The following is a 57,671-nucleotide window of genomic DNA, read 5'->3' as shown; positions in this document are numbered from 1 at the left end:
CAAGCCGTACGTCCGGCTCGATCACGTGCGGTACGAAGACACCGAGGAGTACTTCGCGGCGCTCGGAGAGGCATGCCGGAGCGCGTCGGCGGACTTCGTGGACGGAACGGTCTTCGGGCCGGGCGAGCAGTACCTGACGCTGGGCACCTTCACCTCCTCGGCACCGGTGACCAGCGATTACACCTGGCTCGACATCTACTACAAGTCGATCCGCTCCCGCGAGACCGACCATCTGAGCGTCCGGGACTACCTGTGGCGCTGGGACACGGACTGGTTCTGGTGCTCGCGGGCGTTCGGCGTGCAGCACCGGCTCCCCCGGCTGCTGCTGGGCAGGCGGCTGCTGCGGTCGTCGGTCTACTGGAAGGCGGTGGCACTCGACCGCCGGTTCGGGATCGCCGCGAAACTCCTCAAGCTGCGCGGGCTTCCTCCGGAGGAGACCATCGTCCAGGACATCGAGGTGCCGCTGTCGCGCGCCGCGGAGTTCCTGGACTTCTTCCGCCGCGAGATCCCGATCAGCCCGGTGTGGATCTGCCCGCTGGAGCAACGGCCGGGCGGCGTGAACTCGCCGCTGTACGAATTGGACCCCGAAACGCTGTACGTCAACTTCGGGTTCTGGTCCGCGGTGCCACTGGACCCGGGCGAGGCGCCGGATACGCACAATCGGCTGATCGAGGCCGAAGTGACCCGGCTCGGCGGGCGGAAATCGCTGTACTCCGACAGTTTCTATACCGAAGACGAGTTCTGGCAGCTGTACAACGGCGACGCCTACCGGAAACTGAAGTCGGCCTACGACCCCGACGGCCGCCTGCTCGACCTGTACGCGAAATGCGTGCGGCGGCGGTGACCCGGGCCGGAAGAAGAGAGACGACCATGGCTGAGACGACGACCGTCGGCAAGATCTTCGAGCGGTTGCTCGGCCCGAGCACCGAAGTGTCCATCACCGCCTACGACGGCAGCACGACCGGCCCGGCGGACGCGCCGGTGTCGATCCAGGTGCGGTCGCCGCTGGCGCTGACGTACCTGATGTCGTCCCCGGGCGACCTCGGGCTCGCCCGCGCCTACGTCGCCGGCGCGCTCGACGTGGACGGCGATCTCTACTCGGCGTTGCGCGCGCTCGTGGCCCAGGCCGATCAGCTCAGCGCCGCGGACCGGTTGTGGCTGCTGCGCGAACTCGGCCCGAGGCACCTGCGACGCGTCGCCCCACCCGCCGAAGAACTGCCGAGCCGCGCCAAGCGTGTCTTCGACGGGCTACGGCACTCGAAAGCACGCGACAGCAACGCGATCTCGAACCACTACGACGTCTCGAACCGGTTCTACGAACTGGTGCTCGGCCCGTCGATGGCCTACACCTGTGCCGCGTATCCGTCCGAAAGCGCGTCACTGGAAGAGGCGCAGGCGCACAAATTCGACCTGGTGTGCCGGAAACTCGGGCTCCGGCCCGGCATGCGGCTGCTGGACGTCGGCTGCGGCTGGGGCGGGATGGTCGAGCACGCCGTCCAGAACTACGGCGTCGAGGCGCTGGGCGTCACCCTTTCGCGCAAGCAGGCGCAATGGGCGCAGAAGGACATCGTCACCAAGGGGCTCGCGGACCGCGCCGAAGTGCGGCATCTCGACTATCGGGACGTCACCGAAACGGGCTTCGACGCGGTCTCGTCGATCGGGCTCACCGAGCACATCGGCGCGCGCAACCTGCCGTCGTACTTCCGTTTCCTCGCCGGGAAACTGAAGCCGCACGGGCGCCTGCTGAACCACTGCATCACCAACCCGGACACCTCCGTCCCGCACCGGTCACGCGGGTTCATCGACCGGTACGTATTCCCCGACGGCGAACTGGAATCGGTCGGCGAGATCGCCACCGCGATGCACGACAGCGGGCTGGAGGTGCGGCATTCGGAGAACCTCCGCGAGCATTACGCCACCACCCTCGGCGCCTGGTGCGCCAATCTCGACGCGAACTGGGACGAGGCCGTCGCCGAAGCGGGCGCCGGCCGGAGCCGCGTCTGGGCGCTGTACATGGCCGCGTGCCGCCTCGCCTTCGAACGCCGGGAAATCGAACTGCACCAAGTGCTCGGGGTGAAGGTGGGCCCGGACGGCGACGCGGGTATGCCGCTGCGGCCGGACTGGGGCGTTTAGAGGACTCAATGCCGGAAGGCTTCGGCGAGCCACCACGAGCCGCCGTCGTCGGCGATCTTGGCGTCGACGACGAGCGGCGCGTCCCGTGGCCCGTCGAGCCAGTCCTTGACGGCGGCGAGATCCTCGACCGACCGCACGGTGACCCCGGCGCAGCCGAAACCGCGTCCGATCGCCGCGATGTCGGTGTCGGGGAACCGGACCGTCGTCATGTCCGCGGCGCCGAAATGGTGGACCTCGGCGCCGTACGCCGCGTCGTTGTAGACGATGACGACGAGCGGGATCCGTAGCCGTACGGCGGTTTCCAGCTCGGAGAGGGCCATGTGGAACCCGCCGTCGCCGACCCCGAGCACCGGCAGGCGCTCCGGCCGGGCCAGCGCCGCGCCGATCGCCGTCCCGAGGCCCAGCCCGATGCTTTGGAACGCCTGCGTGAAGCAGAAGCCGTTCTCGTCGGGGACGGACAGACACGCGCTCGGGTAGCCCATGAAGTTGCCGGAGTCGATCGAAACCACCCGTTCGGTGGGCAGGATCTCGTCGAGACGGCGGCTGAGCGTGCGCGGATCGATCCTCCCGCCGCCGGATAGGTCGTTATACGGGACGTCGTTCCATCGGGTGGTTTCGGGAGCTTCGCGGCGCCTGTGGTGGCCACGCCTCACGAGTTCGGCGTGCACGTCCGCGGCCGTACTGGCGACGTCGCCGACGACGCCCAGGTCGACCGGCCGGTGCGCGCCGAGAGCCGCCTGGTCGACGTCGACCTGGACCCGCCGGGCGGCCGGGCCGAGCAGCGTGCCGTGCCGGGTGGTCCACATGTTCAGCGCGCATCCCCAGCCGATCACGAGGCCGGCGTCCCTGATGAGATCCGCCGCTCGCGGCGACGAAAAGCCACCCGAGATCCCGATCGAGAAAGGATCGTCGTGGAAGAGGCCGTGCGCCACCGCCGAAGTCGCCAGCAGCGCGCCGGAGACCTCCGCGAGTTCCCTGAGAGGCGTGGCGCTCCCCCGTGCGCCGCGGCCGGCGATGAACACCGGCCGCCGCGCTTCGACGAGAAGATCGGCCAGTTTCGCGATCGCGTCGGCACTCGGACGGATCGACGCCGGACCGGGGATTTCCGGCACCGTCACCGCTTCGGGCGCTTCCTGCGCTTGGACGTCGAGCGGAAGGTTGAGCAGGACGGTCCGTCGCTGCTGCACCGCTGTCCGATAGGCGCGGACGGTGTCGGCGACCGCGGTTCGCGCGCCGTGCACACGTTCGGGCACCGCGCCGACGGCGGCCGCGAGCGCGTCCTGGTCGACCCGGAAGTTCGACAGCACCGCGGACGCCGCGGTGTCCCCCGCCAAGACGATCATCGGGGTCCGGCTCTTGGCCGCCTCGGTGATCCCGGTGAGCGCGTTGGTCAGCCCACAGCCCTGATGGAGACTCAGCACCGAGACCTGGCCACTCATCCGGGCGAACGCGTCGGCCATACTCGCCGCGCCGCCCTCGTGCCGCGCGGCGACGAACCGCACCCCGCCCGCCCGCAACCCGTTGGTCGCCTCGAAATTGCCGCTGCCCACCACCCCGAACGCGGCGCCGACACCGAGTTCCGCGAGCGTGCGGCCGACCAGCTCGGCGACGTTCATACCCGCTCGACCAGCGCGTAGACCCTGGCGGGACTGCCGGAACCGCCGACGATCGGGAGCGGGCTGACGACCAGCAGCGAGCCGGTGGCCGGCAGACTCGCCAGGTTCCGCAACTGGGTCAAGCCGTGTTTTCCGGCGCCCAGAAGGAGTTCGTGGCACGGGAAGGCCGGTTCGAGGGCGAGGGCCTGCCCCGCGTCGGTGCCGACGGTCTCCACCCCGAACCCGGTGATCGGCGCCTCCTCCGCGAGCCAGCGAGCGCACTCCCCCGAAACACCCGGGGTGTGCGGACCGTTCTCGTCGTTGTTGAGAAAGGCTTCCTGATCGTGTGAGCGAGCGTCCCAGCCCGTGCGGTAGAGCAGCCAGCCGCCATCGGGCAGCGGCCCGTTCACGCGCTCCCACTCACGGATGTCTTCTATGGACAGCAGGTAGTCCGGGTCTTCGGCCGCGCGGGCCGACGCGTCGAGTACCACCGCCGGGGCGACCAGCGTGCGCAACGGCACCTCGGAGACGTCGTGGCCGTCCTTTCCCGACACCCAGTGCACGGGGACGTCGAGGTGGGTCCCGGTGTGCTCGCCGGTGTGGATGTTGTTCCAGTACCAGCGCGGGCCGCGTTCGTCGTACCGGCTGATCTCCTCCAGGCCGAACGGGATCGTGTTCGCGAACGGCTCCGGCAGCTGGAGGATCGGGGTGCTCGCGCTCAGCGGGGCGGTGAGGTCGACGACCTCGATCGCGCCCGTGGTGATCGCGGAGTTCAGCTGGGCCAACAACGACATGCGTGCCTCCCGGGAGTGACTGCGGCGTCTCGGCCACCTTAGGCGGATTTCGGGTTTGATGGTTGGCTGGGACGTCGCCGATACGCCGAGGAGGAGATCGATGGTCGAGGTGGCATTGAGGTCGGTCGAGGATCGCGACCTGGACACCTTGTACGAGCTGATGCGTGACCCCGAATCGGTCAGGATGGCCGCGTTCGTCGCGAGGGACCCCGACGATCGCGAAGCGTTCGACCGCCACATGGCGAAGTTGAGGACTTCTCCGGACCTCATCGTGCGTGCGGTGACCGGTGATGGCCGCTTCCTCGGCACCATCGGCAGGTTCTTCGTGGAAGGCGACGCTGAAATCACCTACTGGATCGACCGTGCGGTTTGGGGGCAAGGAATCGCCAGCCGAGCCCTCGCTCTGTTCCTGGAGATGGTCGAGGTCCGGCCTTTGCACGCCCGCGCCGCCAGCGACAATCTCGGGTCGCTTCGGGTGCTGGAGAAGGCGGGCTTCAGTGTCATTGGGACCGAAGTCGCCTACGCGGCCGCTCGGGGCGGGAAGATCGAGGAAACCGTTCTGCGCCTTGACCTTTGACTTGAGTGAGGGCGGAGAGCGTGTTGCGAAAGCCACTTTCGCAACGTTGAAGGTTGCGAAAGTGGCTTTCGCAACATGCCTACACGAACACTACTTGAATCCGATTTCGATAAAAGTTCTCACGTTCGCACACTTGTTCGATGTGCGGTATTCTTGTGGGGTGTCCGGACAACGCATCCTCGAACCGCCCCAGGAGTTGTGGCGTGCCGGTGCGCGGGAGCTCGCGCACGGTGTGGTGGAGCGGTGTGGTGGCACGGCAGGCGTTGGCGGAGGTCGGGCAGTTCCTGGTCGAGATCGAGTCCCGGGGTCCGATGGAGCTGTTCGGGCACGGTTCGACCGCCGGCTGGTTCGCTGAGACCGCCCGGGTCACCCCGAACGAGGCCCGTGACACCGTCACTCGCGCGTTGGCGGTGAACGAGAGCCGGAACCTCGACGGCACTCCCGCTCCGGCGTCCGCGCCGATCGCCGGTGCCGCCGCGGCGGAGGGCGACTTGAGGCATCAGCAGTTGGATCCGATCCTGGCGGTGCTGAAGAAGATCCCGGCCGACGCCTCGGCCGTTGACCGGACCGGCGCCGAGCAGATCCTGGTGACCCTGGCCCGTCACGCCGGGCCGCAGGAGATCGCCAACGTCGGCGCGGAACTCTTGGCACACATGGACCCTGATGGGAACGAGCCCAAGGATGAGGACCTGAAACCCCCGTCGCGCGAGGTGTATTTGCGGAAGCGTGACGATGGCTGGTGGCGGCTCAACGGCTTACTGGACCCCGAGTTCGGTGCCCGCGCGAACGCCCTGTTCGAAACCTGGGGGCAGCGAAGACCCGTCGACGAGGACGGCAACCGTGATCCGCGCACCCCGGGCGAGCGCAACGGGGACGCGTTGTTCGACGCGATCCACTACGCGATGACCAACGACAAAGCCCCCACCCTCTCCGGAGACCGCACCACCGTCGTAGTCACGATCCCGCTGGACACCCTGACCTCGGGGCTGGGGGCGGCCTGCGTGGACGGGGTCGCGCAGATCACCGCCCGGCACGCCCGGATGCTGGCCTGCGACGCCAAAATCATCCCCGCCATCCTCGGCAGCGAAAGCGAACCCCTCGACATCGGACGCGCCGCCCGCAGCGTCACCCCCGCTCAACGCCGGGCTTGAACCTGCGGGACCACGGATGCGCATTTCCCGGCTGCAGGCGAAGACCCAAACACTGCGAAGCCCACCATATTCTGCCGTGGGGGCAGCTCGGCGACACCGATCTGAACAATCTCTGCCTGTTGTGCCGCTATCACCACATGGTCATCCACGGCCAATCCGGCTGGAAAGTCCAGATCACCAACGGAAGACCCGAATTCATTCCGCCGCAGTACTTGGACCCGCTCCAAACACCCCGCCGCAACCACCGCTGACACCGAGGGAGCCCGCCGACCAACTTGGCGACGGGCTCCTCGGCATGCGCTCGTTCAGTTGAACCAGGTTCCGAACATCGAACTCTGCGACCGGCCCTCCAGCCGCTTCCCGAGATCGACGGCCTGCGCCTCGGTGAGCAGACAGATGTAGTCGGTGACAGCCCTGGCACACCGAGCCTCCTTGTTGCCCTTGAAGGTCCCCTTCGCCTCGTCGTCACGCTTGATGTCGCGGTAGATCACACGAAGGTGGATTGGGATCTTCGGACTGTTCGGCGATTTGACCAGACAGGTGAACAATCGATCGAAGAGCGAACCGATTATCCTTTTCTGGCCTTCCTGCTGAATGGCCAACGGAGGCCTGTCGATCACGTAGAACCACGTGAGCTCCTTCAGCGCGGCGACCCGATACTGGCTGTCTTGGTCGACCTCCACAAAGGGTGGTCGGTCGATGAGCCGGACAGCCTTCACGAGACTGGTGAGATGCTTGCTGGTGATCATGTTCATCTGAACCCGGTTCTCACGGGTGTCCCAGCACTGCGACTTGAGGTTTTCGCCGAACTCGCCGACGATCACGTCGATCTGCTCCCGAAAGCGGTATTCGTTGAAGCCGACGTCCTCCTTCAGCCGGCGGCAGCCATGCTTGAGGATGCGCTTCTTGTCGATCGCGAGATTGTGCAAGGGGATCAGCCCTGCCCGGAAGTAGTCCTCGAGGTCATGGGTCGCGTAGCTGATGTCGTCGGCCCAGTCCATGAGGATCGCGTTCGCGGACCTCAACTCACCACGACTGGAATCCCTCACCCACGCGAAGTCTTTCCATTCGGTCTGATACGCGCCCCATTTCTCACCAAAGCCACGATTGGTCCACGAAGTCGTGGGCTTGGCCGAATCGCGTGGTTTGAGACGCGGATACTTGAGGACCGCGTTCAGCGTCGCCCGGGTCAGGTTGAGTCCCATGTGTTCCTCCTTCCGTCGGGCGAGTTTCGTCACCACACGGAAGGACTGGGCGTTACCTTCGAAACCTTCCAGGCCTGCGACCTGCCTGAGGCGCTGATCGAGGACCTCCTCGGCGATGTGCCCGAACGGTGGATGGCCGATGTCGTGCACGAGTCCTGCCGTCTCGACGACATCCTCATTCAGATCCGCCCCCTTCGGAAAACCCACGTCCCGCGATCTATAGCGCAGGTGCTGCACAAGTCTTCGCCCCATCTGGGCGACCTTCAGACTGTGCGTGAGCCGGTTGTGCAGCACCAGCTGCTCGTTGACCGCGGCGACCTGCGCCACTCCGGCCAGCCTCCGGAACGCGGACGAGTACAGCACTCGGTCCCGATCTCGCTGATATGCGTCGCGATATGTCCGCCGCTTTTCCACTGTGTGGCGCCGGGCCTCACCGACTGTCCCCTCCGACATGGTCGCCTCCTCGTCGTAACTCAAAGAGCTTCGAAAAGAAGGCGGCCGACACCACAACACCGTTAACGACTCAAGCGAAAGGCCGGACCATCGGTATTCGTTCGCGACCGAACCGCAACCCCGATCAGTCCACCATCACCAAATCCAGGCCCCGCACCCGTTCCCGGTCCGCGATGACGTCGATCTCGCTGATCTTCCCGTCCACGAAAGCGAACGCGAGCACCACCGAGGGCCGTCCTTCGTCGGCCATCACGAGGCCGATGCCGCCGTTCACCAGCGCGAGCTGGGTGACCGCCGCCCGCACCGAAGCGGCCGCCGCGCCGCGAGCCACCACACTGGCGCCGCGCAGGAAGATCGGCTCGCGCGAGGGGCCTGCAGCCTTGTCCGCGCGGAGGACGACGTCGGGGTGCAGGAGTTCGAGGAGCGCGGCGAAGTCTCCGCCGCGAGCCGCGGTCAGGTAGGCGTCGACGACCTGGCGTCGTCGCGCGAGGTCCGGTTCCGCGGCGATGGGACGCCCCTGCACACGGCGCCGGGCTCGGCTCGCGAGTTGCCTCGCGGCGGCCGGGGTGCGGTCGATCAGCGGGGCGATCTCGTCGAACGGGACCGCGAACATGTCGTGCAGGACGAACGCGAGCCGTTCGGCGGGGGCCAGCGTGTCCAGGACCACCAGCATCGCCAGCCCCACCGAGTCGGCGAGCTCCGCGTCGGCGGCGGGATCGACCGTGGAGTCGGCGGGCTCCGAGAACGCGGCGTCGAGCGATTCCTCCCGCCGGTGGTCGCGCGAGCGCAACACGTTCAGGCACACCCGCGCCACCACCGTGGTCAGCCAGCCGCCGAGGTTCTCGATCTCCGCCGCGTCGACACGGTTCAGCCGCAGCCACGTGTCCTGGACGGCGTCTTCGGCCTCACCGGCCGAGCCCAGCATCCGGTAGGCCACCGCACGCAGCCTGGTCCGGTGTTCCTCGAAGCGTTCCGTCAGCCGATCCACCGTTCACATCTAACAGCCACCGAGATCGTCGGTGAACCGCACACCCGAAGACCGGTACGACGCGGCCCGGTCGGCGGCGGCCTGCGGCGTCAGCACCTCGTTCTTCGCGTAGTAGACCCAGTCCACCTGTTCGAGGTAGGTGCTCGTCCCGCCGCTGTGCTGCGTGAGATCGATGAACCACTGGTTCACGTTGAGCGACATGTTCTGCCGCGGGTACACGTCGAACGGCCCGCTGCGGTCGTGGTCGGCCACCAGGGCACCGTCGATGTAGTACCGCACATGGCCGTCGGACACCGTCGCGACGACAGAGTGCCATCCGTCGATGCTGCGGCGCTGGCTGTCGCTCTTGTTCTCGGCGTACCAAGGGTCCGGCGTGTAGGTATGCCAGCTGGTCTGGAAGTTCACCGGCCCCGCCTCGCCCCATCCGCCGTTGGGCAGGTACTCCGAGAAGTCCAGCTCGCTGTAGATCGGGTCGTTGTCGTAGCGGAGCGGGCTGATCGTGAAGAACGTCTGGTTGATCCGGTCGCCGTCGGGGCCGGACGCCGGCGCGTCGGAGAAGCGGATCCGCGCCGCGTAGGTCCCTTCGAAGAAGCGGCGATCGGGCTGCATGATCTCGGTCTGCGTCGTCCCCGCGGGCGTGCCGTCGGTGGTGGAGGCGAGTTGCAGCACCTTGTCCCCGTCCGACGTCGGGAACGTGATGCCCTCGGGCGCCCAGCGCGCGCCGCCGACACCAGGGCCGCCCGCACCGGAACGCACCTGCCAGCCGTGCTCGGCAAGGAGACCGTCGGTATGCGAGCCGTAGTGGAAGTCGTCGAACAGCGCGCCGCAACCGGCCGCTCCCGAAGCGGCGCCCGGCGCCAGACCCAGTGCGGCGACCGACAACGCCGCGACGGTGGCGGCGCGGAACTTCCCTGAAGTCGACATCTCGTCTCCTTTACCACTGGTCAGTTTCTTTCCACCGTCGCCCGGTGAAGTGGTAAAGTCAATAGGTCTAGACAACTTGTCCACCAGCCAATTCTCGGTGACCACTGGGTAGGCTGTGGTCATGCGGCGAACAGAGGTCAAGGATCGGCTACGCCAGCTCATCGAGCGGCGGCAGCCGGGCGAGGTCCTGCCTTCGGAACGCGCACTGAGCACCGAGATCGGCGTCTCGCGCCCCACCCTGCGGGCCGCGATCGACGAACTGGAACGCGACGGTCTCGTGGTCCGCGAGCACGGCCGCGGCACGTTCACCGCGCCGCGCAAGATCTCCCAGGACCTCATGCCCGCCACCGGCGGCGAGCAGTTCGCCCCGCCCGCCGAGGGCCACTGGACGAGCCGCGTGATCGACTTCGCCACCACACCCGCCGGCGCCCGCCTCGGCAAACGGCTCGAGGTCTCCCCCGGCCACACACTGGTGGCCGTGACCCGCGTCCGTGTCGTCGAAGAAGCACCGATGGCGATCGAGCGGATCCTGGTCCCGCGTGATCTCGTACCCGACATCACGGCCGCGGGTTTCGAGTCCGGCTCGTTCTACGAACTGCTCCGCACGCGGTACGAGGTCGTGCCCGCGACTGCCGTGCAGATCATCGAGCCGACCGTCACCGACCCCGACGAGTCCGGCCTGCTCGGCGTCCCGCAGCACTCCCCCGCGCTGCTGTTCGAACGCACCACCCGCGACGACGGCGGCCGCGTGATCGAGTACACCCGCTCGATCTACCGGGGCGACCGCTACCGGATCACCTCACACCTGACGTTCGACCACACCTCGGGCTGACTCCGGCGTGCCGGGGCGGTCGCGGCCGGAGTCCATGTAAGACTCCCGGGCGATGTACACCCCGTCCGATCTCGCCGACCTGCTCGAATGCGAGCACCGCAGCCTGCTCAACCAGGCGCTGGCCGCCGGCCTGCCGGGCGCGCCGCGGCCGGGTTCCGGGCCGGATCAGCTCGCGGTCACGCACGGGCGCGCGCACGAGGCCGCGACGCTGGACAAGCTGCGCGGTGAGCGGAGCGCCGTCGTCGAGATCGACGAACGAGACCCGGTCGTCGCCGCGAAGGCCACCGAGGAAGCGCTTCGGGCCGGTGCTCCGGTGATCTACCAGGCGGTCTTCCACGACGGCGAGTTCTCCGGCCGGGCCGACTTCCTGATGCGAGACGACGAGGGCCGCTACGAGGTCTACGACACGAAGCTGGCCAGGCACGCGAAGCCCGCCGCCGTCGTCCAGCTGACCGCGTACGCCGACGCCCTGCGCCGGGCGGGCTGGCCCGCCGGTCCGCGAATGCACCTGCTGCTCGGCGATCACAGCACGCGTTCGTTCCGGGTCGACGACTTCCTTCCGCTGGTGGACCGGCTCCGCGCCCGGCTGCGAAACCGGCAGCCGACCCTGCCCGTCCAGCTCTGGGCCGACGAGCGGCCCGCGTGCGGCGGCTGCTCCTACGCCGCGCACTGCGCGAGCGCCCGCGAGGCCGACCGTGACCTTTCGCTGGTCGCGGGGATGCGCGGCGACCAGCGGCGCAAACTCGTCGCCGCCGGACTCGGCACCATCGACGCGCTCGCGGCCGCCGCGCCGGAAGACCGGCCGCGCGACATCTCGACGACGTCGTTCACCACGCTGCGCGCCCAGGCCGCGATCCAGGTCCGGCAGGACGAAACCGGGCAGATCGCCTACGAGGTCATCGATCCGGACGCGCTGGCCGAACTGCCACCGCCCGCGCCCGGTGACGTCTTCTTCGACATGGAAGGCGACCCGTACGCGCTGGCGGGCGAAGGGCTCGAATACCTCTTCGGCGCCGTGACCGAAGACGACGGCACGAAGTTCACCCCGTTCTGGGCGCACAACCGGTCGCAGGAGAAGCGGGCTTTCGAAGAGTTCATCGACTTCGCCACCGCGCGGCTCGCCGAGCATCCCGGCTCGCACGTCTACCACTACGCGCCGTACGAGGTCACCGCGATCAAACGGCTCGCCGCCGTGCACGGAACCCGTGAGGACGCCGTCGACCACCTGCTGCGCAGCGGCGGCCTGGTGGATCTGTATTCCGTGGTGCGCAAGGCACTCCGGGTCTCGCAGCGGTCGTACTCGATCAAGTATCTCGAACCGCTCTACATGCCCGAAGCCCGCGACGGCGACGTCAAGACGGCGGTGTCGAGCATCGAGGCCTACGAGGAGTACCTGACGCTCACCGCCTCCGGCGAGACCGAGCACGCGGCCGAGGTGCTGCGCGGGATCAGCGACTACAACGAATACGACTGCGTCTCCACGCTGCGGTTGTTCGAGTTCCTCCACAAGATCCGCGTGGACGAAGGGATCGCGCTCGCCGAGCCGCCCGAAGAGTCCGATGTGGACGCTCTGCTCCGCCAGACCGAGGAGGACGTCGCCACCCAGAAGCGCGCCGAACGCGCGGCGCAGCTGGCCGCGCTGGTCGATCCGCTGCTGGACGGGCTGCCCGACGATCCGGCCGAGTTCACCGGCGAGGATCGCGCCCGCGCGCTGCTGGCCGCGTCGGTCGGCTATCACCGCCGCGAGACGAATCCGGCGTGGTGGGAGTACTTCCGCCAGCTGGCCGCCCCGCTCGGCGATCTGGAGACCGACAACGCCTGCACCGTCCCGATCTCGTTGGAGGCCGGGGAATGGGTGCCACCGTCGGGCCGGGTCCGCAAGGCGAAGCGTTCGCTCGTGCTCCGCTGCGACCCGGACCGCCCGCATCCCTTCGCCCCCGGCGACGACGTCCGCCTGCGGTACGGCGCGGCCGCGCGCGACGCCAAGGTCGTCTCGGCCACCGCCGTCGAACTGACCCTCGAAGAAGGTTGCCCGCCGGACGAGACCACCGCCGACCGGCCGGTCGCGGTGCTGCCCGGGAGCCCGGTCCGCCCTTCCCCCAAGGACGACGCCGTCGCGGACCTCGCCCGCCTCGTCGTCGACCGGCTGCCGACACTGCCCGCGCATCCCGGCGTCGATCTGCTCCGGCGCACGACACCCCGGCTTCGCGACGACAAGGCCCTGCCCGAACCCGGGACCGACCTGGTGAACACGGTGATCGAGGCCGTCGAGGCGCTCGATGGCTCGACACTCGCCGTCCAAGGCCCGCCGGGCGCGGGGAAGACCTATCTGGCCGGCAGGCTGATCGCGAAACTCGTGCGGGCGGGCAAGACGATCGCCGTCACCTCGACCAGTCACAAGGCCGTGGAGAACGTGCTGTCCGCCGCGCTGAAGAACGCGCCGGACCTGCCGTCCGCCAAACGCGCCAAGCGCACCCCGGATCCTGCCGCGCCGTGGGAGCAGCCGAAGACCAATCCCGCGCTGGTGAAATGGCGCGAGGAGCACGACACCGGCCATCTGGTCGGCGGCACCGCCTGGACGTTCGCGAACGCCGCGATCCGGGAAGAGCCCTTCGACCTGCTGATCATCGACGAGGCTGGCCAGTTCGCCCTCGCCGACGCGCTCGCGGTGTCGATGTGCGCCAAGAATCTCCTGCTGCTGGGCGATCCGCAGCAACTGCCGCAGGTCGTGCAGGGCACGCATCCAGCGGGCGCCGAGGCGTCCGCGCTCGGGCATCTGATCGGCGAGGCGGACATCATCCCGGCCGAACTCGGGTATTTCCTCGACGAGACCCGGCGCATGCATCCGGCCGTCTGCGCGCCGGTGTCACGGCTGTCCTACGCGGGCCGCCTGCACTCGCATCCTTCGGCCGCCGAGCGCGCGATCGACGGCGTCGAAGCGGGCCTGTACCTCGCCGAGGTCGACCACCACGGCAACACGACGCGGTCGGTCGAGGAGGCCGAGGCGGTCACCGCCCTCGTCACCGAACTCCACGGCCGCGCCTGGACCGATCACGGCGAACCCCGGCCGCTCGGCGACGAGGACATCCTGGTCGTGGCGCCGTACAACCTGCAGGCCAGGGTCGTCGCCCGCGCGCTGGACGAGGCCGGGCATCCCGGTGTGCGGGTGGGCACGGTGGACCGGTTCCAAGGCCAGGAGGCGCCGGTGGTGATCACCACGATGACCTCGTCCTCGGCGGTCGATCTGCCGCGTGGCCTGGACTTCCTGCTCTCCCGGAACCGGCTCAACGTGGCGCTCTCGCGGGCGCAGGCGCTCGCGATCGTGGTCTGCTCGCCGCGGCTGGTCGAGGCCGACATCCGCACGGTCGACCAGATGCGGCTGGTTTCGGGCATGCTCGGGTTGATGACCGAAGCCGTGCCGTGGCGCGCAGGACGGAGTGGACGATGACCGAGAAGGACCCGGACAAGGAAATCCTCGACGCCGAGATCGTCGAAGAGTCCCCGACAGCCCCTGTCGAGGCCCCGGAGCCGGATTACAGCGAGGGCGGCGTGCCCTCGTTCGATCACGTGCGGGACCGGATCGAGCAGCGGTACACGACCTCGCTGGGCTCGACCGAGCTCGCCGGCCTCGGCGGCAAGGAAGACGTCGCTTCGCTGGACAAGAAGATCGCCGACCGCGACAAGGCCGCGAAGGACAAGCTGGCCGAGATCCGCCGCGCGATGCGGGAGCAATGAGCTAACCCCAGTGCGGTGAACCGGCTTTCACCGCGATGGCCCGCGCCTTCCGGTAGTGCCCGGCCGCTTCCGGCAGACCGAGTGCCGTCGCCAGGTCTCCGAGGTAGTGGGCTACCGGGCGGAGGGTGAGCATCCCGCTCCCGGCACCGGCGATCTCGCCCTCGGCGGGCAGAAGCTCGGCGTACAGGCGTTCCATCACCGCCCGGTCGCCGAGTTCGATCGCGACCACGGCGTGGAGACAAGTGCGGGCCTCGAACAGCAGGTCCCGGGGAGAGTCCGGGATCGGGAGTGCCGGGCGGCACCAGTTTTCGTAGGCGCCGTAGCTCTCTTCCAGCGCTTGCGGTGGCAAGCCGCGCTGGAGCCGGTCGCAGAACAGGGCGAGCGCGAGGATTCCGTTGTCCACTCCGGACATGGCCGTTCCGGCGAGCCCCGCCGCCGCGGCACGATAGGCGGCCGCCCCGCCCGGGCCGGTCATAGCGGTCCGCATCGCGCGGTACCACCGGGTGAACACGCCCACGAGCGGCAGGCCGTACTTCTCGCCGAGTTCGTCGGCCGACACGGCGTGCCGGTCCGCGGCGGCGAAATCCGCGAGCGCGCTCCTCGCCTGCAGGAGCACGAGATGTCCGAGCACCTCGAACGTCACCAGCCCGTGCCGCGAGGCGAGGTCGACCAGTTCGGCGCCGATCGCCGCCCGCTCGGGAGCGAGCCCCGCGCGGTCGAAGGATTGCAGGAACCGGGCGTTGAGCGCGAACGCGAGCAGAGCCGGGTCTTCGAGCTCTCGGGCGAGCGCCTCGGCTTCCCTGGCCGCCTCGCGAGCCCGCCGTCCGCCCGCGTTGCGCAGTTCGACGGCGAGCGTGGCCAGCAGGCGGCACCGCCCGGCCCGCCGTTCCTCCGGTAGCGCGGCGAGAGTCCGCTCGACGGCGCCCGCGATCCGGGACGCGAGCTCCCTGTCGTCGCTTTCGGTCCAGATGGCGGGAACGTCGAAGGCGCCGATCACCCGCGCGGTCAGCAGCGGATCGTCCAGCTTTTCCGCCAGTTCCAGCGCTTCGGCCCGATGCCGCCGCGACCGGCCGAGGCCGCCGGCGACGGCCGACGCACGGGCCATGCCCATGATCAGCTCCAGCCGCTTCTCCGGGTCGGAGCCGCCGGATCGGTCGTACGCGGTGAGCGCTGCTTCCCAGAGTCGAGCCGCTTCCGTTGGCGCGAAACGACTTTCGGCTCGTTCCGCGGCTGCCCGCGCGTAGCGTGCGGCCCGGTCGCCGTGCTCCTCCGACAGCAGGAAATGGTGCGCCAGCGCGTCGACGTCGTCCGGGCGAAGTCGTTCCAGCGCCTCGGCGATCCCACCGTGCTCGCGGGCCCGTCGCGAACGCGAGAGGTCGTGATAGAGCGTGTCCCGCACGAGCGCGTGCGCGAACCGGAACCGGTTCGGCGCCCGCTCCGTCAGGATTCCTTGCCTGGCCGCGACTTCCACCGCGTCGAGCGCGGATTCCCCCACCAGGGCCTCGAGTACGTCCAGATCGACGTCCGTACCGAGCACCGCCGCGCGCCACACCACACCGCGGACCTCGTCCGGCAACGCGTCCACCCGGTGCCGGACGACGTCGCGGACTCCGGGCGGAACCGCGGCCAAGGCCGCAGGCCCTTCGGCGGCCAGCAGGCGGGCGAGTTCGCGGACGAAGAACACGTTCCCGCCACTGCGCCGATGGATCACCTCGGCGGTCTCCGGCTCGATCTCCTCCCCGGTCGTGGCTCTGACCAGCGCGGGGATCTCGGCCTCGGGCAGCCCTCCGAGATAGACCCTCGCAGGCTCGTGGCGTGCGGCCCGGCCGAGGAAGTCCGTCAACCGCGCGGGCGGGTCGGTGCCGCGATAGGTCGCGACGATCAGTACCGGCTCGCTCAGCACCGAGACCAGCAGCGCCAACGTCTCCTCGCCCGCCCAGTGCAGGTCGTCGAGGACGAGCAGCAACGGTGTCGCGCCGGACAGGTAGGAGGCGACCGCCCGGTGCCATCGCCAGCGTGCGGCCAGGGGATCCTCGGTCACCGGGGTTGCGGCCGGTGGCGCGCCGTATCCGGCGGCGGCGAGGGTCGCGAGGATCCGGCTCCAGGCGTAGGCGGGCGGCGCGCCCTCGTCGTCGGGGTTGCTTCCCCAGGCCGTGGTCCAGCCGCGCGCGGCGAGACGGGCGGCGAACGCCTCGGCGAGCGCGGTCTTCCCTACCCCCGCCTCACCCGACACGAGCACCAGCCGCGACCCCGCCGATGCTTCTTCGAGCCTCGCCAATTCCGCGTCCCGCCCGATCAGGGGCCGCTCGGGGATCTCGGGCACGGACTGCTCCAGCCGGGGCGCTTGCGCGAGGATGTCGGCTTCCAAGTCCCGCAGGCCGGCGCCCGGATCGATGCCGAGTTCGTCGGCGAGCCGTTCTCGCGTCGCGCGCAACACCGCCAGAGCGTCGCCTTGCCGTCCGGAGCGGTAGAGCGCCAGTGCCAGCAACCGGGAACCGTTCTCCCGCAAGGGATACTCGCGTACCCAGGGTTCCAGCTCGGGGACCACCTCGGCGGCCCGGCCGAGCGCGAGCAAGGCTTCGGCACGGAGTTCGCCCGCCAGCAACCGGAGTTCGGTCAGCCGGGAGACCTCGCCGAGCGCCCAGCCTTCCTCGGCGAACTCGGCGTACGCGGGGCCGCGCCACAGCGCGAGCGCGATGTCCACTTGAGACAGTGCCGCGTCCGCCCGTCGGGCGTCAAGAAGCTCACGGGCCGTGGCGACGGCGGCCTCGAAGTCCCACGCGTCGACGGAATCGGCGCGCAAGGCGTAGCCGCGGGCGACCGTGACGAGCAGCCGCGCGGGCTCACGAGGCGCGCGATCCGGTTCCAGCGCGCGGCGCAGGGCACCGACGAAGGTCTGCACCGCGCCGACCGCGCCCTCGGGCGGTCGTTCCCACAGGTCGTCGACCAGTCTTTCCACCGGCACGACCCGGCCGCGGGCGATCAGCAGCCTGGCCAGCACCGCGCGGTGTCGCGGCCCCTTGAGCCCGACCTCGCCGCGCGCGTCCTCGGCCACGAGCGGGCCGAGCACCCCGAACCGCATCGTCACCTCCTTCACCGACGGTGATCATCGTGCCCCGGCCGCTCGGTCGTCGCTGACCGGGTGCTGATTCGGGCCGGGAACGCTGGCGGTCGTCACGGAACGACCAGGAAGGTACCCATGCGCATCACCGGATTCGACTACCAGCGTGTGCCCGTCGCGGACGGCGTGGCACTCGACGTCGCCGTCGCCGGGACGGGCAGCCCGATCGTGCTGCTGCACGGCTTCCCCCAGACCCACCTCATGTGGCGGCACGTCGCGGCGGATCTGGCGGCCGACCACACCGTCCTCTGCCCTGACCTGCGAGGATACGGCGAAAGCGACAAGCCCGCCGACACCGGCGAGACCTACTCGAAGCGGTCGATGGCGGCCGACGTCGTCGCCGTCGCGAAGGCCTTCGGCCACGATCGGTTCGCCCTCGCCGGGCACGACCGGGGCGCGCTGGTTGCCCTGCGGGCCGGGCTCGACCACGCGGACAAGGTGAGCCACCTCGCCATCCTCGACGTGCTGCCGACGCTGGACATGTGGGACGTGCTGCACGGCGCCGGCGCCGCGGTCGGCTTCCACCTCTACCTGATGGCTCAGCCGCCCGGACTGCCGGAACAGCTGATCGCGGGCGCGCCGGACGCGTTCTTCGGTCACTTCCTCGACGCGTGGACGCGGAACGGCGACGCGATCCCGGCCGATGTCCGTGCCGCGTACCTGGAGGCGTCACGGAACGCGGTGCCCTCCATCGTCGCCGACTATCGCGCGTCGGCGGGCATCGACATCGCGCACGACGAGGCGGACCGCGCGGCCGGCAACCGCCTCACGATGCCGCTCACCGTGCTTCAGCAGGACTGGGGCGCCGTGCTCGGCTACGACGCCGTCGCGCTTTGGCAGGCGTGGGCGACGGACCTGGACCACCGGACGGTCACGTCGGGTCACTTCATGGCCGAGGAGTCGCCCCCGGAGGTGGCGAAGGCGCTTCGAGACCTGCTCACGCGTTAGAAGGCGCTGGTCAAGTGGGCGGCGGAGGGGTCGTGAGTGTTTTGGGTTGTTCTAACGACCCAAAACACTCACGAGGCGGCATCTGCGACCGAACCACCGCTCCCTGTAGCCGGCCGGGGGCGAAGGCTCCTTTCGTCGCGTCAGACTCGGTGAAGGGAGCCTTCAGCCCACACCACTCCGCTAGTTCCTACTGACGCAGGTTGGATCAGCCGCAGCCGCGCTCCGCGTAGGTACTTAAGACACCCTTGGCTCTAACCGTCCTTACCACTCACGAGGCCGTGGCACCGCACTCACGTGATCGAAGGCGTGACTCGCGTGATCGGGGGCGGAACACCCGAGTGCGGCCTCCAATCACGCGAGTCACGTCCCTGATCACGCGAGTCACGCCTCCCCTCACGCCGCGCCCTGCGTTCCCGGTCCGTGAAGTGAGCCGAACGGCGCAATCCGCGCCCCCGCTCGCGCCAATCCGACACCCCCTCAGGTTTAGCCCGCGACCTGAGGGGTATCGGGAGGCGGCACACCGAACGAGGGGCCAGACATGACATCCACCGCCAAACGTGCGCACACCGTCGCACGCGATCTCCTATCGCTCACCAGATCGGGTGAAGCCGACCGGCTCGCCACCGCACTGGTGTCCACCGCCTCCTCCACCCGGCGAGGACCGGCGCTCAACGACGTCGTCGGACGGCTGGTCGACACGTTTTCCTTGGCCGCCAAGGATCGCCGCCGTTCGCTGCGGATCGGCGAACCGTTCACGCTGCGCCTGCGGGATCACGCGGGGATGACGGTCCGGCCCGACCGCCTCGACCCCGGGGTGGCCGCGATCGTCCGCGCCATCGCCGCCAGCGTCCGCGACGACCGGGACACCTGCGCCGACCAGATCGGGCAAGCCTGCGAGAACGCGGATCTCGATCAGCGGATCCAGGTGCTCGCGCATTGCGTGGTCTGGACGGCGGATCTCCTCAGCACCGACACGACGGCCTATCCCCCGGTGCTGTCCTGTCTCAAGGTATCGCCAGGTAACAGTCCATAGTAGACATTGCGCGGTTCGGATGACTTCCGGCCCGTCGTATGGACATCCCCTGCACGGAACGGCAAGCTGGACAACCGCGCACGAAGTCCCGGCCCCCGATGACGGGCGCACCTTGGCGGCCAGTTCCCCCGAACCAGGAGTGCAGACTTGGACGAGGTAGCGCCCTCGACGGTACCCGCGGACTCCCGTGCCGCCGACACGGCGGGACGGCTGCCCAACCCGGACAGCAGATTGGTCCGGGCGGCCGTGGCCGGTGACCCGGACGCGCTCCGGGAGCTGACCCGTTTCCTTTCCCCGCACGTGTTCCACTACTGCGCGAGCAGGCTCGGGACCGCCGGAACGGGGGCCTGCGACGCGCAGGACTGCGCGCAGGAGGTGTTGCAGGCGATGCTGATCGCCTTGCCCCGCTACCGGTACCGCCCGGACCGGTTCCTCGCGTTCGTCCTCGGGATCGCCGGGCACAAGGTGGCCGACCTGCACCGGCGCCGTTCCCGCGAACCGGTCGCCTGCGTGCCGGAGATCGGCGACGGGCTGACGGCGTGGGCACGCCGCGATCCGGACGAGATCGAACGGCTGGAGCACCGGTTGCAGGCCGGGGTCCTGCTGGCGCGGTTGCCGATGCCGCACCGGCAGGTGCTCGCGCTGCGGTTCGTGTTCGGGCTTTCGGCCGAGGAGACGGCGGAACGGCTCGGCCTGCCGAGCGCGGGGGCGGTCCGCGCGGCCCAGTTCCGGGCGCTCGCCCGGCTCCGGGTCCTGCTCACCGAGCGGAACGCCCGATACGCGAGCGATGTCCCGATCATCGGGCAAATCCCCGAACCGGAGCTCGTCCCGGTATAGAACAGTCCACTGAGGACGATCGTTTTCTTGTACGGCGCTTGTACGACGTTCCTCCATCCTGGCCCCCTATTCGGGGAAACCACTGGAGGACACAGATGAAGATCCGATCGAGGATCGCCAGAGGCGCCGTGGGCACGATCGCGCTGGCCGGGGCGATCATGCTCGGCGGGGCGGGCGAGGCGCTCGCGGCGACGGGCACGGTGAACACCGACTCCGGGGTGGCGGTGACCGTGCGGTCGAGCCCGAGCACGAGCGCGAGTTCGGTCGGCACCGTCGCGAGCGGCACCGCCGTCACGATCGACTGCCAGACGAACGGCACGACGGTGACCGGGAAGTACGGCACCACCGACATCTGGGACTACGTGCCGTCCAAGGGCGGCTACATCAGCGACGCCTACGTCTACACCGGCTCGGACGGCCGGGTCGCCCCGGACTGCGCCGGCAGCACCCTGTCCTGCTCCACCGCGGGCACCGGCAACCCGAGGACCTGCGCCGAAGCCGTCGCGTGGGCGAAGGCGCACGTGCACACGAACAACGACCCGAACTACTACCGCTGGTGCGACCGGATCAACTCGTGGGCCTACGGCTGGACCGCGAGCGGTTCGGAAACGGCCTACGTGCACTGGACCCAGATCCCGGGTTCGTACAAGCACCCCGGCGACACCCAGGTCCCCGCGGGCGGGCTCGCGTTCTTCAGCAACGGCGGCACGGGACACACCATGATCTCGATCGGCGGCGGCAAGTTCCTGTCGAACGACATCCACGGTCCCGGCAGCTTCACCGAGACCACCATCTCGGAGATCAAGAACGCCTGGAACTACACCTATCTCGGCTGGTCGCAGCCGTGGTTCAAGATCAACCACTGAGCGCGCGAGTGGCCTCGAAACGCTGCCGGACGAAGGGGTCCTCGTCCGGCAGCGTTTCCTCCGCCCGCCAGGAGAAGCTCGTGGCGGTCAGCTCGGAGAAGATCCACCGGCGCCGGACGCCGTCGGTGTCCGCCTCGATCTCGAAGCCGTCCTCCGTCGGCTTGCCGAGGAACGGGATCACCCAGCCGTTGCCGGGGCCGAGCCAGGTCGACCGGAACGCGTCGATCTTCTCGTCGTAGAAGCGCAGGCTCATCCCCCACTCCCCGTCCGCGCCGCCGGTCCTGCTCGCCTGTGCGGGACTGATCCACACGTCGGCCAGCGCCCGGCCGTCGAGCGCCCAGCCGAAATGCCATTCCCCGTCGACGGTCCGGACACTCCCGTCCTCGGCGTGGTTGTGCACCACCAGGTCCCAGCTGCCGATCAGCGGCTCGAACACGCTCAGCCGTGCGGCGAGTTCGGGGCGTGGTCCGGCGGCGGTGAACACGGCGGCGATCTGTTCGGCGACGTCCATGCGGCCAGAATGGGCACTTTGACAGTATGCTGTCAACCATGAGCGAGCTCGTCCACGACTACCGGCTGCTGATCGCCGACGTCTACGAGCTGGCGGGAGTGAGCCGCCGGATCAGCGAGCGGGAGGCCGCCGGGCAGGGCACGACCGTCGCCCGCTGGCACGTGCTGAGCACGGTGTCCGAAGAACCACTGGCCGTCCCCGCCATCGCGCGACGGCTCGGCCAGGTCCGCCAAGCCGTCCAGCGCGTCGTGGACGACCTCACCGAAGCCGGCGAACTGTGCGCGCGGCCCAATCCCGCCCATCGCCGCTCCGCCTTGTACGCCATCACCCCCGAGGGCGAGCGGCTGCTGAAGCGGCTCTGGGACGCGAGCGAAACCCGGCGCGGGGACGTGCTCGACGACAGCGGTGTCACCCTCGATGACCTGCGGCGAGCCCGCGAAACCCTGCGCAGGTTGTCAACCGCGCTCAGCCCGTGAAACCGCCCTTTCGTCGCATCGTGATAAAAAGCGGCCGCTCCATCGGGTTAGAGTTGACGGATGGGCACCGAAGCTCTCGCTACTCCCGCACCCCGGGAGCAGCGTGTGCTCATGCAGGCGATGCTCACCCGGTTGCCCGAGTTCAGTGATCGTCTCGCCCAGCTGCTCAGCGACGAGGACGAGTTCTATCACCAGGTGGACAGCACCGCGCCGGACGAGTTGCGCAAGGTCTGCCGGGCGAATCTCGAGCGGGCGCTGACGGCGCTCGTCGAAGGGCGGGGCCTGCCGCTCGACGCGGCCCGCAAGACCGGGCTGGCCCAGGCCAGGCAGGGTATCCCGCTGCCGTCCGTGCTCCGCGCGTTCCGCATCGGCGGGATCTTCGTCTACGAGCGCCTGCTGGAACTGGCGGGCCCCGGCTTCATCAACCCGGCGCGCACGGTGGAGATCAACTCCAACGTGTGGAAGACCATCGATCTCTATTCCGACGCACTGACCACCGCGTACAGCGAGGTCGCCGCCGAACTCTCCCAGGAGAAGCTCGCCCTGCTCGACGGTCTCCTGCAGGGCCGGTTCGCCACCCAGCCGGAGCTCGAGAACGCCGCGAAGGACCTCGGCCTCCCGGCCGCGGGCACGTTCGTCGCCGTCGTGACGGAAGCCGTCGAGCCGGAGGAGCGGCCCGGCGTCGAGGCACTGCTGCGGGCACGGCGCTGGAAGTCGGCCTGGCGGCCGGGCGCCGAGGTCGGGCTCGTGGTGATCGACCGCGTCGAGGACGTGCGGCGGCTGCGCGACCTGCTGGGCACCCTGCCGCTGGCGGCGGGGATGAGCAGGCCGTTCAACGGATTCCTCGAAGTGCCGGACGCCGTCCACCGGGCCCGGATCGCCCGCCGCTCGCTGGCCACCGGTGCCGCCGGTGTCGCCGTGTTCGGCGACTCCCCGGTCACCACGCTGGTCGCGAGCGCGCCGGAGATGTCGCGGGACGTGCTGCGTTCGGTGCTGACCGGGCTGCTCGTGCTGCCCAAGCCCGAACGGCAGGTCCTGCTCGACACGCTGATCGCGTGGTTCGCCGGGCACGGTTCGGCCAAGGAGGCCGCGGACCGGCTGATCGTCCACCCGAACACGGTCCGCTATCGGCTGCGCCGAGTGCAGGAGCTGACGCGGCGCGACCTGTCCGACCCTGTCGATGTCGGCGAACTCTACGTCGCGCTCGAAGCGGTCCGCCTGACGGACTCTTAGACCGTTCTTTCCGGCGCCATGTCGGCGTCGATGATCCTCGCGAGGTCCAGCAGCGTGTGCCCGAGACCGGGCCGCGCGGTGAGCCGCACCGCGAGCGTCCGGCCACGCGAGGTCGTGGCGACCGGCAGGGTCACTTCGGGATTCGCGGATCTCGTCCACTGTGGACGGCGTCCGGCCGCGGACAGGACGATGTCGGGATGCGGCGACCGCCGTCCGGGACGCCACCGTGATCTCCTGGCGTCGAGATCGCGAATCACGTTGCCGTGCAACGAAAGCAGCGCGGCGACATCGGCGACGGCGTCGCGGAGCTCGACGTCGGTGATGGAATCCGAGTACGCGCCGATGTCCAGCGCGCGGCGATCGTTCGGGTCCTGCGGCACAGAGTTCCTTTCCACGCACCGGAAGTCGTCCGATGGTGGTCCCCATCACGTTGTTCCGGGGAACAAACATGTTTGGCTGACTGCGCCGAATGGCGGCGCCGGTACCACCTTCCGGTCGCACGGCGTGCCTGTGACCGTCGGTCACACCTTTGACGCCGACCGGCGCGCGGGCCAGTATCTGGCGACTGATTACCGATGGGTAATGTGGATGTTTCCGTGGTCTCACCAGGAGGACCGTTGCGTCGAGCGTTGAGCCTGATCTTCTTGGCCCTAGGGGTGTTCTCCGTCGCCGGCGCGGTGTTGCTGCCGACCTACGTGAAACCCGAACTCGCCAAGGTGCCGCTGAACCAGGAATCGACGTCGGTCCTCGAAGGCACCGCGTCGAAGGTGCTCGCGGTGAAGAAGGTGGGCGACAAGACCGTCACGGAGATCCGCGACGACGCCAAGCTGAAGGCGACCGCCCACGTGGTGGCGAACTTCGCGCCGCCGGAGATGCAAGAGGGCACGGACGTCGCGGTGTGGCTGATGGCCGTGTCGGTCGTCGACACCAGCGACCAGACCGTCGTCAGCGCGAGCAAGCGCCAGGTCTGTTTCGACCGCCGCACCGCGGAAGGGTACGTGCCGCCGGGCGGCGACCAAGAGGCGAAGTGCTCGGCCAACAGCAGCTTCGTCACCAAACTCAAGGAGAAGGCCGAGAAGGAGAACGAAAAGCCCGAGGAGGTCCAGGAGTACAAGCCGCAGCCCGGCCTGAACTTCAAGTTCCCCTTCGACACCGAGCAGAAGGACTACCAGGTCTACGACGACAACACCGGCCGCGCCGTCCAGGCCCGGTTCAAGGGCGTCGAAGAGATCAAGGGTGTCGAGGTCTACAAGTTCGTCCAGGAGATCCCCGACACGAAGATCTCGACGAAGAAGGTGCCGGGCTCGCTCATCGGTGCCACCGGCGATTCCGTCGAAGCCGGCCAGTTCTACCAGGGCACCATCACGAGCTGGATCGAGCCGGTGACGGGTATCCAGGTCAAGCAGGAACAGCAGTCGCACCAGGAACTGCGGTCGGCCGCCAATCCCACCCCCACGGTGGTCTTCGACGGCAAACTGGCCTTCACCGACGCGACCGTCGACGCGATGGTCAAGCAGGTCGACGAGAACAAGGGCAAGCTGGACTTCATCGGGAGCACCGGGCCGATCGTGCTCGGGATCGCCGGTGCGGCCTTCCTCACCCTCGGGGTCTTCCTGCTGGCGAAGCGCCGCCGCGCCCCCTCGCGCCACTAACGCTTGCGCAGCACCATCACCAGATTCCACGACGCGATCTCCCGGACACCCGGGACATGCGCGATCCACTGGGCCCAAGAGGGGTGGTAGCGCGGGTAGACCTCCTGGAGATCGGCGAGCGGCGCGGCCTTCCCCCACCGGATGGCCGCGCCGGCCGAAAAGGCGAAAAGGCTCTCGCCGAATTTGTTCTTCGGCTCCTTTCCGTTCTTTTCGGTATAACGCCGCCGGGCGTAGTGGCCACCGAGGAAATGCCACGGCGCCGTCTCGTGCCCACCCCACGGTGAATACCACGGCGTGAACGAGGCGAAAACCGTTCCGCCGGGTTTGGTCACCCGGCACATCTCGGCCAGCATGACCTCGGGTTCGGAAACGTGTTCGAGGACGTTCGACGAATAGCAGACGTCGACGGAAGCGGTGCGCACGGGCAGTTTCGTCCCGCTGCCGCGCACCATGTTCTCCCCGGCCTCGCCTCGCGCCGTCAGCTCTCCGACGTCGGGATCTATGCCCAGGTAGGTGGCTCCGGCGGCACGGAACGCGTCCGAGAAATAGCCGGGACCGCCGCCGACGTCGACGATGGTTCGGCCGTTCAACGGAGTGTGCTGCGCCAATTGCCGGACCGAGTCTTCGGCGAGCACCGAGTAGAAACCGTCCGGATCCGTCTGTTCGGTGAGAAAAGCCCGGAACAACGTGACCGATCTGCGCAAGGTGGCGCGATGAGGCATCGTTGCTGGGGTCACCGACCGATTACCGACCATCGAACCATCGCTTTCCGAGAATGATTCATCTACCGTGTACGCACCGGTAACCTAGCATTGTCGCTAACAGGTTGGGAGAACCACGATGGAAAGGCCACGTGTGCTGCTCGTCAACTGGCGCGACACCGGGCATCCGGAGGGCGGCGGCTCCGAGCGGTACGTCGAGCGGATGGCCGAAGGGCTCGCCAAAGCCGGATACCGGGTGGAGATCCAGTGCGCGGCGTACCCGGGAGCGAACGCCGGGGAATGGCGCGACGGCGTCCGCTATCGCCGCCGTGGCAACAAGTTCGGCGTCTACCTCCACGCGCTCCGGGCGATCCGGAAGGCGCACGCCGACCTCGTCGTCGACGTGCAGAACGGGATGCCGTTCTTCGCCAGGCTCGTCGCGGGCTGCCCGGTCCTCGTGCTGGTGCACCACGTCCACAAGGAACAGTGGATCAGCGCGCTCGGCGAGACATTGGGCCGCATCGGCTGGTGGATCGAGTCACGGCTGGCGCCGTGGCTGTTCCGCCACTGCCGCTACGTCACGGTTTCCGAGATCACCAAGGGCGAACTGGCGAGCCTCGGCATCGAAGGCTCGCGGATCACCGTGGTCCCCAACGGGTTGGACACTCCCCCGCGCGGCAAGGCCGTCCGGGAGACCGAACCGACGCTGGTCGCGGTCAGCAGGCTGGTGCCGCACAAGCGGATCGAGCACGCGATCGACGTCGTCGCCGAACTGTCCCGGCGCTGGCCGACGCTGAAGCTGGAGGTCGTGGGCCAGGGCCCGTGGGAGGAGGTCTTGCGCAAGCACGCCCGTGACAGGGGCGTCGAGGACCGTGTGCGGCTGCACGGGTGGGTGGACGAGGACGAGAAACACGAGATCCTGGAACGCTCCTGGCTGCACCTGTGCCCGTCGGTCAAGGAGGGCTGGGGCATCGTCATCATGGAGGCCGCCGCGCACGGCGTGCCGTCGGTGGCCTACCGGGCGGCGGGTGGCGTGGCCGAGTCCATTGTGGAGGGCAAGACCGGTCTGCTGGCCGACGACTTCGCCGATTTCACGGCGCAGGTGGACAAGCTGCTCGCCGACCGGGTACGGCGGACCGAGATGGGCCGGGCCGGCGTCACGTGGGCCGGCCTCTTCGACTGGGAGCACAGCGTGAACCGCTTCGAATCACTCGTGCGCGACGTGGCCGGGGTGGCCATCCCCCATCCCAGGGTCCTGACCTCGCAGGGCTTCCACGATCCCGTCGGCCAGGTCGGCCGTGGCGGCGTCGTCGAAGTCCTTGCGGCGTGCGCGCACGGTGACGGTGCTCGTCTCGCCGACGGTCACCGCGCCGAACGCCACGCCTGAGCGGCCGCTGGCGGCGGGATAGAACGCGATCGAGGTGACCGCGTCCGCCGCCGAAACGACGCCGAGGTTGGAAACGAGATAGGTCGAACCGAGCCTGCCCGCCAGCAGCCGGGTGCCCAGCCGGGCGATCCGGCTGCTGCGGGCGGGGAAATCGGGCTCCGGCGGCTGCGTGGCCAGCAGCGCGCCGACTTCGGCGACCGTGGGTTTCCCGCCGAGCCGCAACCGGAAGAACGCGCTGTCGTGCAAGGGTTCCGGGGCGGCGCCGCCCCGCCACGACGCGCCGACCGCGGCCACCACGCGGGCGGTTTCCTCGCCGTGCCGGGCATTCCACGTCTCGGTCAAATCCGCGGCGGCCGCGGCGAAGGCGGAGGACCCGAACCGTGAGCGCGGGAGGATCCTGGCGCTGAACACGTCCCCAGGGCCGCTTTCAGCCCGTTCCGGGGTGATTCTCGCCGGGGGCGCGAAAAGCGCTTCAGCGAGCCGCTGGAAGGCGGACACGAGAAAGGATCGGTCCGCCGTGCGGGCGCCGATCCCCTTGGCGGCGGACGAAATCGGGACGTCGAGGACCAGACCGAGGACGGCGAGCAGGCCGAGACCGTCGAGCGCGCCGTGGTGCGCGGCGATCAGCACGACCGGTTCGTCGGTGCCGACGGCGACGCGGAGCAGCGGGGCACCGCGTTCGTACGCCGCCTCGGCGAACCGATCGCGGACTGCCGGAAGTTCTTCGCCCCGAACGGCTTCGACGTCCGGCGCGGCGCCCAGCCACGGCCGTTCCTCGACCGCGACCGCCAGCCGCATCCGCGCCTTCTCCGGCGTCAGAGCCGAAGACAGCCTCGCTTCCAGGAGGATGCTCCAGGAAACGGTGGGGTCGCCGTAGAGCCCGACGACCCGGCCGGCGTGGTCGGAAGCGAGCTCGGACACCGGCTCAGCGGTTACCGTAAATGACGTGCTCGGGGCTCGAGTTCGGGTTGAACTGCTCCTTGATCTTCGCCTGCACCTGGGGTGCGGCGTCCGGATCGGCGGAGTTCGTCAGCGCGTAACTCCCCCCTGCGGCCGTTGCGAGCCCGATGATGACGGCGGCGGCCGCGCCGATGAGGGTGCCCAAGACCTACTCCTTCCGCGACAGGGAATTCCTGCGTCGGCTCAATGTACGCACCGGTAACTTGAGGCACAACAGTGCGGCCGCGATCGTCACCAGCGCTACTCCGTTTGCCAGCAGCACGGGAACCGGTGATCGCGTCCCGGTCACGGCGGGCTCACCGGGAGTGCGATAAAGCGTGAGCCAATCACCGGACCACACCGGTTCCGCGCCGGTCAGCAACCGCGGATCGACCCGCCCCGGCGTCCCGTGTTCGACGAGGATCCAGCCGATTCCGGCCGCCGACAGGTCTTCCGGCGACTTCGCCGCACGGACACGGTCCATTCTGGAATCCTCGCCGGCGATCTCCTCGCCGCCGACCCGCAGTGTGTCGTCGACGAGCACGGTCTCGGGGAGTGCACGTGGCGCCGGGTCCAGCTGGGTCCGCTGGTCGTTCCAGGCGAAACTCCGGAACGTGGACAGCGGCAGTGCGACGACGTCGCCGGGCCGGTCGTCTTCGGCGAGCACCCGGTGGACGGCGGTCCAGTCGTCCGGGTAGCGCACCGCTTCGAGCCTTCCCCAGCCGCCCCACGCGAGATCGGGCATGGTGAGCAAGGGAAAGAGCGCGGCGGCCACGACGAGCGCCCCACGCGCCGCCCCGGTCCGCAGACGCGCGGTGGCGGCCTCGACCGCGAGCGCGAAGCCGAGCGCGACCGGAAGCGCCCACCAGGCCACCCATTTCTGCGCGTCCCGCAGCAGTCCCGCGCCGGGCACGTGCCCCATCGCCCAGGACAGCACGGGCTCGCCGAACGGCAAGGTCGCCAGCGCGGCGAGCACGACACCGAGGACCCCCAGCAGCAGCAACGCTCTCGCCGGCGGGGTGCCCCACTTCCGCGCCAGCGGGCGGAACCCGGCCAAGGCCACGGCGACCGTGACGAGGATCAGCACCGGCGCCATCGGCGCGCCCCGGCTGCCGGGAACGACGTCGCCGTTCCAGATCCCGCCGAGCCCGAGCACGCTCAGGATGGCCGGGCCCCAGCTTTCCGCGCGGGCGCTGAACGCGGCCACCCCGGCGGGATCGGACAGCGTCCCGCCGTCGTGCAGGAACGTCGGCACGAGCCACGGCAGGTTGAGCACGACGGCGAGACCGAGGGTGTGGCCCAGTTTCCGCGGTCCGGCCAGCGCGATCGCGGTGAGCGCGGCCAGCACTCCGCCGGGTGGGGTGAGCATCGCGGGGGCGCAGGCGAGGATCAGCCGCGCGAGCGCCTTCGGTTCGTTCCGGCGCAGGGAAAGCGCGGCGCGCACGATCCACGGGAGGCACGCGTAGGTGAGCAGGAGCGGCCAATGCCCGATGAACAACCGCTCCGCGAAATAGGCCGTCCACGCGTAACCGGTGGCGGCGACGACGCGCGTACCGAGTTGCTCCGTCGGGACCAGCCGCGCTGCGCCGTATGCCGCTCCGAAGAGCGCCAGGAACAAGACGATTTTCTGGACTATGTCGCCGGGAACGAGTGCGGTCGCGAGCGCGATCACGGCGTCGGCGGGGACCGATCGCGGCAGCGCGGAACCGAGGCCGAGCGCGTCCGGGATCAGCGACTGACGCTGGGCGAACACCATGTCGTAGCTCAGGACGAAGCCGCGTCCGAGCACCGGCAGGAACACCAGCAGCGCCAGCCCCGCCGACACCGCGGCGAGGACGAGACGTTCGCGCCGTGCGTCCAAGTGCCCTTCCCTTTCCGCCTCGATCGCGGTTATGGTCGCGGAGATTACTCGCCGGTAATAGGAGCTCTGTTGAGCGTAGACGCCGAGGTCGACCAGACCAGGACCGACGAGCGTGTCGCGGCGATCCTCGTCTCGCTCGCGCTGGCCGCGAACAACGCCGGCGCCTACGCGCTGAGCATCGTCGCCGCCCGGCTGCTCGCGCCGAGCGCGTTCGGTGAGCTGAGTTCGCTGCTGGCGGTGCTGGTGATCGGCGTCGTACCCGCGATGGGGCTGCAGACCGTGGTCGCGCTGCGAGTGGCACGCAAACCGCAGGACAACGGGACACTGCTCGCGCTCGGCCTCACCACGAGCGCCATCGTCGCGGCCATCGGCCTGATCCTGGCGCCCGTGCTGGTCTTCGTGCTGCACCTGGATTCGGTGGTGCCCGCGCTGCTGCTCGCCGTCACGCTCGGACCGCTCACGCTGCTCGGCCTCTTCCACGGTCTGCTGCAGGGCAGCGGCCGGTTCGCGCTGCTGGCCGGGCTCATGTCGCTCGAAGGCGTGGGAAAGGTCGGCGGCTCGCTGCTCGGCCTGCTGATCGGCGGTGACGCCACCGGTGCGCTGGCAGGCACCGCGATCGGCTCGTACCTGGTGATCTTCTGCGGATGGGTCCTCTGTGGACGGCCACGGCCCCGCAAGGCGGGCTGGCACGCGGGCGAAGTCCTGCACGCGGCGCAGGCGATGCTGGCGCTGGTCCTGCTGGTGAACCTCGACCTCGTGCTGGCGCGCCACACCCTCCCCGCTGCCGAAGCAGGCGAATACGCGCTCGGCGCGATCGTCACGAAGATCGCGTACTGGCTCCCCCAAGCCGTCGGTGTCCTGGTGCTGCCCCGGTTCGCGAACGGCGACGACCGGCGCCGCATCCTGCCCGCCGCTCTGGCCGTCTGCGCTGCCCTGGACGCCTTCGTGCTGTTGGTTTCTTTTGCTTTCGGGTCGCGTCTGCTCTCGTTCATCGGCGGCTCCGGCTACGCCGCCAGCACCATGCCGGTCTGGCCGTTCGCCCTCGCCGGCTCGATGCTCGCGCTGGTGCAGATCCTGCTGTTCTCGCGCCTCGCCGCCGGAGACCGGCGGGTGACCGTGCTGATGTGGACGACCGTGGTGGTGGAGACGGTGCTGGTGACGACTTGGCTGCACTCTTCGGCCGCTCAGGTGGTGACTGTCGCCGCTTGCTGTGCCGGGGGGTTGGCGCTTTCTGGGGCGGTGTTGGAGCTGCGGGCGCGTAAGTGAGGGACTCATCCGAGGTGCACGTCGGGTCGCGGACGACGCTGGGCACTGTGGAACGCGGCTCTGAGTTCATGGAGAACCGCGTCGGGTTCGGTCCGGAGACGGGACGGCAACGTCTGGAGAACGACGATGCCGGCCGCGGCGTAGCGCGCGTTCCGCGCGAGGGTCGCACGGAAATGGTCACCTTTGGCGTGATAGCCACGGGAATCGACTTCCCAGGCGAAGCCGACCTCATCGCACCACCCGTCCGGCTTCGCGACGAACCGGCCTGCCGCGTCGAAGACCTTCACATTCCATTGGAACTCCGGCAACCCCGACCGCTTCCACAGCCTCCACGCGTCGGCCTCGGCGACCGAATGCGCGCCGCCCAGGATCGGAGCCAGCGCCCGTAGCAGTCTCCCGTCGAATCGAGACCGCTCGTCGATCTCGACGGCGAGCGCGTGCGGGAGGCAATGACGTTCTTGCACCGCTTCGGCCATCATCGCCACGACCGAGTCCGAATCGGAGGTTCGGCGCGCCGCGTCGATCACCGCGCGCGGCACGGGAGCGGTCGGGACACCGGCTCTGCTCAGCGGCGCGGGCAGCCGCCGCGTCCGTTCGATATGGACGAACCCCGTACTGGCGATCGCTCGTTCGGCGGGTACGAGGACATGCACGTCGTCGATATCCGGAAGGTTCCTCAGCCCGTACCGCCTGAGCGCGGGCACTCCTGTGAGCACTGAACCTTCCCGCGCCAGGAGCAGGCTCGCCTCGATCCGCTGTTCCTCGGTCGGCTCGCCGTTTCCGAGCAGCACGACTCCTGGCAGGAGCCTCCGCCAGACGCCTCCGGGCTCGCACCTGCGCCAGATGGTCCTTCTGGGCACGCCGAGCTCTTCGAGTCGCTTGACCGCGGCCACGGCCGGGCCGTTCGTCATCAGTGGGTGCTGTGCCCACTCCCCTCTTCGCACTTGATCAGCTTGAACCCGGCCACCGACAGAACCCGCGGATTCACGTCGTGACCGGTCCGGTGAAGCGGGGGTGTGTGGAAATAGGGACATTCAACGTCCCTATTTCCACACACCCCTCACGTTCCGTCACCTTCAGGCTCGCGGCCCGCGAACCAAGGCACACACATCGCCACCATCGCCGCCGCCGCCAGCAGCAGCGAAGCCTGCGTCACCGGACCGTAGGCCCACTCCTGCCCATGCCCCAGCAACCGCCCCACCACCGCGACGAGCGTTCCCACGACCATCCCGCCGAAAGCGAGATATCGCGGCGCGCGTTCGCTGAACTGGCGGGCCAAAAGGACGGCGATCAGCAGCACGATCGGCAGCATCCCGCCCAGCACGGCCAGCAGGCCGATGAGCACCACCGGGACGACGGCGCCGGAACCGGCCTCGACGGAGACACGTCGCCGTCGGACGGGCCACAGCGCACCGATCAGCACCAGCAGGATCGCGACCGCCCCGATCAGCAGACCCGACCGGTACTTCCAGTCCGGCGTGAACTCCAGTCGCACCACGCCGCCGGAGCCCGCGGGCAGGATCCACGCCTGCTGCCAGCCGTCGACGCGCGTCTTCACCAGCGGTGTCCCGTTCAGCGAGGCGGTCCAGCCCGCGTTCGCGTTCTCCGGAACGGCCAAAATGGACTCGTCGCCGCCCGCCACGGTGACCGATCGGGACGTCGCGTCCCACGAGTCCACGGTGACGGCGCGATGCGCGGCGGGCGAAACGGCCCGGCCGGCGGGTTTGAGCCAGAGGTCTTGGACCACGAAGGAGTCGGAACGGTCGGTCCGCAATTCGTGCCCGCCCGCCGCCAGGTCCACGCCGCCCGCCGAATCGGGGCACGCGGACAGCGTCAGCGGCCGGTGCGCGACGAAGTCGGCGAGCGTGCCGCGCACCGAAGTGTCGTAGTCGAAGCCGTCCAGGCGGACGTTCGGACCCGATCCGCAGGGAAGGGTGAATTCCGCGGCCGGAGCGGGAAGTTCCGCACCGGTCAGCGAAAGACTCCCGATCCCGAGCGAGTTCCGGGTCCGCTGGTCGTCGTCGAGGCCGGCGAACGCGATCTTCAGCTGCGAAGTCTCCATGGGCGGGAAGGTCGCCGCGCCGGAAGCGTCGAGTTCGACGGAACGGCTCGACGTCGGCGTGGTCAGTTCCAAGCGTGCGGGAGCACGCGAGTCGGCGGCGACGCGGATTCCGGAGATCGTCTGCGGTTTCGCCCAGTCCAGCGTCATCGTCGGTCGCAGGTCCGTGATGTCGGGCTGCCAGGCGGTCGCGGGATTCCCGTCCACCGCGGCGAACGCGCTCGCGGACGGATCCCCGCCCAGCTGCGACGTCGCCGAAACCTGCAAGCCCGGAAGCGCCACCGGGACCCGTCCACCGCCCGCCGGCAGCACGGTGCCGCCGAATTCGTAGGCACTCTGCGACGTCGTCGAGAACAGCCGCCGGATCCCGTCCGGTTCCTCACCGTCGCGGCCCGCGTTGGGGTCGCAGCGGTCGGGCACGCACGCGTACCTCGGCTGCTGCCCACGCGTGAACGCGAACCCCGGAGGCGTTCCCGTTCCGAGGTCGGCGGGGACTTCCAGCGCGCGTTGCGGTTCGACGCCGGGGATCTTCAGGTCCGAGATCCCGACGTTCCCGTCCTGCCTGCCGACCACGAGCGACAGCAACGTGATCCGCACCTTGCGCGTCACCCCCGCGGGCACCGGATACGTGTGCGCCCCCGCACCCCGGACGACCTGGTGATCGACGGAACCGTTGTCCGTGGTGATCCGGATCCTGGTCGGCGGCCAGCCGACGCGGATGTCGTCGACCATCGCGAGATCGACCGAGTTCACCAGCCGCGGGGTGTCGAGTTCGACTTCGAGCCACTCCCCGATCGGGCCGGTGAAGCTCGACGAATGCCAAGCGGTACGCGGATCGCCGTCCAGCGCGGCGAACGGCTGATGGCTCGGATCCGAGCCGCCGAACGCGTCCGCGAACGAAGCCGCCGTCGACGCGGTGACCGAGCGGATCCCCCGGTACGCGGCTACGGTCTGGTGCTGCTCACCCGGGAACGGCAGGACGTCCAACGCGGCTCGTTGCTGGCGCGGGGATTCCCCGGCGGTCAGGGTCTGGCTCAGGTTGTCCCGCACGCCGCCGACGTTGCGTTCGGCGCGGCGCAGCCCGTCGGTGACCAGCCTCGGCCCCGTCGGCGAGCCGCCGTCCCCGGTCAGCACCGTCGGCGTACCGGGTTCGAGCTGCCCGGAGTTCATCAGCGGCAACAGGTTCTCGGGGCCGCCGCTCACCGTCGGAACGTCCTTCGTGGACGTCGCGGTGACGAGCGGCACCGGGCGTTTCACCTCGAAGACCTCCAGCGGCCCGAACTGGGCCGACTTCTCGATCCCCGGTGATCCCGCCAGCCCGGCGCGCAACGTCGTGAAATCGGGCGCGCCGACCTTGGCCCGGTCGACGTCGCCGCGCAGCAGCAGGAACCGGTAGCCCGACCGCGCGAGCAGCGCCGCGAGCCCGGGATCCCCTCTGCCGTCGGCCAAGGCCGCGTCGACCGAGTCCATCAGGCGGGTGTTGCCCTCCGAGCCCAACGGCACCTGGTTACGCACCGCCCACGGGCTGTCCGCGATGGCCTGCGCCGGTTCGTCCACCGTGCGGCCCCAGTCGTACTCGCCGAATCCGGTCGCGGGCAGCAGCAACGTGCGCGCGGTCGCGTCGGTCTTGGCGACGTGGTCCATCGCGTCGTACCAATACCCCGGCACCTCGTCCCAGCCCGGCCCCGGCCGCAACGTCAGCAGCCACACCGGCGCGGCCATCGCCACGACCAGCAGGGCGCCCAATGCGGGCCGCAGATTCCGCCGCAGCGCTGGTGCGTAGCTCGTGATGCCGTGGACGAACGCCAGCATCAACGGCAGCCGCAGCACCGGTTCGAACTTGTGCACGTTCCGCAGCGGCGCGAGCGGGCCGTCGAGCAGATGCCGCACGGGTTCCGCCAGCGGGCTGTCGAGCGTCCCGACGTAGCCGACGGTCAGCAGTGTCAGCCCGGTCAGCACGCCGAGCACCAGGAACCGCCGTTCGGGCAGCCCACGCCGCGCGAGGCCGAACAGCCCGACCGCGGCCACCAGCCCGGTCGCCGCCATCAGCACCGGATTGTCGATCAGCGCCCAGCCCGAAGGCCACCACGGCGTGCCCTGCACGACGTAGGCGACCCACTGGTTCGTGCCGCGCAGCACCTCGAACAACGACATCGGTGCCGTGGTGTTCGTCGCGGACTCGATGTAGTCGAGGAACGGCAGGCTGTATTGGCCGAGCAGCACCAGCGGCAGGAACCACCACAGCACCACGCCGACGACGAAGACGAACCACCAGATGACCAGCGCGACATGCGTGCTCCGCCATTTCCGGGTCAGCAGCCACAATCCCGGGAGCACGAGCGCCATCACGACCATCGCGCCGTTGATCCCGCCCATGCACAGCACGGCGAGCGCGGACAGCCCGGCGGCACGGCGCGGCGAGCCGATGCGATCGGCGAGGATCAACGGCAGCAGCACCCACGGCAGCAGGACGGCGGGCAGCATTTCCGAGGACAGCGAACCGATTTCGGTGACCATCCTCGGCGCGAGGGCGTAACCCACTGCTCCGATCAGCCGAGTCCGTTCGTTCCCTATTTTCAGCGCGCGGGCCACGAGCAGGGCGCCGCCGAACGCGACCGAGAGCAGGATCGCGCACCACAGCCGCTGCGCGATCCACACCGGTATCCCGACGGCTTGGCACACCGCGAAGAACGGCCCCATCGGGAACAGGTAGCCGTAGGCCTGGTTCTGCAGCTCCCCCGCCGTCGCCTGGGGATTCCACAGGTGCAGCGCCCGGCCGAGGAAGGCCAGCGGATCCACGGCGAGGTCGAGTTTCGTGTCGAAGGTCGTCCTGCCGGGACGCTGCACAAAGGACAGCACGGTGAGTGCCAGCACGATCCACGTGCTCGGCCTCTTCACGAGCGCGCCGGGGGTTACCATCCGGTAGATACTAGGCGGAAACGTGGCTACTATGCGCCCTATGACAGACGGTTTCGAAGAAGCGTGGTCGCTCGCCGAACCCGTCAAGGGCTGGATGACGCGGGATCAAGGCCTCGCCCTGTGGAACGCCGCGTGCCGGCTCGACAAGGGCGATCTCATCGTGGAGATCGGCAGCCACCAGGGACGTTCGACGATCGTGCTCGCGAGCGCCGCCCGTACGGTCGGGGCTCGGGTGGTCGCCGTCGACCCGTTCGTCGACGGCCGGTTGTTCGGCGGATCGCCGACACGCCAACGGTTCGAGGCGAACCTGAGAAAGGCCGGCGTCGAGGACGTCGTCGAGCTCGTGGCGGAGTACAGCACGAAGCTCCGCCCACGCTGGGACCGTCCGATCCAGTTGCTCTACATCGACGGCAAACACGACTACTGGACCTACACCGACGACCTGCGCTGGTCGGCGAACCTGGTCGATGGTGGGGAAATCCTGGTCCACGACTGCTTTTCCTCGATCGGTGTCACCCTGGGCACGATCGCGAAAGTCCTCTTCGGACGGCGATACACCTATCTGGACCGCGCGACCTCGCTGGCCCGGTTCCGGCTCTCCCCGCCGTCGGCGAAGGACAGGCTGCGTGTGCTCGCCCAGCTGCCGTGGTTCGTCCGCAACGTCGGGATCAAGATCCTGCTGCGGCTGCGCCTGGCTCCCGTCGCGAAGATCTTCGGCCACGACAGCCCGTACGACCCCTACTGAGTGAGCGGTCTGCCGACGTCGACCTTGGCGAGGCAGACGGGAGCACCCTTGGCGGACAACTGGAAGCCGACCTTGTCGAACAGGCCCTCGATCGGCAGGTACATCGTGTGCAGGCCGGGCTGGAACCACACCGGCACGCGAGCTCCGTCGCGATCCACGAACCCTTCGCCGCCGTCCGAGGTGAAGTAGTCGATCCGGAGCAGGTACCGGCCGAGAACGGGCGTATCCAACGGAACCCGCACCAGTTGCTCGCCGACGGTGTAGCCACAGCCCGCCACCGGACCGGGCAAGCCACGGGAAACCGGTTCCACGCCGGTGATCGTCCTCGCGGTGCCTGAATCGTCCAAAAGGGACATCCGGCTGGTCGGTTGATCGAACTGGAACCCGGGGATCAGGCCGACCACCCGGGAGGCACGGGCGTTCTCGCCGAACCAGCCGTGCAGGACGTCGTTCGGTACGGCCGTGTCGAACAGGACGAGGTCGGGGTCGCGTTCGATCGAAGCTCGCGCGTTGGCGAGGAAATCCCGGGAATGTTCGAACCGTAGTCCGGGCGCCAACCGGGAGAAACCCACGGCGGAACTCGCGATCAAGGCGAGACACAACGCCAAGGCGACCGGGCGTTTCGCCGAGGACGGCACGGGATCCGGCGACCGGTCGAGCGGTTTGGGCTCCAGGAAGGCGAAAGCGAGGCACAGCGCGACGACGAGCGCCAGGTCGGCGACGTAGCGGGGATCGCTGCCCAGTTCCGGTCCGACCTCGGTGAGCCTGGTGGCCGCCGAAAGCCCGATGTCCGCCACGAACACCAGGCCCAGCAGGATCCACGCCTTCCGGGCCCGGAGCCCGCCGACGCGGATCCCGAAGGCCAGCACCGCGACGGCCACGAGCAGCAGCACGATCCGCACCACCACGGAGGAAGCGGCGAACGTCGCGCCGGGGCCCGGCCCCGACCAGGGCCCACCGACCAGCCCGGGGATCAGCGTGTCACCGAGCATCCGGCCCGTCATGTCCGCGACCGTGCCGACGGTGACCGGGCCGCCGCCTTGCCCGACCTGGCTCGTGGTCAAGGCCAGGAAAACGGCGGCGTAGCCCGCGAGGACGGCGACGAGGACACCCATCAGGACGAGGTGGCGGCGCAAGGAAATCCCGAGCAGCACGGTGATCCCGGCGATCAGCACCGGGATGAACACCGCCTTTTCGTAGAAGGCGAGCCCGAAGACGGTCCAGGCCACGGTGGCGATCGCCCAGCGGCCGCCGTCGGCGAGATACCGCACGTGCGCGTGCAGTGCGGCGGTGGCGGCCAGCAGCACGGGCGCGATCTGGATGGCGTACGCCCACCACAGCGTCGGGACGAGCAGCAAGGTCGACGTCGTGAACATCGTGAACGGGACGAGAATCCCCCACCGGCGCCCGAAACAGCGCACCAGTACCGCCCACAGCAGCACCGACGCCGCCGCTTGCATCAGCAGGACCGGTGCCATCAGCACGGCGAAGTCCAGCGGTGCCCACGCGGTCAGCACGTCGGCGAGCAGGAAGCCGCCGGGCGCGAGATGGCCGTGGTAGTCCTGGAAAAAGTAGCCGAAGTCGAACGGGCCCGCCTTCGCGGCATGATAAGTGAGGACGAAGTCGTCTTGCGCGAGGCTGCCTCGCAGCGCGGCCCACACGTGCAGGACGAACGGGATCACGCCGGCCGCGAAAGCGGCGAGCGCGACCGGCGAAGGTCTTTTCCCCCGGAGGGCCACGGATCGCCTCAATTCTTGCAGGTCGGCGGCTGGCACATGATCTTGCTCAGCGCCTGGTAGAAGACGTCCGAGATCTTCCTCGGGTCGGGGGTGGTGAACGATTCCCCGCCGGTGGCGGTGGAAACCTGCCGCAGTTCGGACGCGTCGATATCCGGCCCGATGCCGATCCCGATGACCGGCAACGGTTTCCGCGGATCCTGCAGTTTCCCCAGTTCCTCCAGCAACCGGGGCAGCCCGATCGTCTCGCTGTCCTCGTTGCGCCCGTCGGTGAGCACGACGACCAGGTTGATCCGGCCGGGTTTCCAGTTCTGCCTGGCGTTCTGATACGCGGCGAGGATCGAATCGTAGAGCCCGGTCGCGCCACCGGCTTTCGGCCGCACGGCTTGGAGTTGCGCGACACCACCCGAGGCCTTCTGCTCGGCGATCGCCTTCATCGGCAACAGGACACGATGGTCCTTGTCACCGTCCAATTTGGTCGAGAACAGCCACAAACCCAGTTCTGTCGTGGGTTTGAACAGGCCCAGCCCCTGCGTCGCGGCCTGCAGAGTGAGGTCCATCCGGCTCTTACCCGTACCCGGCACGGCGGCGGCCATCGAACCGGAGACGTCGAGCAGCACCTGGACCCGGGCGCTCAGGTTCGTTCCCGCCCAGGCCTGCAGTACGGCGTACAGGTCCGCGACCGGCGGGGCGCCCGGCGGCCGCGGTGCCGGATCGGTCCGGCTGTCCCGCGCCCGCGGCACGGCGAACTGACCGTTGGGAGCCCGGAATCCCGCGTCGGCGAAGATACCGCCGGCGAGCGGATCGAGCAGCAGCCGCAGGAAGCGTTCCGCCGCGGTCCTCGACGCTTCGGACGCCTTGGGGAGCACGACATACGGGTAGTCGAACCCTTGCACCGGGACGCCCGGATAGGCCGCCACCAGGTTCCGCGCGAGGACGGCTTGTTCGGTCGTGGGGAAGGCGGCCGGGAACCGGCCCGGCGCCGGGTTCAGTTTCCGCATGGTGGCGGTGAACGCCGCGGCCGGGTCGGGCTCCTTCTCGGTCAGCTTCCGCAGCGCGAGCAACGTGCCGACGCCGAGCGGATCGCGCGCCGGATCCGGGATCCCGATCGGTGCCCCGTCGAGGATCTCCTGCCACGAGGGGGTTTTCCCCGGCCAGCCGAACCGCCGCGCGGTTTCGTCGGGAAGTCCCATTACCACCGGGGAATTCGCCACCGACTGACCGGATTCCGGCAGGTTCCACGCACCGGCGTCCCTGGCCTGCGACAACATCGTGCTCGACTCGGGAATCCAGACGTCGGGCCCGCCGGAGGCGGTGGTGCCGAGCAGGTCGGCGGTCTTGGCCGACTCGCTCGCGGTCACGTTGACACTGAAGCATTCTTCCTGCGGCACGGTCTTCGCGAGCCGCGTGAGCACCGGCGCCACGTCGGGCGCCGCGGTGATCTCGACCGGCGTCAGCGCGTCACATCCGTTGCCCGCCAACCGAGCCCGCAGGTAGTCGACGCCCCACCATGCGCCGAGCGCGATCACCAGCAACAGGCTCAAGACGACCACGGGCGCGTTGAAACGCCCGCCACGCCTCGGGCCTACCTGCATGTGCATGCCTCCGAGGTGCGGGGTGAGGACCTGGGATGTTGCCCAATCCGCCCGCGAACGTCAACCCTCGGGTAACTTAGCGCCTCCCGTTGCGGCAAACGGCCTAACCGAACCCGGAACTCGCGTGATCGGACAACGATCTCGCGTGATTAAAGACGGAACTCACGAGTTCCGCCTCCAATCACGCGAGTCACGGCCCGAAGCACGCGTGATCGGCCTAACCGAAATACCGTCCGGCGCCGATGTGGGCACCGACGGACTGCCACCAGCCCGCGTCGCCGGTCGAATCGATGCCTTCCGCGATCACCGTCACGCCCGCCATGCTCGCGGTGTCGATGAGGTTCCGCAGCGTGCGTTCCGCGAGTGGTTCCGTCCGCCGCTCCACCAGCCGGGGAGCGATCCGGACCGTCCGCACGGGCACGTCGGCCAGGCAGACGACGTCGCCGCCCGCACCGAAGCCCTGCAGTTCCGCGTCCACGCCGATCTCGGCGAGGAGGTGCAGGTTGTCGACCGTCTCGCCCAGGTCCGAGAGCACGGCCTCGGTGGGAAAGCCCAGCCGGAGCCGTGAGGGCCCGAGCCCGGTCGCGGCCAGGATGGTCCGCACCGACCCGACGAGATCGGGATCGGCGGCCTGATGCGGGGTCAGCCCCACGACCATCGGGAGCCTGTCGTCCGATTCCTCGCAGGCGGTGCGGATGAGCCATTCGCCGAGCGGAACGATCAGGCCGGTCTCGTCGGCGAAGCGGACGCAGGTGTCGTGCCCGATCCGGCCGTGGCGCGGATGGTTCCACGCGAGCCTCGCCTCGATACCCGCCGGCGTGCTGTCCGCGAGCCACGTCAGCGGCCGGAAGCCGACCTCGATCTCACCGGTCTCCCAGGCACCCGCCATCGAAACGGCGAGGCCGAACTCGTGCCGCTCCCGGCTGTCGAGCACGGAATCGGACAGCGCCCACTGCCGGTAGCCGTTGGCCTGCGCCCGGCGCAGCGTCATGTCCGAGACGCGCAGCAGTTCGTTCGGCTCGATATCCCTCGGCGGCCGGTGCACGACACCGACACAGGCCGAAACCGCGACGCCGCTGCCGCTCTCGAGGTAGACCGGTTCGGACAGCTCCTGGTTGATCATGCCGATGACGGTGGCGACGTCCGGGCTGGTCACGGTGTTCTGGATGAGGATGCCGAATTCGTCGCCACCGATCCTGGCGACGAGCGCGTCCTCGCCGCCGACGACGGCCCGCAGCTTCGCGGCGACGTTCTTCAACAGATCATCGCTCTGCTTCTGGCCGAGCCCGCCCGCGATCAGCGAGAACCCGTCCAGGTCGAGGTGGTAGACCGTGACGCCGAACGACGGGTCGGCGTGCCGCAAAGCCTTCTCCAGGCGAGTGCCGAAGCACTGCCGGTTCGGCAGGCCGGTGAGCGGGTCGTGCAGAGCCTGACGGCTGAGCTGCCGCTGCAGCAACGAGACGTCCGTGTCGCCGTCGACCAGCGTGATCAGCTGCTGGACCTCACCGGCCGGATCGCGGATGACGGCGCCGGTGAACGCGGCCCACGGCGGTTCCTCGTCCCCGGTCACGAGTCTTCGCGACAGCTCCAGCCGCTGGCTCTCGCCTTCGAGGAGCTTCCGGTAGCCCTCACGCAGGCCGTCGGCGTCGTCCGGATGCACGAGGTCGTAGAGGTTGAGCCCGTTCAGATCCGCGACGGGCCGGTTCAGCATTTCGGCGAACGCGGGGTTCACCCGCTGGACGCGGCCGTCGACCCTGGTGACGGCCACGCCGGTCGCGGAGCCGGTGAACAGCTGCTCGAAACGCGCCTGGGTCAGCACCAGCTCACGCCGCGTCTCGCGTTCGAGCGTGACCAACGTGCGGCTCAGATCCTCTTGCTGTGTCTGGATGCTCTCGCGCAACGCCTCGCCGTAGCCGGACGCGAGCGCGCCGAGCACCTGCAACACCCGTTCGGGGAGCGACTTCACGCCCCGCAACTCCGGTTCGTGCAAAAGCCCCTTGCCGAGTACGTCCATCGTGCGACGCAGGCTGTCCGGCCCGACGCACCTGAGCGCGACGAGCCGCGCGCCGGCCTCGGTGGCCTGCGCGGGCTCGGCGTCGCCGCTCAGCACCGCGGCGAAGACCTCGTCCAGCAGAGCGGCGAAATGCTCTTCGATCTGGGCGTGGGTATACGGAAGATACGCCGTACCGGTGACCAGGTAGGCCCACTTGCGGGCCAGCGTGGCGCGGGTCGGCGCGGCGTTCTTCCGCTTCGGTGCCGCGGAGGATGAAGTTGACTTCGGGGCGTCCGGCGATACGGGGAACTCATCGCCGTCCGGAAGTGGGGCAGTCACGTCCGCCGGTCCTGGGGTCGCTTTCGTATTCCGTGGTGGAGGAACATCCTCCACGATTCTGAAGCCGTACTCACGGTTTGACGGTCACCCAATCGGGTGGTGACCCTACGGTACTGCAACACCGACCTTTTCCCTCAGCCAATCGCGGGTGGCGTCCCGATACTGGGACGCGTTGCGATGTAACGCCAGCGAATGTCCGGCACCGGACAGAACATACGTGGAAAGCTCGGCCTCGGGCCGGTAGAACGGCCCTTCCGCCGGACGCAGCGACTCGGCGCTCGAACAGTCGCGTAGCGAGAAAAGGCCACAGAACAGGATGTCCTCCGACCCGACGGCCTGGAGAACGGGAACCCGGATCGCTTTCGTCGCGGGCAACACGATGCCGAACACGGCGACCGTCCCCATTCCCGGGACCGAAACCTGATCCTTGGTCGCCTCATCCGCCTCGATGACCTGGGGGTCGGTATTTTCCGTCGCGTAGAACAGTCCGGCACGCGCTCCCGGTTTCGTCGTGAAATAAAGCGGATCGCTGCCCAGCGAACCGAGTCGGCCATCGGTGAACGCGGGCTGAAGACCGAAAAGCACCCCGAACGTCAGGGCGGGAACCGACGGCAGATGCGTCATTCCGGTGAGGATCACACCGTCGACGTCCTGATACGTCGAGGCCTCGGCCGCCACGATGCCCGAACCGACCGAATGCCCGACGATGACGACCTTCCCGAACGGTGTGCCGCCGACCCGTCCGGCGCGCAGGTGACCGATCACCTCGTGCATCGACCGCGCCAGCACCGGCAGCAGGAGCGGAAGGCTCGACGGTTTGCTGCTCCCGCCCGAACCGAGCTGGTCCGCGGCGAAGGTCGCGTAGCCGTGTTTCGCCATGTCCCGCTGGTAGGAATAACGATCCGGGTCGTAGGGCAGGTCCCAGTAGGCGCTGTTGTAGGTGCCGCCGTGCACCAGCAGCTGGACCGCTTCGGGCGCCGGCCCCTCGGGCAGGCAGAACCGGCCGTGCACCGTGGCGGGTTCGCCGAGCGGACCGGTGACCGGCAGATCCAGATCGGAACAGCGGACGTCGACGGCCTCGGCCGGGGCCGCGACCAGGAACCCGCCGAGGAGCACGCAGCAGGTGGCCACCGCCGTGGCCAGTTTGAGCGGCATTCTCACAGAACCCTCTCCGGAATCGGGACGCTCGGAAGGAGCATGAACCCTACACCTGGTGATCGAACGCTCACCGTCAGCCTCGGGTTCGCGGCCGCGCGATCATCGGCAACCGGTTCGGCTGCATCGTCGCTTTGATCTTGGGGAACACCTTCACCCCCGGCACCGGTTCCAGCCGCCACCGGGCGCCGATCGTCGCCGCCACCAACGCGATCTCCGTGGGAGCGAACTGATGTCCGGGGCACAGCCGGGCGCCGGCGCCGAACGGGATGAACGCGCCCTTCGGCACCTCGGCGGCACGCTCGGGTTCCCAGCGATCCGGGTCGAACCGTTCGGGATCGGGGAACCAGCGCGGATCGCGATGCACCGTGTGCTGGCTGACCGCGACCTCGGTACCGGCTGGGATGCGCACGCCGCCGAGTTCGACGTCCTCCCGCGCCCGCCGCATCAGGATCACCGGCGGGGTCCGGCGGACGACCTCGTTGATGATCCGCTGCGTGTAGACCAGCCGCGGCAGGTGTTCGAACCGCGCGGGCCCGCCCGCCAGCACCCCGTCGACCTCGGCGTGGAAGCGGCGCTCGATGTCCGGCCGTGCCCCGATCTCGTGGAAGAACCACGCGAGCGCGACGGCCGTGGTCTCGGCGCCCGTGGTGAGGATCGTGATGACCTCGTCCTCCACCTGCCGGTCGGTCATCTTCTCGCCGGTCTCGTCGTCCTCGGCCAGCAACAACATCGACAGCAGATCGCCCTGATCGCCGCCCTTCTCGCGCGCTTTGAGGACGGCGTCGCCGATGACCCGCCGCAGCCGCGCGGCCGCCGCGTCGAACTCGCGGTTCGCCGGGATCGGCAGGCGTTCCACGAACTTCGGCGAGAACGCCCGGACCATGACGTACTTCAACATGATCGGGATCGACCGCTGGATCTCGGTGAGCGCGTCGTCGCCGAGATCGGTGGAGAACAGCGTGCGCCCGGAGATGGTCAGCGCGAGATCCTGCATACGCCGGTCGAATGCGACGACCTCGCCCGGTTTCCACGAGTCGGCAAGGTCTACAGCGAGCTTCGTCATCGTCGTCTCGGCGTAGAGCGCGATCCGGCTTCGCTGGAACGCAGGGAGCATCATCCGACGTTGCCGCTGGTTGAAGGCGCCGTTGGAAGTCGCGAGTCCGTCGCCGAACAACGGCCGCATCTTGTCGAACACGATGCCTTTGTCGAACTTCCCCGCGTCGACGGCGAGCAGCCGCCACGCCAGCTCCGGGGTCGTGACCAGATAGACCGGCATCGGGCCGAAGTCGAGCCGCACGACGTCGCCGTGCGAACTCAGTGAGGACAACAGTTTCAGCGGGTCACGGAGCATCGGCACGGTATGCCCCAGCACCGGCCACCGGCCCGGTGCGACGGCGACGTCCGGAGGTGCTGCCATCGTGCTCGTCTCCCGGTGCCTGGACGCTGAACCCGGTCACCTTAGGACCACGAGACCGCGGAGGGGCTTCCGCCGCCGCACATCCACACGATCGGACGATGGCAGCCCGGTCCCGCGCGGCCGCTAGACTCCTGTGCCCCAACGGATCCCAACCGAACGGCGGCGACGACGGTGACTTCGAACCTGAGCTGGGTGCCTCCCGAGGTCGACACGACCGTGCCGAATCCCGCCCGGGTCTACGACTACTGGCTCAACGGCGACCACAACTTCCAGGCCGACCGTGAGCTGGGCGAACAGATCCTCAAGATCATGCCGGGTATCCGCGACGCGGCCCGGCTCAACCGCGCCTTCCTGCGGCGTGCCGCGCTGCACATGGTCGAGGCGGGGGTGCGGCAGTTCCTCGACATCGGCTCCGGCATCCCGACCGTCGGCAACCTCCACGAGATCGTCCAGGGGGTCGACCCGTCCTGCCGGGTGGTCTACGTCGACCGCGAATCGGTCGCCGTGGCACACGCCAAACTGCTGCTGCGCGGCAACGACCGGTGCGCGGCGATCCAGGCCGACCTCCGCGACGCCAACGACATCCTCGACGCGCCCGAGACCAGGGAACTGCTGGACCTCGACCAGCCGATCGGCCTGTTCATGTTGCTGCTGCTGCATTTCGTGCCGGATTCGTGGGAGCCGCACGCCATCCTGGCCCGCTATCGGGAGCGGATGGCCTCCGGCAGCTTCCTGGCCATCTCGCACGTCGCCGCCGACGCGAACTCGAGCGGCCTCGACGAGGCCATCGAGGCGTACAAGAGCACCCAGAACGACCCCATCCCCCGGACCCACGACCAGGTGCTTTCGTTCTTCGAGGGCTTCGACGTCATCGAGCCCGGCGTCGTCGGCTGCGCGATGTGGAACCCCCAGGGCGCCGGTGACATGTCCGAAGACCCGGAGATCAACTCGCTCCCGTACGCCGGCGTGGGCCGGAAAACCTGAGCCCTGGATGTCAGGAAAGGGTCGTTCAGGACGAAAGATGTCCTGAACGACCCTTTCCTGACGTTCCCCCCTCGCCTCCCCCGGATCAGGGCAGCACGTCGGTCACGGTGTCCTTGATGACCTGCCACTTGCCGTGCTGGCGTACCAGCGTCAGGCTGATCGTGTAGTGCCGGTCGATGTTCTGCGACGGAGCCTTGTAGTAGGCGTCGAGGAGCGCGTAGCCCATCTTGCAGTCTTCGACAACGGTGTGGGTCACCGTCCACGGCATGCTCCACTCGTACGGGAGCTTGAACTGCACGTCGACCACCGGGTCCACGTTGGCGTCGTAGCCGATGATCATCTGCCCCTTGCGACCGATGGTCACCATGTCCTGGTGAATGATCGCCCGGTAGCGGGCCTCGTCGCGTTTGTTGAAGCTGTCCATGTCCTCCCAGACCGCGCGGTCGAACGAGCGCTGGCAGGCCTGTCGTTCCGACTCGGCCTGCTGCTCACCCGCCGTGGCCGCGGCAGGCACACCGATTCCCGCCGCGGCCACGACCAGCCCGGCCAACGCCGCGTAATACCGCTTGCGCATGGGGTTCTCCTCATCACGTCCCGTAATCCGTCCAGCAGAAGGTTCGCCGGGCGGCGCATCACAGCTGCATCACTTCCGCACCGGCGCGGGCGCGTGGCCGGTTAACCTCGCGGGAGGGGGTGCGATGGAGTTCCGGATCTTGGGGCCGGTGCAGTGCCGGAACGGGGCACGGCCGGTGAAACTGGCGGGTCCGCGGCAGGAGCGGATCCTCGCCGCGCTGCTGCTCGGCGCCGATCGCGTCGTCTCGGTCTCGCGGCTGGTGGACGTCGTCTGGGACGAGGATCCGCCCGTCACCGCCACCCGCCAGATCCGCAATCTCACCACCGCGTTGAAGCGCACGCTCGTCGCCGAGGGCGCCGCCGACGACGTCTTGACCGCCGAAGGGCCGGGCTTCGTCCTTCGTCCGAGCTCCTTCGATCTGCGTTCGTTCGAGGAGCACGTCTCGCGTGGGGAGTTCCGCGAAGCACTCGCGTGCTGGAGCGGACCGGCTCTGTCCGGTGTGGACAGTGCGGCATTACGAGGCGAAGCCGAAGAACTCGACGAGCGTCGTCTGTCCGTTGTGGAACGTTGCCTCGACGAAGAGATCTCCGCCGGGGAAGACTCCGTCGCGGAGCTGACGGCCTTGGTCGCCGAACACCCGCTCCGGGAACCGTTCGCCGGCTTGCTCATGCGCGCGCTGCACCAGCAGGGCAGGCAGGCCGACGCGCTGAACGTCTACCGGCAGGCGCGGACGCGGCTGGTGGAGGAGCTCGGGATCGACCCCGGCCCGAAGCTGCGCGAGCTCTATGAGCGGATCCTGCGCGACGAGCCGGAATACGGCAAGACCCGATGCTTCCTCCCTTACGACGTCCCGGATTTCACCGGACGCGAGGTCGAGATCCGCCGTCTGCTCGACGCTGTCCGGCTCGGCCGGCCGGTCGTCGTCGACGGGATGGCCGGAGTCGGCAAAACGTCCCTTGCCGTCCACGCCGCGCATCGGCTCGCCGCCGATTTCCCCGACGGGCAGCTGTTCGTGGATCTGCACGGCCACTCCCCCGCCCGCGAACCGCTTCCGCCCGAAGCCGCGCTCGAAGCCCTGCTCGGGCAGTTGGACGTCCCGGCTTCGCGGCTTCCCGGCGGCGTCGACCGCAGGGCCGAGCTGTGGCGGACCAGGACGGCCGGCCGGTCGCTGCTCGTGGTTCTCGACAACGCCGCGAGCGCGGAACAGCTGCGGCCGCTGGTGCCGGGTTCGGCGACCGTCGCCCTCCTGGTCACCGGGAGGCGGCGCCTGGCCGCGGTCGACGGCGCCGCGTCGATCAGTCTCGAAGTGCTGCCGGACGAGGAGGCGGGCGCCCTGTTCGCGGCGGCGTCCGGGCGACCGGACACGGGTGTGGCCGCGTTGTGCGGCAACCTGCCGCTGGCGATCCGCATCGCGGCCGCCCGGCTGCAGAATCGTCCACAGTGGACCGTTCAGGCCCTGGCCGAGCGGCTGGGCTCCGAACACGACCGGCTGGCCGAGCTGAAGGTCGCCGGACGCGACGTCGCCGCGGCCTTCGCACTGTCCTATCGGGAACTCGATGCCGCGCAACAGCGCATGTTCCGATTGCTGGGGCACAATCCCGGTGCCGACATCGGCGTGCCCGCGGCGGCCGCGCTGGCCGGCATCGCGGAACGCGAGGCCGAACGTCTGCTTGAGGACCTGCTCGACGCCCACCTGGTCAGGCAGCCGGCACTGGGCCGCTACGCGTTCCACGACCTGATCGCCGAGCACGCCCGCAACGCCGCCCGCGACGAGGAATCCGGTCCTGCCGTGCGTCGGCTCCTCGATCACTACCGCGACGGAGGCGGCCTTGACTGGTATCGAACGGAACGGGCGAACCTCGTCGCGGTGACCCGGCACGCGCTCGACACCGGTCTGGACGAGTACGCCTGGCGGATCGCCGCGGACACCGCGGACCACCTCCGGGAGAGCGGGCACCTCGACGAACTGCTCGCCGTGGCGCAGGCGGGGATCACCGCCGCCCGCCGGATCGGTGACCCGCGAGCGATCCAGCTGAGCCTGGCGAGCCTCACCCTGGCGTTCTGGGAGAACGGGCGGCTCACCGAGGGAATGGACTGCGCCCTCGAACGGCTGGACGTCGTCCGCGCGTCCGGCGACCGCGGGGCCGAGGCGATCGCGCTGTCCAGGGCGGGCGCGCTGCACGGCATGCTCGGCCGTTACCCCGAGGCGATCCGGTTCTACCGTGACGGCCTGGCCGTCGTCGGCGAGACCGGCGCCGCCACGCTTTGGACCAATCTCAGCAACGCACAGGAAGTCCTCGGCAGGCTGGACGACGCGCTGGCCTCCGCCCGGCGGGCGGTGGACCTGCGCGAGGACGAGCGCGGCGTGATCCTGAGTTCGGCCCAGCTCGGCCTCGTCCTGTCCCGGCTGGGCCGTTTCGACGAGGCCTTCGAGGTCATCGAACGGTCGATCACCTCCTCGCGGGATCTCGGCTACCTGTTCGGCGAGGCGTGGAGCCGGATCGACCTCGCCGACGCCCTGTTGCTCGCCGATCGGCCTGGCGACGCACGCGAGCAGGCCGAACGCGCGTGCGCGATCCTCACGCGGCTCAACCACCCGTTGTTGCTGGCGATGGCGGCCAACAGCCTGGGCACCGCCTGCCTCGCGCTCGGCGAGACGGAGACGGGCCTCAGGCGGCATCGGCTCGCGCTCGAAACGGCGAAGCGGATCGGCTACCGGCTGCAGGAAGCCCGCGCGCTGGCCGGATTGGGGCAGGTCGCAGCCGCGCGGGAACACTACGCCGCGATGGGCCTGCCCACCGAACCGGCCAGCAGGGAGACCATGGCGAGTGCCGCCGTACTCCACAGCAACAGCACGACACCCGCGCCCTCGACGACCAAGCCGCCGACGAAAGCGCCGAGGGCTATCGAACCGGTGAACACGCCGACGTAAAGACCGGTGACGTGCTCGACGCGTTCCGGCGCGAGGGCGGTCATCCACAGTTGCCCGCCGACCGAAAGTCCGCCGTAGGCCATCCCCCACAGGGCGATCGCGACCCCGGCGATGAGCGCGGAGGCACCGAAAAGCGCCAGAAGACCGAGCGCGACGGCGATCCCGGCCGCCAGCAGCAGCACGGTCGCCCGCGGCCTGCGCCCGGCCGCGGCTCCGGCCACGAAGTTGCCGATCAGCCCGAAAACGCCGTAGACGAGCAACAGCGACGCGATCGCGCCCGCCGGCATCCGCGGCAGTTCTTCGAGGACCGGCCGCACATAGGTGTACGCGGCGAAATGCGCGGTCACCAGCGACACCACCACGGCGAGGCCGGTGACCACGGCGGGACGGAACAACGAGCGGCGCTGTCCGGCGCCGGTCTCTTCGACGACCGAGGGGCGGCGTAGCTCGGGCAAGGCCAGCAGCAAGGCGGGAACGAGCAGCGACGCGCACACCGCGAGCGACCAGAAGGCCGCTCGCCAGCCGAAAGCGTTGCCCACGAACGTGCCCAACGGCACTCCGAGCACCGAGGCGGCGGCGACGCCTCCGACGGTGAACGAAACCGCCAGTGCGCTGTCGCGAGCCGCGACCAGTCTGATGGCCACGGCCGAAGCCATCCCCCAGACGCCGCCCATGCCGACACCGAGCACGATCCGCGCGATCATGAGCAGCCCGAAATCCACGGCGATCGCGGTCAGCCCGTTGCCGACGGCCAGTACCGCCACCGCTGCGGCCAGCACCTGGCGACGGTCGAGATCCCCGAGCAGCCGCGGCACCACGGGAGCGGTGACGGCCGAAACCAGACCCGTGACGGTCAGGCTGAGCCCGGTCGCCCCCACGGAGATGCCGAGACCGTCCGCCATCGGGGTGAGCATCCCGACCGGCAGCATCTCGGCGGTCACCACCAGGAACGTGCTCAGCGTCAGCACGCCGACGGCGGCCCATCGCGACAGGGAAGTCCGCTCCGGACGGACCGGATGCGGGTGAGAGACAGAGGAACTCATGCCGTCCAGCCCATCACCGCGCGGCACCCGCGAACAACGACGTCTTCCTCATCGATCGATGAGGAAAGCTCATCGATCCGGTGTTATCTTCCGAGGATGCACCAGGCACATCTGCAGCAGATCGAATGCCTGCTCACGCTGGCGGAGGAGCTGCATTTCGGGCGTACGGCGGAACGGCTCGGCTACTCGCAATCGCGAGTGAGCCAGCTCATCGCCACGTTGGAGACGAAGGTCGGCGCGCGGCTGGTCGAGCGCACCAGCCGCAAGGTCGGGCTCACCCGCGCCGGCGCGCAGTTCGTCAAAGAGATCCGGCCCGCCTATCGCACGCTGCTCCGCACCTTCGAACGCGCGCGTGAACGGGCGATGCGCGGCGCCGTCGAAGAACTGCGGGTCGGGTTCACCGGCATGGTCTACGAGGAGGTCACTTCGATCTTCCGCGCGCTACGCGAGCGGCACGGCGTGGCCGTGCACACCCACGACGTCCCGCTCGGCTCACCGTTCACCGCCGTACTCGACGGCGAGATCGACGCCGTCATCGCCGAACTCCCGGTCCACGAAAGCGAGCTCACGGTCGGCTTCCGGTTCCCGCCGCAAGACCAGTACGTGATGGTCGGAGCCGATCACGTCATCGCGGAGCGCGAGTCGATCGATGCGGAAGATCTCGCGAAACTCGATCTGCTCCACCGTGCCGGTGACGGCCCCGGCTACTGGAAAGCCGCGCGCACTCCGCCCGCTACTCCGTCGGGAACGCCGATTCCCTCGACCGCGGGGATCACGACCGTCCAGCAGGGAATGGCGCTGGCGGCGTCCGGCACGCACGCGATGCTGGTGTGCCGTCCGTTGACCGAACAGCACACCCGCACCGATCTGCGTTATGTCCCGGTTCGCGGCCTGGAAGAGTCCAGCCAGCTCGGTCTCGTCTGGCGGACCGGCCACGTCAGCCCGGCTCTGACCGCGCTGGCCGAACTGCTCGAACAGGCCGAGCCCGTCAGCCGAGAAACCCGGTGAGCAGTTCCCGCAACGTGTCCGGCTGGTGGAGGACGCCGTGGTCCTGCCCTGCGACGGTGGCATACCGCGCGCCAGGGACCGTGTCGGCGACCGCGCGGGTGCCCGCCCGCATCCAGGCGTCGCTCTCCCCGCCGTCGATGACCAGCGTGGGCACCGAGATCTTGGCCAGCCGGTCCGCGGGCAGCACGTTTCCGGGACCGCAGAGCGCGAGGTCGTAGGGCAATGTGTGGGCGAGGCCGGTGAACCACGCCCAGAACGGGTCGTTCCGCATCCCCTTGACGACCTCTTCCGGCGTCGCCGTCCCCTCGACCAGGAACAGTTCCGCCGCGCCGTCACGGTCGCCGTCGGCGATCAAGGCGCGGACGCGGTCGAAGAGGTCGGCCGCGGGCCTCTCCCGGCTGTCGTCGACGACGTACGGCGGCTCGTACACGGCGAGCTTGGTCATGGCGACACCTCTGGCGGCCGCCTCCAGCCCCAGCACCGCACCCGACGAATGCCCGAACACGGCCGCCGAACCACCCACGTGCTCGATCAGCGCGGCGAGATCCTCGACCTCGCGCTCCACCGAATAGACCGCGCCGGCACCGCTGTCGCCCCGGCCGCGCCGGTCATAGGCGATCACGGTGTGCTCCGGCGACAGGGTCGCGGCCAGCCCGGCGACGGTCGTCCGGTCGTTGAACGCGCCGCCGGCCAGGATCACCGGCGTGCCCTCCCCGGTGCGGTCGAAGGCGATCGGGGTGCCGTCGGCCGAAGTCACGGTCTCGAACGAGGTGGTCATCAGGTCCTCCGCAGGGTCGCTTCACTCTAGCTTCGGCATTGGGCCGGAGCCGATGACCACCGCTCGACATCATTTCCGGAGATTTCCGAAGAATTCGCGGAGTTCGGCCACCACGTCGCCCGGCACGGCCATCGCGACCATATGGCTCGGGCTCTCGTGATCCGCCCAGCGCACGACGTCGTTCTTGCGCGAGGCGATCACGCGCAACGCGGACGGCCCGCCGTGGGAGACGCCGGTCGGCACCACCGTCTGGTCCATCGGCATCGCGGCCTGCCCCTCGTAGTACGGCCACAGCGAGGTGCCGCCGGTCCCGGTCAGCCAGTACAGCGTCGCGTTGGTGAGGAGCAGGTCGCGGTCGATCGGCTCGGCGGGCGCCGTGCCGTCGGGCCAGCCGTCGAACTCCTTGAATCGTTCCACCAGGTACGCCAGCTGCGCGACCGGCGAATCGAGGAACCCGAAACTCAGCGTCTGCGGCCTGTTCGTCAGGTACGGCGCGTATCCGCTGCCGCCCGCGAAACGCTCCATCAGGCCTGCCAGTTCCGCCTGATCCTGTTCGGTGAGCCCGTCGAAGTCGGCCGGGTCGCCCATCGGCACACCGAGCCCGGACGTGATGTGCGAGCCGATGACGTGCTCGGGCGCGTGCGCCGCGAGACAGGGCGTCACCAGCGCGCCGGCGTCGTTGCCATGCGCGCCGTAACGCTCGTAACCGAGGCGGCTCATCAGCTCGGCCCAGGTCCGCGCCACCCGCGCGATGTCCCACGGACGTTCGTCGGCGGGCTCCGGGAACGGCGAGAAACCGAAGCCCGGCAAGGACGGCGCGACGACGTGGAAGGCGCGCGAGGGGTCGAGACCGTGGGCTCGCGGGTCGGTGAGCGGGCCGAGGACGTTCAGGAACTCGGCGATCGAATTGGGCCAGCTGTGCGTCATGATCAGCGGGATCGCGTCCGGTTCCGGCGACCGGACGTGCAGGAAGTGCACGCGCTGGGCGTCGATCTCGGTGATGTACTGCGGGAATTCGTTGAGCTGCTTCTCCCACGCACGCCAGTCGTAGCCGTCTCGCCAGTATTCGGCCAGGCCCTTGAGATACGCGACCGGGACGCCCCGGCTCCACTCGGCACCGGGCAGCGCCGACGGCCAGCGGGTGCGGGCCAGCCGGTCGGTCAGGTCGTCCAGATCGGACTGCGGGATGTCGATGCGGAACTGCTCGATGTCGGTCATGAGGTGACCGTAGGACCCATTCAGGCCAGATCCTGACCTAAATCCCCCACGCATTTAGTCGACTAAACGCATCCACGTTCGCGTCCGTCCGTGAAGGCCTCCTTCCCTACCCTGAAAGTAGCGACGGGGCCCTTCACGACGAGGCCACCGCTGTTCAAGGCGTGCCCCTCGTCAGGGGCGAAGGGGGCTTTCCCTTCATCCGATGCGACGAAAGTCCCCTTCGCAACACTGTCTTTGGCCCACTGTGGCGATCGCCGCATCCGTCTCCTCGCGTTTAGTCGGCTAAACGCGGACGGTCTGTGTGGCGCCGAAGGTGTCCTTCACCGGCACCTCGAAGGTCTTCCGCCGCACGGTCACGCGCACGACTTCCTGCCGCTGCGTCGGATCCGAAACCGCCAGCTGCCAACCATTCCCGGTCCGGCCGAGCGCCACCGACGCCGGACCGGACACCGACACCTCGTCGACCGAGCCGGCGGCGAAGAAGTTCGCCAGCAGGGTCGCGTCCCACAGCCGGACGGCCTGCACGGTCGCGGTGTTGGACCGCACGCGCCACGACCAGGCCGAAGCGATCGTCTGCAGCACCGACGCGTTCGGCAGGACGGCGTACGCGTAGGTCGCGTTCGAGGGCTTCGCGCCGTGTTCGATGACCAGCTTCTGGTAGCGCCGCGTGTACGGCACCGTGGTGCCCTTGGTGTTGGCGCCCTTGTCGATGTCGCGCCAGGTCCCGGTCCGGTCCTCGCGCAGCGCGGTGACCTCGGCGTCGTCGAGCAGGACGTAACCGCCGACCCGTTCGAGATGCAGCCATCGCTTGCGCCGCAAGGACTCCGAGCCCCCGACGAGATGCCCGTCGGCCAGCAGGACCCCGGCGCCGTTTTCGCCGAGGTTGCGGTTCTCGATCGTGGTCCGGATCAGCTCGCCGGAGGAGTCGGTGATCCCGGCACCGAGGCACACCACGCCCGATGGCGTGAAGAACCATGACTTCTTCGCGGTCAGCGTGCCGTCCTGCGAGACGAAGTCGAGGGCGTGCGCGCCGTGCCGCGCGTCCCAGCGGACACCGCCGCAGTGGTCCTTGCCGGTCAGCGGCACCGACTCCAGTTTGGGCGTCGGGCCGCTCTTGCTGGTCGTACCCGGCAGCAGCAGCGGATCGACCGTCGGCCAGTAGGCGTCGGTGAAGTGCCCCTTCGCCTTGGGCAGGAACAGATACAGCGAGCCGTCACCGACGTACCAGCCGTGCAGGTTCATCGAGTTGATCGACTCGTACCGCGCGATCCGCGTCGAGGCGACGCCGAGCGAGGCCGACCAGCCTTCGGTGATGTGCACCATCCGGTCCTGCTGGCCGAACACGCGATGCGTCGCGACCGTCGGCGTCGCCCGCACCTTGGTCGCCAACAGCTCCTGTGCGAACTCGATGCCGGGGATGCCGACGAGATCCGGCCCCGGCGCGAACCGCTCGGGATCGGGGATCTTGAGATACGGCGCGAAAGTGTCCTCGGTGATCCACTTCGCGGCGAGACCGCCGAGTTCCTCCTTGCGCTTCCCGCTCGCCGACCGGGCCAGCAGGACCACCGCGCCGGTGAGCTGGTGCCCGATGTCGTGCGCGGATTCCCCTTGCCGGGAAAGGAACCGGCCGCGGACCGACTCCATCAGCGCGCCCGCGTACACGAACGGCGCGAACGTGTCGGAGACCAGCGCGTACGCCGCGTCGCGGACGTCGGCGGGCAGTTCGAACTCCGTGCCCTTGGTGACGTGGATGGCGGACGCGATCGCGGTGAGCAGGATGATCCCGTAGTGCCCGGGATAAGGCACCGAATCGTGCTGTAGGAACGAGCCGTCGGTGTGGAAACCGTCGCCCGCCGCGCGGTGGAGTTTGGCGATGACACTCGCCGCTCCCCCGCCTTCGACGTCGGTGAACGCGCCGACGCCGCGCTTGATCCGCTCGGCGTCGCCCAGCATCGCGCCGGAGACGAGGGAGATCGTCGACTTGTCCGCGCGGTTGGCGCCGGTCTCGACGACGCTCGGGTTGTTGGTGCGGCGGTTCGGGTCGCCGGAGAATTTCAGCACCGGCTTCAGATACTTGGCGAGCTCGTCCTGGGTGAGCTCGTCGGCGACCGTCGCGAGGATGTGCAGCAGGTAGAGCGGGATGCCGATCTCGTAGGTGTACCAGTTGCCGATCTCGGCGGTCTTCTCGCTGTACTGATCGCTGCTGTACAACAGTTCCAGCGCGCCCTTGATCCGGGCGAGCACTGCGGGATCACCCGCGAGCGCTCCGCCGGGAGTGCCCCAATTGACCGCGATCGCCCGGAGCCGTGCGTACATCGACGTCGTGAAGTCGCTGCCGGGGCCGAGCGGGAGGTCCTTCCACAGTGGACCGTCGCCGACCGTCATGCTGTCGTGGTAGGCCTTCGCGACCCTGTCGAGGTTCGCCAGCGCGGCCGTGCGCTCCGCCGACGGCCGGTTGATACCGGTCTGCAGTTCGCGATAGCCGGTCACGATGGACGACGAGCCCGGAGCGACGGGCTGCGCGGACGAAGTGCTCGCGAGTGCCGAGGTGAGCGCCACCGAAGCGGCCGCTGCCGCACCTCCCCGCAAGGCCGTTCTCCTGTCGAAGTTACCGAATCCGGGCATGACAGTGCCTCCCAAAGGGTCGAAAGACGGCGATCAAGGGCGGCGGTGGGTGCTGGGGCTCGTGAGTGGCAAGGACGGTTGGGACCGTCCTTGCCACTCACGAGGTTTACTGGCGCTTCCCGTCGGTCCTGCGGGGCAGGCCCCACGGGTTGTTCTCCTGCAACGGTTCCGGCAGCAGCGCGTCGGGGAAGCCCTGCCAGGCGATCGGTCGCAGGAACCGCTCGATCGCGGCAGTGCCGACCGAGGTACTGGTCGGCGCGGTGGTCGCCGGGTAGGGACCACCGTGTTCCTGTGCCCAGGTGACGGTGACGCCGGTCGGCCAGTCGTTCCACAGCAGACGGCCGGCGACCCTGGTCAGCGACGGGAGGACCGGGCGGATCCAGTCCACATCGGACTCTTCACCCTGGATGGTCGCGGTGAGCCCCGGTTCCATCACCCCGAGCAGGCTGATCAGCTCGGCCTGGTCGGTGTAGGTGACGATCAGCGAAGCCGGGCCGAAGCACTCCTCGCGAACCGTGTCAGCGTCGGCGAGGAACGCCTTGGCGGTGGTGGCGAGCAACGTCGCGCCGTGCGAGATCCCCTCCGCGCCACCGGATTCCGACAGCACCTCGACACCGTCGACGTCGCTGAGTTTCGCCAGTCCGTCGGCGAAGCCCGCCGCGATGCGCTCGTTGAGCATCGGCTGCGCCGGGATCGCCGCGACGGCCTCGCGCAGCGTGTCCTCGAGGCCGTGTCCCTCGGGCAGGAACAGCAGCCCCGGCTTGGTGCAGAACTGTCCGGCACCGAGGGTGAACGAACCCGCGTAGCCCTTGGCGATCGCCTCACCGCGCGCGTCGATCGCGCCCTGGGTGACGACGACCGGGTTGACGCTGCCGAGTTCGCCGTAGAACGGGATCGGCGACGGCCGCGAGGTCGCGATGTCGAACAGCGCGCGCCCGCCCGGCACGGAACCGGTGAACGACGCCGCCTGGATCCGCGGGTCCTTCAGCGCCGTGACGCCGTTCTGCTGGCCGTAGATGACCGCGAAGATCCCTTCCGGCGCACCGGCCCCGACCAGCGCGTCGCGCAGGACCTCGCCGGTGCGGGCGGACAGCTCCGGGTGCCCGGAGTGCGCCTTGAGCACGACCGGGCAGCCCGCGGCCAGCGCCGACGCGGTGTCGCCGCCCGCGACGCTGAACGCGAACGGGAAGTTGCTGGCGGCGAACACCAGCACCGGCCCGATCGGGGAGAGCAGACGGCGGATGTCCGGCCGCGGCCCCATCGGCCACGCGGCGTCCGCGTGGTCGACGGTGGCACCGAGGAACTCGCCGTCCGCCAGCACCTCGCCGAA

At 69.2% G+C, this 57,671-nt stretch carries 42 protein-coding genes and 2 pseudogenes (2 of these 44 cut by a window edge); 20 read left to right on the top strand and 24 right to left on the bottom strand.

Annotation, left to right across the window (positions count from 1 at the left end; genetic code table 11):
• Both ACSMFO_RS32950 and ACSMFO_RS32945 read left to right on the top strand, forming a co-directional pair.
• Positions 1–844, top strand: partial view of an FAD-binding oxidoreductase gene (locus ACSMFO_RS32950; RefSeq protein ID WP_436461689.1) — the 3' portion only. 542 nt of this gene lie to the left of the window's left edge; the window shows 844 of its 1,386 coding nt (coding positions 543–1,386); its start codon lies beyond the left edge, outside the window; its stop codon occupies positions 842–844.
• A 26-nt stretch (positions 845–870) separates the two neighbouring features.
• Positions 871–2,133: a class I SAM-dependent methyltransferase gene (locus ACSMFO_RS32945; protein ID WP_436461688.1), complete on the top strand. Its 1,263-nt coding sequence runs from the start codon at positions 871–873 to the stop codon at positions 2,131–2,133.
• Between the two features lie 5 nt (positions 2,134–2,138).
• On the opposite strand, the gene ACSMFO_RS32940 is transcribed toward ACSMFO_RS32945, so the two are convergent.
• Both ACSMFO_RS32940 and ACSMFO_RS32935 read right to left on the bottom strand, forming a co-directional pair.
• Complete coding sequence (locus ACSMFO_RS32940; protein ID WP_436461687.1) at positions 2,139–3,749, bottom strand: thiamine pyrophosphate-binding protein; 1,611 nt, start codon at positions 3,747–3,749, stop codon at positions 2,139–2,141.
• A complete protein-coding gene (locus tag ACSMFO_RS32935) occupies positions 3,746–4,522 on the bottom strand; it encodes a cyclase family protein (RefSeq protein ID WP_038511724.1) in 777 nt (258 codons plus the stop codon). Before ACSMFO_RS32935 ends, ACSMFO_RS32940 begins: the two co-directional genes overlap by 4 nt.
• A gap of 100 nt (positions 4,523–4,622) precedes the next feature.
• Here ACSMFO_RS32935 and ACSMFO_RS32930 point away from each other — a divergent pair, with 100 nt between their 5' ends.
• Positions 4,623–5,099 carry a GNAT family N-acetyltransferase gene (locus tag ACSMFO_RS32930; protein ID WP_436461686.1) on the top strand — a complete coding sequence of 159 codons (477 nt, stop codon included), beginning with the start codon at positions 4,623–4,625 and terminating at the stop codon, positions 5,097–5,099.
• 160 nt (positions 5,100–5,259) lie between these two features.
• Positions 5,260–6,501, top strand: a pseudogene (locus ACSMFO_RS32925) (DUF222 domain-containing protein).
• A 54-nt stretch (positions 6,502–6,555) separates the two neighbouring features.
• Here the strand turns inward: ACSMFO_RS32925 and ACSMFO_RS32920 are convergent.
• From ACSMFO_RS32920 to ACSMFO_RS32910, 3 genes are all read right to left on the bottom strand, one after another.
• Positions 6,556–7,908, bottom strand: coding sequence for a deoxyguanosinetriphosphate triphosphohydrolase family protein (locus ACSMFO_RS32920; RefSeq protein WP_436461685.1), 1,353 nt, complete (start codon positions 7,906–7,908; stop codon positions 6,556–6,558).
• Between the two features lie 124 nt (positions 7,909–8,032).
• A complete protein-coding gene (locus ACSMFO_RS32915; protein ID WP_436461684.1) occupies positions 8,033–8,896 on the bottom strand; it encodes a sigma-70 family RNA polymerase sigma factor in 864 nt (287 codons plus the stop codon).
• A gap of 9 nt (positions 8,897–8,905) precedes the next feature.
• Positions 8,906–9,820, bottom strand: coding sequence for a glycoside hydrolase family 16 protein (locus ACSMFO_RS32910; RefSeq protein WP_436461683.1), 915 nt, complete (start codon positions 9,818–9,820; stop codon positions 8,906–8,908).
• A gap of 121 nt (positions 9,821–9,941) precedes the next feature.
• On the opposite strand from ACSMFO_RS32910, the gene ACSMFO_RS32905 reads away from it, so the two are divergent.
• The 3 genes from ACSMFO_RS32905 to ACSMFO_RS32895 are packed head-to-tail and all read left to right on the top strand — an operon-like array spanning position 9,942 to position 14,387.
• Positions 9,942–10,652 (top strand): GntR family transcriptional regulator, encoded by a 711-nt coding sequence (locus ACSMFO_RS32905; protein WP_073844352.1) that lies wholly within the window; start codon positions 9,942–9,944, stop codon positions 10,650–10,652.
• Positions 10,653–10,704: 52 nt separating this feature from the next.
• Positions 10,705–14,100: a TM0106 family RecB-like putative nuclease gene (locus tag ACSMFO_RS32900; RefSeq protein WP_436461682.1), complete on the top strand. Its 3,396-nt coding sequence runs from the start codon at positions 10,705–10,707 to the stop codon at positions 14,098–14,100.
• Positions 14,097–14,387, top strand: coding sequence for a hypothetical protein (locus ACSMFO_RS32895; RefSeq protein ID WP_436461681.1), 291 nt, complete (start codon positions 14,097–14,099; stop codon positions 14,385–14,387). Before ACSMFO_RS32900 ends, ACSMFO_RS32895 begins: the two co-directional genes overlap by 4 nt.
• Before the next feature lies 1 nt (position 14,388).
• Here ACSMFO_RS32895 and ACSMFO_RS32890 read toward each other — a convergent pair whose 3' ends face one another.
• Positions 14,389–17,469: a BTAD domain-containing putative transcriptional regulator gene (locus ACSMFO_RS32890; protein WP_436461680.1), complete on the bottom strand. Its 3,081-nt coding sequence runs from the start codon at positions 17,467–17,469 to the stop codon at positions 14,389–14,391.
• A 117-nt stretch (positions 17,470–17,586) separates the two neighbouring features.
• Here ACSMFO_RS32890 and ACSMFO_RS32885 point away from each other — a divergent pair, with 117 nt between their 5' ends.
• The 4 genes from ACSMFO_RS32885 (at position 17,587) to ACSMFO_RS32870 (ending at position 21,192) form a co-directional block, all read left to right on the top strand.
• Positions 17,587–18,456: an alpha/beta fold hydrolase gene (locus ACSMFO_RS32885; protein WP_436461679.1), complete on the top strand. Its 870-nt coding sequence runs from the start codon at positions 17,587–17,589 to the stop codon at positions 18,454–18,456.
• 538 nt (positions 18,457–18,994) lie between these two features.
• Positions 18,995–19,489: a hypothetical protein gene (locus ACSMFO_RS32880; protein ID WP_436461678.1), complete on the top strand. Its 495-nt coding sequence runs from the start codon at positions 18,995–18,997 to the stop codon at positions 19,487–19,489.
• Between the two features lie 147 nt (positions 19,490–19,636).
• Positions 19,637–20,326, top strand: a complete 690-nt coding sequence (locus tag ACSMFO_RS32875) for a sigma-70 family RNA polymerase sigma factor (protein ID WP_436461677.1) — start codon at positions 19,637–19,639, stop codon at positions 20,324–20,326.
• Between the two features lie 95 nt (positions 20,327–20,421).
• Positions 20,422–21,192 (top strand): SH3 domain-containing protein, encoded by a 771-nt coding sequence (locus ACSMFO_RS32870; protein WP_037348265.1) that lies wholly within the window; start codon positions 20,422–20,424, stop codon positions 21,190–21,192.
• On the opposite strand, the gene ACSMFO_RS32865 is transcribed toward ACSMFO_RS32870, so the two are convergent.
• A complete protein-coding gene (locus ACSMFO_RS32865; protein WP_436461676.1) occupies positions 21,182–21,703 on the bottom strand; it encodes a hypothetical protein in 522 nt (173 codons plus the stop codon). The genes ACSMFO_RS32870 and ACSMFO_RS32865 overlap by 11 nt on opposite strands.
• A 38-nt stretch (positions 21,704–21,741) precedes the next feature.
• Between ACSMFO_RS32865 and ACSMFO_RS32860 the strand changes: the two genes are divergently transcribed.
• Positions 21,742–22,179, top strand: a complete 438-nt coding sequence (locus ACSMFO_RS32860) for a MarR family winged helix-turn-helix transcriptional regulator (protein WP_436461675.1) — start codon at positions 21,742–21,744, stop codon at positions 22,177–22,179.
• Between the two features lie 60 nt (positions 22,180–22,239).
• On the top strand, positions 22,240–23,412 hold the full coding sequence (locus tag ACSMFO_RS32855; RefSeq protein WP_436461674.1) for a PucR family transcriptional regulator: 1,173 nt from the start codon (positions 22,240–22,242) through the stop codon (positions 23,410–23,412).
• Here the strand turns inward: ACSMFO_RS32855 and ACSMFO_RS32850 are convergent.
• Positions 23,409–23,792 carry a hypothetical protein gene (locus tag ACSMFO_RS32850; protein WP_038511688.1) on the bottom strand — a complete coding sequence of 128 codons (384 nt, stop codon included), beginning with the start codon at positions 23,790–23,792 and terminating at the stop codon, positions 23,409–23,411. The genes ACSMFO_RS32855 and ACSMFO_RS32850 overlap by 4 nt on opposite strands.
• Positions 23,793–24,029: 237 nt before the next feature.
• On the opposite strand from ACSMFO_RS32850, the gene ACSMFO_RS32845 reads away from it, so the two are divergent.
• Complete coding sequence (locus ACSMFO_RS32845) at positions 24,030–25,064, top strand: DUF3068 domain-containing protein (RefSeq protein ID WP_436461673.1); 1,035 nt, start codon at positions 24,030–24,032, stop codon at positions 25,062–25,064.
• Here the strand turns inward: ACSMFO_RS32845 and ACSMFO_RS32840 are convergent.
• On the bottom strand, positions 25,061–25,786 hold the full coding sequence (locus tag ACSMFO_RS32840) for a methyltransferase domain-containing protein (RefSeq protein ID WP_436461672.1): 726 nt from the start codon (positions 25,784–25,786) through the stop codon (positions 25,061–25,063). The genes ACSMFO_RS32845 and ACSMFO_RS32840 overlap by 4 nt on opposite strands.
• A 133-nt stretch (positions 25,787–25,919) precedes the next feature.
• On the opposite strand from ACSMFO_RS32840, the gene ACSMFO_RS32835 reads away from it, so the two are divergent.
• A complete protein-coding gene (locus ACSMFO_RS32835) occupies positions 25,920–27,152 on the top strand; it encodes a glycosyltransferase family 4 protein (protein ID WP_436461715.1) in 1,233 nt (410 codons plus the stop codon).
• 925 nt (positions 27,153–28,077) lie between these two features.
• On the opposite strand, the gene ACSMFO_RS32830 is transcribed toward ACSMFO_RS32835, so the two are convergent.
• Both ACSMFO_RS32830 and ACSMFO_RS32825 read right to left on the bottom strand, forming a co-directional pair.
• Positions 28,078–28,257 carry a hypothetical protein gene (locus ACSMFO_RS32830; RefSeq protein ID WP_037348252.1) on the bottom strand — a complete coding sequence of 60 codons (180 nt, stop codon included), beginning with the start codon at positions 28,255–28,257 and terminating at the stop codon, positions 28,078–28,080.
• Positions 28,258–28,260: 3 nt separating this feature from the next.
• The gene (locus tag ACSMFO_RS32825) at positions 28,261–29,952 is read right to left on the bottom strand and encodes a hypothetical protein (RefSeq protein WP_436461671.1); all 1,692 of its coding nucleotides are present in this window, start codon (positions 29,950–29,952) and stop codon (positions 28,261–28,263) included.
• Positions 29,953–30,021: 69 nt separating this feature from the next.
• Between ACSMFO_RS32825 and ACSMFO_RS32820 the strand changes: the two genes are divergently transcribed.
• Entirely contained in the window at positions 30,022–31,218 is a 1,197-nt protein-coding gene (locus ACSMFO_RS32820; RefSeq protein WP_436461670.1) for a lipopolysaccharide biosynthesis protein, read from the top strand.
• 5 nt (positions 31,219–31,223) lie between these two features.
• Here ACSMFO_RS32820 and ACSMFO_RS32815 read toward each other — a convergent pair whose 3' ends face one another.
• Entirely contained in the window at positions 31,224–32,129 is a 906-nt protein-coding gene (locus tag ACSMFO_RS32815; protein WP_436461669.1) for a hypothetical protein, read from the bottom strand.
• Between the two features lie 149 nt (positions 32,130–32,278).
• The gene (locus tag ACSMFO_RS32810) at positions 32,279–36,196 is read right to left on the bottom strand and encodes an alpha-(1->3)-arabinofuranosyltransferase (protein ID WP_436461668.1); all 3,918 of its coding nucleotides are present in this window, start codon (positions 36,194–36,196) and stop codon (positions 32,279–32,281) included.
• 40 nt (positions 36,197–36,236) lie between these two features.
• Here ACSMFO_RS32810 and ACSMFO_RS32805 point away from each other — a divergent pair, with 40 nt between their 5' ends.
• Positions 36,237–36,941 carry a class I SAM-dependent methyltransferase gene (locus ACSMFO_RS32805; RefSeq protein ID WP_360122854.1) on the top strand — a complete coding sequence of 235 codons (705 nt, stop codon included), beginning with the start codon at positions 36,237–36,239 and terminating at the stop codon, positions 36,939–36,941.
• On the opposite strand, the gene ACSMFO_RS32800 is transcribed toward ACSMFO_RS32805, so the two are convergent.
• The 5 genes from ACSMFO_RS32800 to ACSMFO_RS32780 all read right to left on the bottom strand — a co-directional run bounded on the left by ACSMFO_RS32800 (position 36,935) and on the right by ACSMFO_RS32780 (position 45,179).
• Positions 36,935–38,680: a hypothetical protein gene (locus tag ACSMFO_RS32800; protein WP_436461667.1), complete on the bottom strand. Its 1,746-nt coding sequence runs from the start codon at positions 38,678–38,680 to the stop codon at positions 36,935–36,937. The two genes, ACSMFO_RS32805 and ACSMFO_RS32800, sit on opposite strands and share 7 nt — an antisense overlap.
• Before the next feature lie 8 nt (positions 38,681–38,688).
• On the bottom strand, positions 38,689–40,278 hold the full coding sequence (locus tag ACSMFO_RS32795; protein WP_436461666.1) for a substrate-binding and VWA domain-containing protein: 1,590 nt from the start codon (positions 40,276–40,278) through the stop codon (positions 38,689–38,691).
• 211 nt (positions 40,279–40,489) lie between these two features.
• Positions 40,490–42,604: a putative bifunctional diguanylate cyclase/phosphodiesterase gene (locus ACSMFO_RS32790; RefSeq protein ID WP_436461665.1), complete on the bottom strand. Its 2,115-nt coding sequence runs from the start codon at positions 42,602–42,604 to the stop codon at positions 40,490–40,492.
• A gap of 105 nt (positions 42,605–42,709) precedes the next feature.
• Positions 42,710–43,759, bottom strand: a complete 1,050-nt coding sequence (locus ACSMFO_RS32785) for an alpha/beta hydrolase (protein WP_436461664.1) — start codon at positions 43,757–43,759, stop codon at positions 42,710–42,712.
• A gap of 76 nt (positions 43,760–43,835) precedes the next feature.
• Positions 43,836–45,179, bottom strand: a complete 1,344-nt coding sequence (locus tag ACSMFO_RS32780) for a cytochrome P450 (RefSeq protein WP_436461663.1) — start codon at positions 45,177–45,179, stop codon at positions 43,836–43,838.
• Positions 45,180–45,350: 171 nt separating this feature from the next.
• Here ACSMFO_RS32780 and ACSMFO_RS32775 point away from each other — a divergent pair, with 171 nt between their 5' ends.
• Positions 45,351–46,163, top strand: a complete 813-nt coding sequence (locus tag ACSMFO_RS32775) for an SAM-dependent methyltransferase (protein WP_436461662.1) — start codon at positions 45,351–45,353, stop codon at positions 46,161–46,163.
• A gap of 85 nt (positions 46,164–46,248) precedes the next feature.
• Here ACSMFO_RS32775 and ACSMFO_RS32770 read toward each other — a convergent pair whose 3' ends face one another.
• Entirely contained in the window at positions 46,249–46,737 is a 489-nt protein-coding gene (locus tag ACSMFO_RS32770) for a hypothetical protein (protein ID WP_436461661.1), read from the bottom strand.
• 124 nt (positions 46,738–46,861) lie between these two features.
• Here ACSMFO_RS32770 and ACSMFO_RS32765 point away from each other — a divergent pair, with 124 nt between their 5' ends.
• Complete coding sequence (locus tag ACSMFO_RS32765; protein WP_436461660.1) at positions 46,862–49,669, top strand: BTAD domain-containing putative transcriptional regulator; 2,808 nt, start codon at positions 46,862–46,864, stop codon at positions 49,667–49,669.
• A 20-nt stretch (positions 49,670–49,689) separates the two neighbouring features.
• On the opposite strand, the pseudogene ACSMFO_RS32760 reads toward ACSMFO_RS32765, so the two are convergent.
• Positions 49,690–50,583 (bottom strand): annotated as a pseudogene (locus tag ACSMFO_RS32760) (MFS transporter); the annotation flags it as partial.
• Between the two features lie 225 nt (positions 50,584–50,808).
• Here ACSMFO_RS32760 and ACSMFO_RS32755 point away from each other — a divergent pair.
• Positions 50,809–51,720 carry a LysR family transcriptional regulator gene (locus tag ACSMFO_RS32755; RefSeq protein WP_436461659.1) on the top strand — a complete coding sequence of 304 codons (912 nt, stop codon included), beginning with the start codon at positions 50,809–50,811 and terminating at the stop codon, positions 51,718–51,720.
• Here ACSMFO_RS32755 and ACSMFO_RS32750 read toward each other — a convergent pair.
• The 4 genes from ACSMFO_RS32750 to ACSMFO_RS32735 all read right to left on the bottom strand — a co-directional run.
• Positions 51,701–52,498 carry an alpha/beta fold hydrolase gene (locus ACSMFO_RS32750; RefSeq protein ID WP_436461658.1) on the bottom strand — a complete coding sequence of 266 codons (798 nt, stop codon included), beginning with the start codon at positions 52,496–52,498 and terminating at the stop codon, positions 51,701–51,703. The genes ACSMFO_RS32755 and ACSMFO_RS32750 overlap by 20 nt on opposite strands.
• A gap of 69 nt (positions 52,499–52,567) precedes the next feature.
• Positions 52,568–53,716 (bottom strand): epoxide hydrolase family protein, encoded by a 1,149-nt coding sequence (locus ACSMFO_RS32745; protein WP_436461657.1) that lies wholly within the window; start codon positions 53,714–53,716, stop codon positions 52,568–52,570.
• A 282-nt stretch (positions 53,717–53,998) separates the two neighbouring features.
• Positions 53,999–56,341, bottom strand: a complete 2,343-nt coding sequence (locus tag ACSMFO_RS32740; RefSeq protein ID WP_436461656.1) for a polysaccharide lyase 8 family protein — start codon at positions 56,339–56,341, stop codon at positions 53,999–54,001.
• Between the two features lie 106 nt (positions 56,342–56,447).
• On the bottom strand, positions 56,448–57,671 hold the 3' portion of the coding sequence (locus ACSMFO_RS32735; protein WP_436461655.1) for an aldehyde dehydrogenase (NADP(+)). It continues 237 nt past the right edge of the window; 1,224 of the gene's 1,461 nt are visible here — the last part of the coding sequence; its start codon lies beyond the right edge, outside the window — the gene reads right to left on this strand; it ends in the stop codon at positions 56,448–56,450.

This window comes from Amycolatopsis sp. w19 (genome assembly GCF_051373225.1).
GTDB classification, from domain to species: Bacteria; Actinomycetota; Actinomycetes; order Mycobacteriales; family Pseudonocardiaceae; genus Amycolatopsis; species Amycolatopsis japonica.
This window is presented reverse-complemented; position numbering and strand designations above follow the sequence as displayed.

What these genes read in the sequence shown, in the direction of transcription:
- ACSMFO_RS32945 (WP_436461688.1), top strand. Translation starts at nt 871, where the DNA reads ATGGCTGAGACGACGACCGTCGGCAAGATCTTCGAGCGGTTGCTCGGC.
- ACSMFO_RS32940 (WP_436461687.1), bottom strand. Translation starts at nt 3,749, where the DNA reads ATGAACGTCGCCGAGCTGGTCGGCCGCACGCTCGCGGAACTCGGTGTC.
- ACSMFO_RS32935 (WP_038511724.1), bottom strand. Translation starts at nt 4,522, where the DNA reads ATGTCGTTGTTGGCCCAGCTGAACTCCGCGATCACCACGGGCGCGATC.
- ACSMFO_RS32930 (WP_436461686.1), top strand. Translation starts at nt 4,623, where the DNA reads ATGGTCGAGGTGGCATTGAGGTCGGTCGAGGATCGCGACCTGGACACC.
- ACSMFO_RS32920 (WP_436461685.1), bottom strand. Translation starts at nt 7,908, where the DNA reads ATGTCGGAGGGGACAGTCGGTGAGGCCCGGCGCCACACAGTGGAAAAG.
- ACSMFO_RS32910 (WP_436461683.1), bottom strand. Translation starts at nt 9,820, where the DNA reads ATGTCGACTTCAGGGAAGTTCCGCGCCGCCACCGTCGCGGCGTTGTCG.
- ACSMFO_RS32905 (WP_073844352.1), top strand. Translation starts at nt 9,942, where the DNA reads ATGCGGCGAACAGAGGTCAAGGATCGGCTACGCCAGCTCATCGAGCGG.
- ACSMFO_RS32900 (WP_436461682.1), top strand. Translation starts at nt 10,705, where the DNA reads ATGTACACCCCGTCCGATCTCGCCGACCTGCTCGAATGCGAGCACCGC.
- ACSMFO_RS32895 (WP_436461681.1), top strand. Translation starts at nt 14,097, where the DNA reads ATGACCGAGAAGGACCCGGACAAGGAAATCCTCGACGCCGAGATCGTC.
- ACSMFO_RS32890 (WP_436461680.1), bottom strand. Translation starts at nt 17,469, where the DNA reads ATGCGGTTCGGGGTGCTCGGCCCGCTCGTGGCCGAGGACGCGCGCGGC.
- ACSMFO_RS32885 (WP_436461679.1), top strand. Translation starts at nt 17,587, where the DNA reads ATGCGCATCACCGGATTCGACTACCAGCGTGTGCCCGTCGCGGACGGC.
- ACSMFO_RS32880 (WP_436461678.1), top strand. Translation starts at nt 18,995, where the DNA reads ATGACATCCACCGCCAAACGTGCGCACACCGTCGCACGCGATCTCCTA.
- ACSMFO_RS32870 (WP_037348265.1), top strand. Translation starts at nt 20,422, where the DNA reads ATGAAGATCCGATCGAGGATCGCCAGAGGCGCCGTGGGCACGATCGCG.
- ACSMFO_RS32865 (WP_436461676.1), bottom strand. Translation starts at nt 21,703, where the DNA reads ATGGACGTCGCCGAACAGATCGCCGCCGTGTTCACCGCCGCCGGACCA.
- ACSMFO_RS32860 (WP_436461675.1), top strand. Translation starts at nt 21,742, where the DNA reads ATGAGCGAGCTCGTCCACGACTACCGGCTGCTGATCGCCGACGTCTAC.
- ACSMFO_RS32855 (WP_436461674.1), top strand. Translation starts at nt 22,240, where the DNA reads ATGGGCACCGAAGCTCTCGCTACTCCCGCACCCCGGGAGCAGCGTGTG.
- ACSMFO_RS32840 (WP_436461672.1), bottom strand. Translation starts at nt 25,786, where the DNA reads ATGCCTCATCGCGCCACCTTGCGCAGATCGGTCACGTTGTTCCGGGCT.
- ACSMFO_RS32815 (WP_436461669.1), bottom strand. Translation starts at nt 32,129, where the DNA reads ATGACGAACGGCCCGGCCGTGGCCGCGGTCAAGCGACTCGAAGAGCTC.
- ACSMFO_RS32810 (WP_436461668.1), bottom strand. Translation starts at nt 36,196, where the DNA reads ATGGTAACCCCCGGCGCGCTCGTGAAGAGGCCGAGCACGTGGATCGTG.
- ACSMFO_RS32805 (WP_360122854.1), top strand. Translation starts at nt 36,237, where the DNA reads ATGACAGACGGTTTCGAAGAAGCGTGGTCGCTCGCCGAACCCGTCAAG.
- ACSMFO_RS32795 (WP_436461666.1), bottom strand. Translation starts at nt 40,278, where the DNA reads ATGCACATGCAGGTAGGCCCGAGGCGTGGCGGGCGTTTCAACGCGCCC.
- ACSMFO_RS32785 (WP_436461664.1), bottom strand. Translation starts at nt 43,759, where the DNA reads ATGCCGCTCAAACTGGCCACGGCGGTGGCCACCTGCTGCGTGCTCCTC.
- ACSMFO_RS32780 (WP_436461663.1), bottom strand. Translation starts at nt 45,179, where the DNA reads ATGGCAGCACCTCCGGACGTCGCCGTCGCACCGGGCCGGTGGCCGGTG.
- ACSMFO_RS32770 (WP_436461661.1), bottom strand. Translation starts at nt 46,737, where the DNA reads ATGCGCAAGCGGTATTACGCGGCGTTGGCCGGGCTGGTCGTGGCCGCG.
- ACSMFO_RS32765 (WP_436461660.1), top strand. Translation starts at nt 46,862, where the DNA reads ATGGAGTTCCGGATCTTGGGGCCGGTGCAGTGCCGGAACGGGGCACGG.
- ACSMFO_RS32755 (WP_436461659.1), top strand. Translation starts at nt 50,809, where the DNA reads ATGCACCAGGCACATCTGCAGCAGATCGAATGCCTGCTCACGCTGGCG.
- ACSMFO_RS32750 (WP_436461658.1), bottom strand. Translation starts at nt 52,498, where the DNA reads ATGACCACCTCGTTCGAGACCGTGACTTCGGCCGACGGCACCCCGATC.
- ACSMFO_RS32745 (WP_436461657.1), bottom strand. Translation starts at nt 53,716, where the DNA reads ATGACCGACATCGAGCAGTTCCGCATCGACATCCCGCAGTCCGATCTG.
- ACSMFO_RS32740 (WP_436461656.1), bottom strand. Translation starts at nt 56,341, where the DNA reads ATGCCCGGATTCGGTAACTTCGACAGGAGAACGGCCTTGCGGGGAGGT.